Origin of the sequence: Xanthomonas sp. SI, from assembly GCF_014236855.1 — a bacterium.
Lineage (GTDB): Bacteria > Pseudomonadota > Gammaproteobacteria > Xanthomonadales > Xanthomonadaceae > Xanthomonas_A.
Genome location: NZ_CP051261.1, coordinates 1948303 through 2004073, shown reverse-complemented (window position 1 = coordinate 2004073; position 55771 = coordinate 1948303). Strand labels below are relative to the sequence as shown.

Annotated in this window: 50 protein-coding genes, 3 tRNA genes and 1 pseudogene (2 of these 54 running past the window's edge); 29 read left to right on the top strand and 25 right to left on the bottom strand. The window is 68.9% G+C overall.

The genetic code is table 11. From position 1 onward, the window contains the following. Nucleotides 1–279 carry the beginning of a DUF1289 domain-containing protein gene (locus HEP75_RS08225; protein WP_185826089.1) on the bottom strand. It extends 522 nt beyond the left edge of the window, so the window shows 279 of its 801 coding nt (coding positions 1–279); its start codon is at nt 277–279; its stop codon lies off the left edge, out of view. A 115-nt stretch (nt 280–394) separates the two neighbouring features. Continuing rightward, a complete protein-coding gene (locus HEP75_RS08220; RefSeq protein ID WP_145707454.1) occupies nt 395–1096 on the bottom strand; it encodes an FKBP-type peptidyl-prolyl cis-trans isomerase in 702 nt (233 codons plus the stop codon). A 161-nt stretch (nt 1097–1257) separates the two neighbouring features. Here HEP75_RS08220 and HEP75_RS08215 point away from each other — a divergent pair, with 161 nt between their 5' ends. From HEP75_RS08215 to nth, 3 genes are read left to right on the top strand one after another with little or no spacing between them, the layout of a single operon-like run. Further along, nucleotides 1258–2040, top strand: a complete 783-nt coding sequence (locus HEP75_RS08215) for an enoyl-CoA hydratase-related protein (protein ID WP_185826088.1) — start codon at nt 1258–1260, stop codon at nt 2038–2040. A 13-nt stretch (nt 2041–2053) separates the two neighbouring features. Continuing rightward, nucleotides 2054–2422 (top strand): hypothetical protein, encoded by a 369-nt coding sequence (locus tag HEP75_RS08210; protein ID WP_185826087.1) that lies wholly within the window; start codon nt 2054–2056, stop codon nt 2420–2422. Continuing rightward, entirely contained in the window at nt 2419–3093 is a 675-nt protein-coding gene (gene nth, locus HEP75_RS08205) for an endonuclease III (protein ID WP_185826086.1), read from the top strand. Before HEP75_RS08210 ends, nth begins: the two co-directional genes overlap by 4 nt. An 863-nt stretch (nt 3094–3956) precedes the next feature. Here nth and HEP75_RS08200 read toward each other — a convergent pair. From HEP75_RS08200 to HEP75_RS08190, 3 genes are all read right to left on the bottom strand, one after another. Next, nucleotides 3957–5519: a SulP family inorganic anion transporter gene (locus tag HEP75_RS08200; RefSeq protein WP_185822816.1), complete on the bottom strand. Its 1563-nt coding sequence runs from the start codon at nt 5517–5519 to the stop codon at nt 3957–3959. A 20-nt stretch (nt 5520–5539) separates the two neighbouring features. Continuing rightward, nucleotides 5540–6229, bottom strand: a complete 690-nt coding sequence (locus HEP75_RS08195; protein WP_185826085.1) for a carbonic anhydrase — start codon at nt 6227–6229, stop codon at nt 5540–5542. Between the two features lie 181 nt (nt 6230–6410). After that, a complete protein-coding gene (locus HEP75_RS08190; RefSeq protein WP_255424036.1) occupies nt 6411–6713 on the bottom strand; it encodes a hypothetical protein in 303 nt (100 codons plus the stop codon). Between the two features lie 320 nt (nt 6714–7033). Here HEP75_RS08190 and HEP75_RS08185 point away from each other — a divergent pair, with 320 nt between their 5' ends. From HEP75_RS08185 to HEP75_RS08120, 14 genes are all read left to right on the top strand, one after another. Next, on the top strand, nt 7034–8284 hold the full coding sequence (locus tag HEP75_RS08185) for an OprO/OprP family phosphate-selective porin (RefSeq protein ID WP_185815961.1): 1251 nt from the start codon (nt 7034–7036) through the stop codon (nt 8282–8284). Nucleotides 8285–8449: 165 nt separating this feature from the next. Continuing rightward, complete coding sequence (gene pstS, locus HEP75_RS08180; RefSeq protein ID WP_185822813.1) at nt 8450–9469, top strand: phosphate ABC transporter substrate-binding protein PstS; 1020 nt, start codon at nt 8450–8452, stop codon at nt 9467–9469. A gap of 462 nt (nt 9470–9931) precedes the next feature. Continuing rightward, a complete protein-coding gene (gene pstS, locus HEP75_RS08175) occupies nt 9932–11032 on the top strand; it encodes a phosphate ABC transporter substrate-binding protein PstS (RefSeq protein WP_185815959.1) in 1101 nt (366 codons plus the stop codon). 240 nt (nt 11033–11272) lie between these two features. Then, a complete protein-coding gene (gene pstC, locus HEP75_RS08170; protein ID WP_185815958.1) occupies nt 11273–12247 on the top strand; it encodes a phosphate ABC transporter permease subunit PstC in 975 nt (324 codons plus the stop codon). After that, nucleotides 12248–13114: a phosphate ABC transporter permease PstA gene (gene pstA / locus HEP75_RS08165; protein ID WP_185826083.1), complete on the top strand. Its 867-nt coding sequence runs from the start codon at nt 12248–12250 to the stop codon at nt 13112–13114. Nucleotides 13115–13133: 19 nt separating this feature from the next. Further along, nucleotides 13134–13961, top strand: coding sequence for a phosphate ABC transporter ATP-binding protein PstB (gene pstB / locus HEP75_RS08160; RefSeq protein WP_185815957.1), 828 nt, complete (start codon nt 13134–13136; stop codon nt 13959–13961). 70 nt (nt 13962–14031) lie between these two features. Beyond that, the gene (gene phoU, locus HEP75_RS08155; protein WP_185815956.1) at nt 14032–14742 is read left to right on the top strand and encodes a phosphate signaling complex protein PhoU; all 711 of its coding nucleotides are present in this window, start codon (nt 14032–14034) and stop codon (nt 14740–14742) included. A gap of 355 nt (nt 14743–15097) precedes the next feature. Beyond that, a complete protein-coding gene (locus tag HEP75_RS08150) occupies nt 15098–15460 on the top strand; it encodes a hypothetical protein (RefSeq protein WP_185826082.1) in 363 nt (120 codons plus the stop codon). After that, complete coding sequence (locus HEP75_RS08145; RefSeq protein WP_221899319.1) at nt 15447–16322, top strand: DUF692 domain-containing protein; 876 nt, start codon at nt 15447–15449, stop codon at nt 16320–16322. Before HEP75_RS08150 ends, HEP75_RS08145 begins: the two co-directional genes overlap by 14 nt. Then, nucleotides 16315–17061, top strand: a complete 747-nt coding sequence (locus tag HEP75_RS08140) for a putative DNA-binding domain-containing protein (RefSeq protein WP_185826081.1) — start codon at nt 16315–16317, stop codon at nt 17059–17061. Before HEP75_RS08145 ends, HEP75_RS08140 begins: the two co-directional genes overlap by 8 nt. 300 nt (nt 17062–17361) lie before the next feature. Beyond that, nucleotides 17362–18006, top strand: coding sequence for a ribonuclease T (gene rnt / locus HEP75_RS08135; protein ID WP_185826080.1), 645 nt, complete (start codon nt 17362–17364; stop codon nt 18004–18006). A gap of 109 nt (nt 18007–18115) precedes the next feature. Beyond that, nucleotides 18116–18526, top strand: a complete 411-nt coding sequence (locus HEP75_RS08130; protein ID WP_185826079.1) for a hypothetical protein — start codon at nt 18116–18118, stop codon at nt 18524–18526. A gap of 38 nt (nt 18527–18564) precedes the next feature. After that, entirely contained in the window at nt 18565–18927 is a 363-nt protein-coding gene (locus HEP75_RS08125) for an Imm1 family immunity protein (RefSeq protein WP_221899318.1), read from the top strand. Between the two features lie 84 nt (nt 18928–19011). Further along, on the top strand, nt 19012–19242 hold the full coding sequence (locus HEP75_RS08120) for a hypothetical protein (protein ID WP_185826077.1): 231 nt from the start codon (nt 19012–19014) through the stop codon (nt 19240–19242). Between the two features lie 42 nt (nt 19243–19284). Here the strand turns inward: HEP75_RS08120 and HEP75_RS08115 are convergent, their stop codons facing one another. From HEP75_RS08115 to HEP75_RS08090, 6 genes are all read right to left on the bottom strand, one after another. After that, on the bottom strand, nt 19285–22209 hold the full coding sequence (locus tag HEP75_RS08115) for a ligand-binding sensor domain-containing diguanylate cyclase (protein WP_255424088.1): 2925 nt from the start codon (nt 22207–22209) through the stop codon (nt 19285–19287). Between the two features lie 638 nt (nt 22210–22847). After that, nucleotides 22848–23594 carry a 23S rRNA (guanosine(2251)-2'-O)-methyltransferase RlmB gene (gene rlmB, locus HEP75_RS08110; RefSeq protein WP_003467227.1) on the bottom strand — a complete coding sequence of 249 codons (747 nt, stop codon included), beginning with the start codon at nt 23592–23594 and terminating at the stop codon, nt 22848–22850. A gap of 343 nt (nt 23595–23937) precedes the next feature. Further along, nucleotides 23938–24408 (bottom strand): GFA family protein, encoded by a 471-nt coding sequence (locus HEP75_RS08105; RefSeq protein ID WP_185815950.1) that lies wholly within the window; start codon nt 24406–24408, stop codon nt 23938–23940. A gap of 108 nt (nt 24409–24516) precedes the next feature. After that, the gene (gene rnr, locus HEP75_RS08100; RefSeq protein ID WP_255424035.1) at nt 24517–26985 is read right to left on the bottom strand and encodes a ribonuclease R; all 2469 of its coding nucleotides are present in this window, start codon (nt 26983–26985) and stop codon (nt 24517–24519) included. A 136-nt stretch (nt 26986–27121) separates the two neighbouring features. Continuing rightward, nucleotides 27122–27208: transfer RNA gene (locus HEP75_RS08095), tRNA-Leu, on the bottom strand. 39 nt (nt 27209–27247) lie between these two features. Then, entirely contained in the window at nt 27248–27487 is a 240-nt protein-coding gene (locus HEP75_RS08090) for a hypothetical protein (protein WP_185826076.1), read from the bottom strand. A 151-nt stretch (nt 27488–27638) separates the two neighbouring features. Between HEP75_RS08090 and HEP75_RS08085 the strand changes: the two genes are divergently transcribed. From HEP75_RS08085 to HEP75_RS08075, 3 genes are all read left to right on the top strand, one after another. Continuing rightward, nucleotides 27639–28073, top strand: coding sequence for a VirK family protein (locus tag HEP75_RS08085; RefSeq protein ID WP_185826075.1), 435 nt, complete (start codon nt 27639–27641; stop codon nt 28071–28073). A gap of 113 nt (nt 28074–28186) precedes the next feature. Beyond that, nucleotides 28187–28273 (top strand) — tRNA-Leu (locus HEP75_RS08080). 431 nt (nt 28274–28704) lie between these two features. Then, nucleotides 28705–28791: transfer RNA gene (locus tag HEP75_RS08075), tRNA-Leu, on the top strand. Nucleotides 28792–28980: 189 nt separating this feature from the next. Here the strand turns inward: HEP75_RS08075 and HEP75_RS08070 are convergent. Continuing rightward, nucleotides 28981–29178 carry a hypothetical protein gene (locus HEP75_RS08070; RefSeq protein ID WP_053834605.1) on the bottom strand — a complete coding sequence of 66 codons (198 nt, stop codon included), beginning with the start codon at nt 29176–29178 and terminating at the stop codon, nt 28981–28983. 296 nt (nt 29179–29474) lie between these two features. Between HEP75_RS08070 and HEP75_RS08065 the strand changes: the two genes are divergently transcribed. Continuing rightward, entirely contained in the window at nt 29475–29819 is a 345-nt protein-coding gene (locus HEP75_RS08065; protein ID WP_185822804.1) for a helix-turn-helix transcriptional regulator, read from the top strand. 125 nt (nt 29820–29944) lie between these two features. On the opposite strand, the gene HEP75_RS08060 is transcribed toward HEP75_RS08065, so the two are convergent. The 5 genes from HEP75_RS08060 to HEP75_RS08040 form a co-directional block, all read right to left on the bottom strand. After that, on the bottom strand, nt 29945–31501 hold the full coding sequence (locus HEP75_RS08060; protein WP_185826074.1) for a GDSL-type esterase/lipase family protein: 1557 nt from the start codon (nt 31499–31501) through the stop codon (nt 29945–29947). Between the two features lie 134 nt (nt 31502–31635). Beyond that, entirely contained in the window at nt 31636–33213 is a 1578-nt protein-coding gene (locus tag HEP75_RS08055; protein WP_185815945.1) for a DHA2 family efflux MFS transporter permease subunit, read from the bottom strand. Nucleotides 33214–33221: 8 nt separating this feature from the next. After that, nucleotides 33222–34403: an efflux RND transporter periplasmic adaptor subunit gene (locus HEP75_RS08050; protein ID WP_185815944.1), complete on the bottom strand. Its 1182-nt coding sequence runs from the start codon at nt 34401–34403 to the stop codon at nt 33222–33224. A gap of 10 nt (nt 34404–34413) precedes the next feature. Continuing rightward, entirely contained in the window at nt 34414–35898 is a 1485-nt protein-coding gene (locus tag HEP75_RS08045) for an efflux transporter outer membrane subunit (RefSeq protein WP_185826073.1), read from the bottom strand. 8 nt (nt 35899–35906) lie between these two features. Further along, on the bottom strand, nt 35907–36356 hold the full coding sequence (locus HEP75_RS08040) for a MarR family transcriptional regulator (RefSeq protein WP_185826072.1): 450 nt from the start codon (nt 36354–36356) through the stop codon (nt 35907–35909). 140 nt (nt 36357–36496) lie between these two features. Between HEP75_RS08040 and HEP75_RS08035 the strand changes: the two genes are divergently transcribed. Then, nucleotides 36497–37384 carry a helix-turn-helix transcriptional regulator gene (locus HEP75_RS08035; RefSeq protein ID WP_185826071.1) on the top strand — a complete coding sequence of 296 codons (888 nt, stop codon included), beginning with the start codon at nt 36497–36499 and terminating at the stop codon, nt 37382–37384. Between the two features lie 57 nt (nt 37385–37441). Further along, entirely contained in the window at nt 37442–39685 is a 2244-nt protein-coding gene (gene parC / locus HEP75_RS08030; protein ID WP_185822800.1) for a DNA topoisomerase IV subunit A, read from the top strand. An 85-nt stretch (nt 39686–39770) separates the two neighbouring features. Here parC and HEP75_RS08025 read toward each other — a convergent pair whose 3' ends face one another. Beyond that, complete coding sequence (locus HEP75_RS08025; protein ID WP_185815939.1) at nt 39771–40643, bottom strand: helix-turn-helix transcriptional regulator; 873 nt, start codon at nt 40641–40643, stop codon at nt 39771–39773. A 98-nt stretch (nt 40644–40741) separates the two neighbouring features. Between HEP75_RS08025 and HEP75_RS08020 the strand changes: the two genes are divergently transcribed. After that, nucleotides 40742–41635 carry an SDR family oxidoreductase gene (locus HEP75_RS08020; protein ID WP_185826070.1) on the top strand — a complete coding sequence of 298 codons (894 nt, stop codon included), beginning with the start codon at nt 40742–40744 and terminating at the stop codon, nt 41633–41635. Between the two features lie 128 nt (nt 41636–41763). On the opposite strand, the gene bfr is transcribed toward HEP75_RS08020, so the two are convergent. Continuing rightward, a complete protein-coding gene (gene bfr / locus HEP75_RS08015) occupies nt 41764–42258 on the bottom strand; it encodes a bacterioferritin (protein WP_185822798.1) in 495 nt (164 codons plus the stop codon). 221 nt (nt 42259–42479) lie between these two features. Between bfr and HEP75_RS08010 the strand changes: the two genes are divergently transcribed. From HEP75_RS08010 to HEP75_RS08000, 3 genes are all read left to right on the top strand, one after another. Next, nucleotides 42480–44858, top strand: coding sequence for a penicillin acylase family protein (locus HEP75_RS08010; RefSeq protein WP_185826069.1), 2379 nt, complete (start codon nt 42480–42482; stop codon nt 44856–44858). 110 nt (nt 44859–44968) lie between these two features. Continuing rightward, on the top strand, nt 44969–46009 hold the full coding sequence (locus HEP75_RS08005; RefSeq protein WP_185826068.1) for a right-handed parallel beta-helix repeat-containing protein: 1041 nt from the start codon (nt 44969–44971) through the stop codon (nt 46007–46009). A 75-nt stretch (nt 46010–46084) separates the two neighbouring features. Further along, nucleotides 46085–46537 (top strand): hypothetical protein, encoded by a 453-nt coding sequence (locus HEP75_RS08000; RefSeq protein WP_185826067.1) that lies wholly within the window; start codon nt 46085–46087, stop codon nt 46535–46537. Between the two features lie 89 nt (nt 46538–46626). On the opposite strand, the gene asnB is transcribed toward HEP75_RS08000, so the two are convergent. From asnB to map, 6 genes and pseudogenes are all read right to left on the bottom strand, one after another. Further along, nucleotides 46627–48318 (bottom strand): asparagine synthase B, encoded by a 1692-nt coding sequence (asnB, locus tag HEP75_RS07995; RefSeq protein WP_185826066.1) that lies wholly within the window; start codon nt 48316–48318, stop codon nt 46627–46629. A 297-nt stretch (nt 48319–48615) separates the two neighbouring features. Continuing rightward, on the bottom strand, nt 48616–49743 hold the full coding sequence (gene dapE / locus HEP75_RS07990; RefSeq protein ID WP_185826065.1) for a succinyl-diaminopimelate desuccinylase: 1128 nt from the start codon (nt 49741–49743) through the stop codon (nt 48616–48618). Between the two features lie 157 nt (nt 49744–49900). Next, nucleotides 49901–50257, bottom strand: a complete 357-nt coding sequence (locus tag HEP75_RS07985; protein ID WP_185826064.1) for an arsenate reductase — start codon at nt 50255–50257, stop codon at nt 49901–49903. Between the two features lie 162 nt (nt 50258–50419). Next, nucleotides 50420–51424, bottom strand: a pseudogene (dapD, locus tag HEP75_RS07980) (2,3,4,5-tetrahydropyridine-2,6-dicarboxylate N-succinyltransferase); the annotation flags it as partial. An 8-nt stretch (nt 51425–51432) separates the two neighbouring features. Continuing rightward, the gene (locus HEP75_RS07975) at nt 51433–54039 is read right to left on the bottom strand and encodes a [protein-PII] uridylyltransferase (protein WP_185826532.1); all 2607 of its coding nucleotides are present in this window, start codon (nt 54037–54039) and stop codon (nt 51433–51435) included. Between the two features lie 29 nt (nt 54040–54068). Next, nucleotides 54069–54845 carry a type I methionyl aminopeptidase gene (gene map, locus HEP75_RS07970; protein WP_255423717.1) on the bottom strand — a complete coding sequence of 259 codons (777 nt, stop codon included), beginning with the start codon at nt 54843–54845 and terminating at the stop codon, nt 54069–54071. Nucleotides 54846–55071: 226 nt separating this feature from the next. Here map and HEP75_RS07965 point away from each other — a divergent pair, with 226 nt between their 5' ends. Then, complete coding sequence (locus HEP75_RS07965; protein WP_185815928.1) at nt 55072–55575, top strand: spore coat U domain-containing protein; 504 nt, start codon at nt 55072–55074, stop codon at nt 55573–55575. 34 nt (nt 55576–55609) lie between these two features. After that, on the top strand, nt 55610–55771 hold the 5' end (the start) of the coding sequence (locus tag HEP75_RS07960) for a fimbria/pilus periplasmic chaperone (RefSeq protein ID WP_255424034.1). Its footprint extends 555 nt past the window's final position; 162 of the gene's 717 nt are visible here — the first part of the coding sequence; it begins with the start codon at nt 55610–55612; the stop codon falls past the right edge of the window.

Below are 55771 nucleotides of genomic sequence, written 5' to 3'. Positions count from 1 at the left end.
CAGTTCGTGGTGGTTCCAGCCGGGGCCGTCGGGTGGCGACTGCAGCGGATGCAGCGCGCGCAGCAGCCGTGTGCGTTCGGCCAGGCGCTGGCCCGGGGTCGGCGACCAGCCGCGCTCCGGCAAGATCTCCTGCATATAGCGCTGGCGCTCGGCGTCGCTCATGCCACGCCAGCGCGCGATCTCGTCGCCGCTGCGCAGGCAGCCCGCGCAGTAGCCCTGCGCGTCGAGCGTGCACAGACCGATGCAGGGCGTGAGCAACGCATGGGGGACGGGATCCATCGGATTCGACACCTGCTCAGACTAGCGCGATTCGCCGGCAGCGGCACTTTCCGTGCCGCAAAAAAATTGCGCCGGCGTTGCCGCCGGCGCAATGGTCATGCACTGGACAGTGCGCTTACTTGACGCTGATCAGCTTGATCTCGAACTGCACCGCCACGTTCGGCGGGAACGGCGTGCGCGGGTCGGCGCCATAGGCCTTGTCCGGCGGCAGGGTCACTTCCCACTTGGAACCGGCCGGCATCTGCAGCAGCGTGTCGCGCATGGCCTGCATCTCGACTTCGCTGACCTTGATCGACGGGATCTGCTGCGCCGGACGCGCCTGCGCCGGGCGCTGGCCGAACGGGTACGGACCGGCTACTTCCAGCTGCACGGTGCTGGCCTGGGTCGGCTTGGCGCCCTTGCCGGCTTCGATCACGCGGTACTGCACGCCGCTGGGCAGCGTCTGCACGCCGGCCTTGGCCTTGTTCTGCGCGATGAACTGGTCGCTCTTGGTCTTGTTCTCGGCAGCGGCCTTCTCGTAGTCGGCCTTGGCCTGCTGGGCACGGGCCTGCTCGCGCTTCTGGAACGCTTCGACGGCCGGCTTCAGCTGGTCGGCGGCGACCGCCGGCTGCTTCTTGGCGTAGGCATCCTGCAAGCCCTTCACCACCGCATTGATATCGAGCTGCTCGCCGCGGCCGGACAGTTCGGCAAGGTTGTTGCCGTAGTCGTAACCGAAGTAATAGCTCAGCTTGCCCTTCTCGGACGAGGTGTCCTGGGCGAACGCATTGCCGCTCAGGGCTAGGGCCGCCACGGCGACCGCAATAGAACGCAACTTCATCAAACAATTCTCCAGGGTGGTGGCACAGAGCGGCCTGTGCCGCCTGAGTTGACGCGTTAGGATAGCCGCCGCGGCGCGTAACCGCTACCGACGACGCAACTCTGACAAAGAAGCGCCGCCGGAGTTCCCTTCACTCTTTTTTTACATCTTTAGGAATGGCCATGTCCGGCACGCCGGTCGTCACCGCGACCCAGGATGCGATCCGCATCGTCACCGTCAACCGCGCTGACAAGCTCAACGCGTTGAATCGCCAAACATTACAGGCGCTGGACGCCGCCTTCGCCGAGGCCGAGGCCGAGGCCGCGATCCGCGTCGTGGTGCTGACCGGCGCCGGCGAGAAGGCGTTCGTGGCCGGCGCCGACATCGCCGAAATGAACGAACTCACACCGGTTCAGGGTCGCGACTTCTCGCAACTGGGCCAGCGCCTGATGCGCCGCATCGAGCGCCTGTCCAAGCCGGTGCTGGCGATGGTCAACGGGTTCGCGCTCGGCGGCGGGCTGGAACTGGCCATGGCCTGCCACCTGCGCGTGGCCGCCGACAGCGCCCGCCTCGGCCAGCCGGAGATCAACCTCGGGCTGATCCCCGGCTTCGGCGGCACCCAGCGCCTGGTACGCCTGGCCGGCCGCGCCGCGGCGTTGGAACTGTGCCTGCTCGGCACGCCGATCGATGCGGCGCGCGCGCTGCAGTTGGGCCTGGTCAACCGCGTGGTGCCTGCGGCCGAACTGCACGAGGCCACGCTGCAGCTGGCGCGGCAATTGGCCGCGGCCGCGCCGCTGGCGTTGCGCGGCATCCTCGACGCGATCCAGGTCGGCGCCGAATCGGCGATCGAGCAAGGCCTCGAGTACGAGACCGCGCAGTTCGGCCTGCTGTTCTCCAGCGAAGACATGCGCGAGGGCACGCGCGCGTTCCTGGAGCGGCGCCCGCCGCTGTTCCGCAATCGCTGAGCCGCGCGCCCCGATGCCCGACCTGCCCTCACCCGCCTCGCCGCTGCAATTGTTGCGCTGGGTGCTCGACGACGATCTCGACGCGGCGCTCGATGGCGGCCTGATGGAGTACGTCGGTGCCGCCGACGACGAGCTGCTCGATCCGGCGCATCCGCAGCTGCGCACGCAGCTGCTGGCGGCGCAACGGCGCCTGCGCGAGGCCTGGGCCGCGCGCGAACGCTACCGCGCGCGCAACGCACGCCTGGCACGCCGCGCCGCCGCACGCGAGGCACGGCGCGCGCCGCCAGCGAGCGTCGCCGCCGCGGTGCCGTCGCTGCCGCCGGCGGCGGCGGCGATCCTGGCGCGGGCCAAGGCCAAGGCCGCCGCGTGGGGTCCGCAATGAGCGCCGCGGTCGCCACGCCGCGGCGTGGGTCCACGTTGAGCAAGGCCGAGATCCACGAACTGTTCTCGCGCCTGTCCGAACTCAATCCCACGCCGACCACCGAACTGGACTACAGCACGCCGTTCGAGCTGCTGATAGCGGTGATCCTGTCGGCGCAGGCCACCGATGTCGGGGTCAACAAGGCCACGCGTCGGCTTTATCCGGTAGCGAACACGCCGGCGGCGATCCTGGCGCTGGGCGAGGATGGCCTGAAGCGCTACATCGCCACCATCGGCCTGTTCAACGCGAAGGCCAAGAACGTGATCGCCACCTGCCGCATCCTGGTCGAGCAGTACGCCGGCGAAGTGCCGCGCGACCGTGCGGCGCTGGAGGCCTTGCCCGGGGTCGGCCGCAAGACCGCCAACGTGGTGCTCAACACCGCCTTCGGCGAGCCGACCATCGCCGTGGACACGCATATCTTCCGCGTCGCCAACCGTACCGGCCTGGCGCCGGGCAAGGACGTGCGCGCGGTCGAGGACGGCCTGCTCAAGCGGGTGCCGGCGCAGTTCCTGCACGATGCGCACCACTGGCTGATCCTGCACGGCCGCTACGTGTGCAAGGCGCGCAAACCGGACTGCCCGCGCTGCGTGATCCGCGACCTGTGCCGGTTCAAGGACAAGACGCCGGCGTGAGGCTGTTCGAACGACAGCCGTGGTAGTGCCGGTCGGTTGCACTGTAGCTGCCCTGTAGGAGCGGCTTCAGCCGCGACAGCATCCAAAACCGGAACACCCGCCGCGTTCCTCGTCGCGACTGAAGTCGCTCCCACAAGGGTTCCGCAGCGCAATCGAGCTGTCGAGTTGCGAGACCTTTGCGGGAAAGACTTCAGTCCCGACTGCATGCCAGTTCGGAACATCCACCGCTTCGCTCGTCGCGGCTGAAGCCGCTCCTACAACGGCCTGCGGATAGCCGGCTGGGCGCACTGTAGGAGCGGCTTCAGCCGCGACAGCTCGTGCAGCCGGAGAACCCATCGCCGCGTTCGTCGCGACCGAAGCCGCTCCCACAAAAGCTTCCCAAGCGCAGCCGAGCTGCAAGGCCTTTTGTGGGAGGGACTTCAGTCCCGACTGCATGCCAGTTCGGAACATCCGCCGCTTCGCTCGTCGCGGCTGAAGCCGCTCCTACAACGGCCTGCGGATAGCCGGCTGGGCGCACTGTAGGAGCGGCTTCAGCCGCGACAGCTCGTGCAGCCGGAGAACCCATCACCGCGTTCGTCGCGGCCGAAGCCGCTCCCACAAAATCTTCCCAAGCGCAGCCGAGCTGCAAGGCCTTTTGTGGGAGGGACTTCAGTCCCGACTGCATGCCAGTTCGGAACATCCGCCGCTTCGCTCGTCGCGGCTGAAGCCGCTCCTACAACGGCCTGCGAATAGCCGGCTGGGTGCACTGTAGGAGCGGCTTCAGCCGCGACAATGTCCGAAGCCGAATGCCCGCAGCTGCACGCGTCGCGACCGAAGCCACTCCTGCACGATTCCCGTGGACACGCATCAGAACGACGCGGCTGCTACGCCGCGCGCTGCCCCTCCACGCGCCGGTCCAGTTCCTTCCAGTCCACCACCAGCGCGCAGCCGCGGGCGGCGGCGTTGCGGCTCCAGTCGCGCAGCAGTTCCAGGCAGGCATGGTCGACGTGATGCAGCCGCGCCACATCCAGATGCAGTTCGGTGTTGGGCGGCAGCCGCTCCAGGGTCCGCGCCATCTTAGGCACGCGCAGAAAGGTCGCCGAACCCTCCAGCGACAGGCGCAGCTTGCCGCCACCGGCCACGGCATCACCGCCGGCATCCTCGTGCGCATGCACGCCGACCTTCAGCCGCGACTGCTGCAGCGCCAGCCGCAACAGCGACAACGCGAAACCGATCAGCACGCCGGTGAGCAGGTCGGTGGCGACGATGGCGAAGGTGGTCGCCAGGTAGATCGCCGCGGTGCCGCGGCCGTAGGCGGCCAGGTCGCGTACCTGCCCGAGCTTGACCATCTTCAGACCGGTGTAGACCAGGATGCCGGCCAGGCATGCCACCGGGGTCATCCGCAGCAGCCACGGCAGCAGCAGCGCGAACACCAGCAGCCAGCCGGCGTGCAGGATGGTGGACATGCGCGTGGCGGCGCCGGCCTGCACGTTGGCCGCGCTGCGCACGATCACCCCGGTCATCGGCAACGCGCCGAGAAAGCCGCACAGCATGTTGCCCACGCCCTGCGCGGCGAGTTCGCGGTCGTAGTGGGTGCGCGGGCCGTCGTGCATGCGGTCCACCGCCGCCGCCGACAACAAGGTCTCGGCGCTGGCGATGAAGGCGAAGGTGAAGGCCGACAGCAGCAGCGTCGCGTCGAACACGCCGAGCATCTCGGCCAAGGTCGGGGTCTGGATCGCCGAAAACAGGTTGGCCGGCACGTCGACCTTGCGCACGTCCATGCCCTGCAGCTGCACCAGCGTGGTCATCGCCACCACCGCCAGCAACGCGCCGGGCACGAAGCGCAGCGGCTGCGGACGCAGCCGCTCCCAGGCCAGCATGATCGTGATGGTGCCCAGCCCGACCAACAGCGCGGCGCGACCCACGCCCGCCTCCAGCGCCTGCCACAGCACCGCCGGCAAGGCGGCGAAATTCTGCAGCCCACGCGCCTTCGGTGCCGCATCCATCAGCACGTGCGATTGCGAGGCAACGATCAGGATGCCGATGCCCGAGAGCATGCCGGCGACCACCGCCGGCGAAGTCATGCGGAACCACACCCCGGCCCGGCACAGCCCGGCGATCAACTGGATCGCGCCGGCCAGCAGGATCACCGGTCCCAACGCGGCCACGCCATGCTGGCGGACCAGTTCGAACACCAGCACGGCCAGGCCGGCGGCCGGGCCGCTGACCTGCAGCGGCGAGCCGGCGATCATGCCGACCACCAGGCCGCCGACGATGCCGGTGATCAGGCCGGCCGCCGGCGGCATGCCCGAGGCGATGGCGATGCCCATGCACAGCGGCAGCGCGACCAGGAACACCACCACCGAGGCCAGCAGGTCGCGGCCGAACGCGCCGTTGCGCAGGTAGCCGGCAAGTGCGGATGCGCCGGCGCGGGAGGGTTCTGTCATGGTTCGCATGTTCGACTCCTTCAGACCGCGACGTTGCGCAGGACCGGCACCAGGCGCGGGCGCGGGGTGGCTTCGGGCGCACGCTTGCCCTCTTCCGGCAGCAGCGGCACGAAGCGGCCCTGCTCGGCGTCGAAGGCGCGGATCTCGCCGTGGGCGATGTCGTAGATCCAGCCATGGATCCGCAGCGCGCCGCGTGCCAGCCGCGCCGCCACCACCGGCTGGGTGCGCAGGTGGTCCAGCTGCAACACCACGTTCTCCTCGGTCAGGCAGTGCAGCGCGTCCTCGGGGTGCCCGGCGTGATCGTGCTGCGCGGCGACCTGGCGCGCGCTGTCGGTGTGCTTGAGCCAGGCGGCCACGTTCGGCACGTCCTGCAGAGAGTCGGGATTGAGCACCGCCTTCATCGCGCCGCAGTCGGTGTGGCCGCAGACAACGATGTGCTTCACCTGCAACACCGCCACCGCGTATTCGATCGCCGCGACCACGCCGCTGACGTGCTGCGAGTACGGCGGCACCACGTTGCCGATATTGCGGTAGACGAACAGTTCGCCAGGCTGCGCGGCGAACATCAGTTCCGGCATTACCCGCGAATCGGCGCAGGTGATGAACAGCGTATGCGGGGTCTGGCCGCCGGCCAGTTGCCGGAACAGGCCGCGCTGGCGCGGATAGACCTCTTTGCGGAAGTGGCGGAAACCATCGAGCAGACTTTCCATGGGGGGGAACCTCGGGACAAGGGAAAGGCGTCGCCGCGGCGGATGCCGCAGAACGGGGGACAGCGAGCGAGAGCCAAAGCGCGGGCGCACTTTGCGAGTGCCGCAGGCGCTGGCGGGCGGTGGAAGTTGGATCGGCGATCGATCCCGAGGCCAGCGGCCGAGCGGGATCGGATCCGCCAGCTCAGCCGCTGGGAGGTCGCAGGCGCGGCTGCGGATGGGTGCCGGCGCCGTGCCACGCCGCCGGCTCGGGCCAGATCGGCGCGATGCGTGTCGGCCGCCATGCCGCGGCCGGCAGCACCGGCGTGTCGTCGTACGCGAGTTGATCGGCACTGCTGCGCGATGCGTCTTCCTGCGCATCGGCCGCCTGCATGTCCGGCGCAGCGGCCTGGCCGATGGCGGCCGGCGTCGGCGGCGCTGCCGTCGGCGCCGAGCGCAACGCCGGCATCAGCGCCAGCAGCGCGATCAGCAACAGTGCGGCGAGCATCGGCATCCGTTTGCGGGCATGCGAGTTCATGTCTCCACGCTACCCAGCGGGTCCGCGACCGACAAGTGGTGCAGCGCACAAAAGAGCCAATCGATGGCGCGCTGGCGAGACGATGCCGCGCTTTGTGATGTCCGTCGTGCGCCACGACGCGCATGCGGCGTTTCATCTGCGCGCCATCGGACCGCAACATGGCGCGCGTCCAATGGCGCAAAGGACGCGGTGGCGTGCAGCGGCGTGCTTGGCAGCCGTCCGCCAACTGTCACATTTACGCAATCTTCACATATTAGCCTGCGCGCATCTTCCCACCGCCCAGGCAACCCATGAAACTGTCTCGCACCCTCCTCTCGGCAGCCGTGCTCACCGCCGTGTTCGCGCCTGCCGCGCACGCCGAAATCGCCATCGACGTGATCGGCGGTTCGGAAGTCTCCTTCGAAGGCCTGGTCCAGGCCGACGGCAACTGGTACGACAACGACGTCCAGGACCTCAACGGCACCACCGGCAACAACGGCAAGAACTCCGAGTTCGGCATCCGCCGCGCCGAGCTGGTAGTCAAGGGCAAGGGCCCGGGCAATTTCGAGTGGGTTGCCGGCTACGATGCCAGCGTCCTGCGCGAGTCGGCCAACAACGGCACCACCGTGCGCAGCACCGGCAAGTTCCTGGACAACAACATCAAGTACAAGTTCGGCGGCAACGCCAACAACTTCCTGCAGCTCGGCCAGTACAAGCAGCCCAACAGCCTGGAAGAACTGTCCAGCACCAAGAACAACGACTTCATCTCCAAGGCCTCGGTCACCAACACCTACGCGGTGTCGCGTCGGCTCGGCGGCGCGGTCGGCTACGGCGACAACAACTGGAGCGTGGTCGGCAGCGTGTTCGGCCGCGAGCTGAGCCGCAACCTGGCGCACGGCAGCGGCTACGGCGCGCGTGGCACCTTCGCGCCGATCAACGAGGCGGGCAACATCCTGCACTTCGGCCTGAGCTACGTGAACTACGACACCGACGCCGACACGCTGCGCCTGCGCGCGCGTCCGGACGCCGACCTGGCCTCGGTGCGCCTGGTCGACAGCGGCAACCTGACCAACACCGACCGCATCGGCGTGATCGGCGGCGAAGCGATGTGGGTCAGCGGCCCGTTCAAGACCCAGGCCGAGTACTACAACGCCAAGGTCGAGCGCTACGGCTCCAGCGACAACTACAGCAGCGACGGCTGGTACCTCAGCGGCGTGTGGAACATCACCGGCGAGACCTGGGGCTACAAGGCCGGCGTGCCGACCACCCCGCTGCCGAACGAGCCGGCCAGCGGCATGTGGCAGCTGGGCGTGCGCTACGACAGCATCGATATGAACGACGGCGACCTGATCGCGCGTCCGGTCGGCGCACCGCTGGTCGACGGCGTGCTCGGCGGCAAGATGAGCACCTGGACGGTCGGCGCCAACTGGTACTGGCGTTCCAACTTCAAGCTGGCGCTGAACTACGTGATGGTGGACAGCAGCAAGTACAGCAGCACCACCCGCGGCAACGTCAGCGACAAGCCGAACATCCTCGAAGCGCGCGCGCAGTTCTACTGGTAATCGCCGCGGCCCGATGCAGCGCGCGGCGCATGCCGTGCGCTGCATCGGCGCCATGTTCCATGCAGCGTCATGTTTCCGTCATGTACCAGCCCCGGCACCGTCATCGAACGGTTATGTAATGCCCGCATGCGGTGCCCCGCATACCACCCTTCAGGAGCTTCCTCCGTGATCCTCTCGCTCAAATCCCGCGTCGCGGCTGCCGCCGTCGCCGCGTCGTTCGTGTTCGCCGCCAACGCCGCCGATGTCACCGGCGCGGGCGCCTCGTTCATCTATCCGGTCATGTCCAAGTGGTCGGCCGACTACAACACCGCCACCGGCAAGAAGGTCAACTACCAGTCGATCGGTTCCGGCGGCGGTATCGCCCAGATCAAGGCGGCGACGGTCGACTTCGGTTCTTCCGATGCGCCGCTGAAGCCCGACGACCTGGCCGCGTCCGGCCTGGCCCAGTTCCCGTCGGTGATCGGCGGCGTGGTGCCGGTGGTCAACGTGCAGGGCATCGCCCCGGGCGCGCTGAAGCTGGACGGCAAGACCCTGGCCGACATCTTCCTGGGCAAGGTCAAGACCTGGAACGACCCGGCGATCGTCGCCCTGAACCCGGGCGCGAAGCTGCCCGACGCCAAGATCACCGTGGTGCACCGCTCCGACGGTTCGGGCACCAGCTTCAACTTCACCAACTACCTGTCCAAGGTCAACCCGGACTGGAAGAGCAAGGTCGGCGAAGGCACCGCGGTCCAGTGGCCGGTCGGCATCGGCGGCAAGGGCAACGAAGGCGTCGCCGCTTACGTCAAGCAGATCAAGGGCGGCATCGGCTACGTCGAGCTGTCGTATGCGCTGCAGAACAAGATGGCCTACACCGCGATGAAGAACGCCGCCGGCAAGTTCGTGCAGCCCAGCGACGAGAGCTTCGCCGCCGCTGCTGCCAGCGCCGATTGGGCCAACGCCAAGGACTTCTACCTGGTGATGACCAACGCCCCGGGCGAGGCCTCGTGGCCGATCACCGCGACCAACTTCATCCTGGTCCACAAGCAGCCGAAGAACCCGGCCAGCGCCAAGGCCACCAAGGACTTCTTCAAGTGGGTCTACGCCAATGGCGACGCCCAGGCCAAGCAGCTGGACTACGTGCCGCTGCCGGACGCGCTGGTCAAGCAGATCGACGCTTACTGGAGCGCCAACCTGAAGTATTGATCGGCTCTCTCTCCGCCGATCGCTACCCGACGCGGGCCCCTCACGGGGTCCGCGTTTTTTATTTCCTTCTTCCACCGGCTCCCTGCCGCCCCCCTCCCCTTCTCCCATTGGGAGAAGGTGCCCGCAGGGCGGATGAGGGTAGGCGCGAGGCTGTGCCTGATCGGGACGCGAAGCAGCGCCTGATACCGCAAGCAGGACAAAGCGGTCCCGGATGCCGCAGGATGTATGGGCGCCGCCGGATACACGATGCAAGCACGGCCGCAGCGACTCCGCCCATCTGCGCGTGGCTTCGCCCGTACCCTCACCCCCGACCCCTCTCCCGACGGGAGATGGAAGCGAAGCGGTTGTTTTCCTTGACCAATTTCACGCACGGGCAGCCGCGTCATGAGGCTGTAACAAAAACATCATTTCATAGCGAACATCCGCCGGACCTTCCGGCCCTCTTCGCTACGGAGTGACCCCATGAAATTGCAGCCGGCACGCTTTGCCGTCCTGTCCCTGGCCCTCGCCTTCGCCGTCACTGCCTGCCAGCCGGGCAATGGCGACAAGCCGCAGGGTGCCGCCGATGCGGCAGGTGGTGCGCCCGCAGCCGCTCCGGCCGACGGCGCCAAGACCGCCGCGGAAATCTCCGGCGCCGGCGCGTCCTTCATCTATCCGCTGGTGTCCAAGTGGTCGGCCGACTACCACACCGCCACCGGCAACAAGATCAACTACCAGTCGATCGGCTCCGGCGGCGGCATCGCCCAGATCAAGGCCGGCACGGTCGATTTCGGTTCCTCCGACAAGCCGCTGGACAGCGCCGAGCTGGCTGCCGCCGGCCTTGGCCAGTTCCCGTCGGCGATTGGGGGCGTCGTGCCGGTGATCAACATGGACGGCATGGAAGCGGGCAAGCTGAAGCTGACCGGCAGCGTGCTGGCCGACATCTTCCTCGGCAAGGTCACCACCTGGAACGACCCGGCGATCGTCGCGCTGAACCCCGGCACCACCCTGCCCAGCACCAAGATCAACCTGGTGCACCGCTCCGACGGCTCGGGCACCAGCTTCAACTTTACCAACTACCTGTCCAAGGTCAGCCCGGAGTGGAAGAGCAAGGTCGGCGAAGGCACCTCGGTACAGTGGCCGGGCGGCGTCGGCGGCAAGGGCAACGAAGGCGTGGCATCGTACGTGCAGCAGATCAAGGGTTCGATCGGCTACGTCGAACTGGCCTACGCGCTGCAGAACAAGATGCCGTACGCCTCGCTGCAGAATGCGGCCGGCAACTGGGTCCAGCCCAACGCCGAAAGCTTCGCCGCGGCGGCCGCGTCGGCCGACTGGGCCAACGCCAAGGACTTCAACCTGGTCATCACCAACGCCGCCGGCGCGCAGGCGTGGCCGATCACCGCCACCAACTTCATGCTGATGCACAAGCAGCCCAAGGATGCGGCGCGCAGCAAGGCGACCCTGGAGTTCTTCAAGTGGGCGTTCGAGAAGGGCCAGCCGCAGGCCAACGACCTGCACTACGTGCCGCTGCCGCCGGAACTGGTGCAGCAGATCGAGGCGTACTGGGCCAAAGAGTTCAAGTAAGCGCCACCCCGCTTCCGCCCTCGCCGGCGGAAGCAGGTGCGCGGCGGCAGGACGCGCCGCGCACGTGACTCCCGCTCGGCGTCGCTGCAGGCAGCGCCGGGCGCCGCATCGGTACGACGTATTCCGGACTTTCGGGTTCCCGCCTGCGCGGGAGCGACGCAGCCACCCACCGCGCGCGGCCACCGCCGCCGCGGCAACGATCGGATCGCGCCACCGCGCGCTCCGGCAAACACCGAGCCCATGAACGCCACTGTCATTCCCGAAGCGATATCGGCGCCCAGCGGACGCGACCTGCGCGACGCCCGTGCCGACCGTCTGTTCCGCTGGACGCTCACCGCCACCGTCGTCTTCGTCCTCATCGCCCTGGCCAGCGCGGCACTGTCGATGCTGTGGGGCGGCCGCCATGCCTTGCAGATGCAGGGCCTGAGCTTCTTCTACTCCAGCGAATGGAATCCGGTCGAGAACAAGTACGGCGCGCTGGCGCCGATCTACGGCACCCTGGTCACCGCCATGATCGCGATGCTGATCGCGGTCCCGGTGAGCTACGGCATCGCCTTCTTCCTGACCGAAGTGTCGCCGCGCTGGCTGCGCGGCCCGATCGGTACCGCCATCGAGCTGCTGGCCGGCATCCCGTCGATCATCTACGGCATGTGGGGCCTGTTCGTGCTGGTACCGGTGATGACCGAATACGGCACGCCGTGGCTCAACGACCACATCGGCACGCTGCCGGTGATCGGCCCGATGTTCCAGGGCCCGCCGCTGGGCATCGGCCTGCTCACCGCCGGCTTCGTGCTGGCGATCATGGTGATCCCGTTCATCTCCTCGGTGATGCGCGAGGTGTTCCTGACCGTGCCGACGCGCCTGAAGGAATCGGCCTACGCGCTGGGCTCGACCAAGTGGGAAGTGAGCTGGGACATCGTGCTGCCCTACACCCGCTCGGCGGTGATCGGCGGCATCTTCCTGGGCCTGGGCCGCGCGCTCGGCGAGACCATGGCGGTGGCGTTCGTGGTCGGCAACACGGTGCGGCTGTCGCCGTCGCTGCTGGAGCCGGGCACCACCATCGCCGCACTGATCGCCAACGACTTCGGCGAGGCCACCGAGACCTACCGCTCGGCGCTGCTGCTGCTGGGCTTCGTGCTGTTCATCGTGACCTTCGTGGTGCTGGCGATCGCCCGCCTGATGCTGCAGCAACTGTCGCGCCGGGAGGGCAACTAAATGGCCGCCGACATCGCCGACCGCCTGTACAACCGCCGCCGCGTGGTCAACGTGTTCGCGCTGCTGCTGTCCTGTTGCACCGCGCTGTTCGGGCTGGCGTTCCTGGGCTGGATCCTGTGGACCCTGCTGTCCAAGGGCATCGCCGGCATCAACATCGACCTGTTCACCCGCATGACCCCACCGCCGGGCGAAGAAGGCGGCCTGGCCAACGCGTTCTTCGGCAGCGCGGTGATGTGCGGCCTGGCGCTGCTGATCGGCACCCCGCTGGGCGTGGCCGCCGGCACCTGGCTGGCCGAATACGGCAATGCGCGCAAGACCGGCCAGGTGGTGCGCTTCGTCAACGACATCCTGCTGTCGGCGCCGTCGATCGTGCTCGGCCTGTTCGTGTACACGCTGTACGTGATGCAGACCGGCGGGCGCTTCTCGGCGATGGCCGGCGCGCTGTCGCTGGCCTTCATCGTGCTGCCGGTGGTGGTGCGCACCACCGACGAAATGCTGCGCCTGGTGCCTTCGCAGATGCGCGAAGCGGCGCTGTCGCTGGGTATCCCGCAGTGGAAGGTGACGGTGCAGGTGCTGTACCGCAGCGCCTCGGCCGGCATCGTCACCGGCGTGCTGCTGGCGCTGGCGCGGATCAGCGGCGAGACCGCGCCGCTGCTGTTCACCGCCTTCGGCAACCAGTACTGGAACAACAACGTGATGCAGCCGATGGCGAGCGTGCCGGTGGTGATGAACTCCTTCGCCGGCAGCCCCTACCCCAGCTGGCAGCAGCTGGCCTGGTCCGGCGCGCTGGTGCTCACCGTGTTCGTGCTGCTGGTCAGCCTCGGCGCGCGCGGCCTGCTGCGCCGCTACAAGACTTCCAACGATTGATTCCCCTATGGAACCGGCCATGAACGATCACCACAACACCGCACCGATGCACCGCATCGCCATGCCCGCCGGACACACCGCGCTGGCGCCATCGCCGGTCAAGGTGGCCGCACGCGGCCTGGACTTCTACTACGACAAGTACCACGCGCTGAAGGGCATCAACATCGAGGTGCCGGAAAAGCGCGTCACCGCGTTGATCGGCCCGTCCGGTTGCGGCAAGTCGACCCTGCTGCGCATCTTCAACCGCATCTATGCGCTGTATCCGAAGCTGGAGGCGCGCGGCGAGGTGCTGCTGGACGGCGAGAACATCCTGTCGCCGAAGTACCCGATGAACCGCCTGCGCAGCAAGGTCGGCATGGTGTTCCAGAAGCCGGTGCCGTTCCCGATGACCATCTTCGAGAACGTCGCCTACGGCATCCGCCACCACGAGAAGCTGTCCAAGGCGGACATGACCGACCGCGTCGAACAGGCGCTGCGCCAAGGCGCGCTGTGGGACGAGGTCAAGGACAAGCTCGGGCAGAGCGCGCTGGGCCTGTCCGGCGGCCAGCAGCAACGCCTGTGCATCGCCCGCGCCGTCGCCCTGCGCCCGGACGTGCTGCTGCTCGACGAGCCGACCTCGGCGCTGGACCCGATTTCCACCAGCCGCATCGAGCAACTGGTCGAAGAGCTGAAGAACGACTACACCATCGTCATCGTCACCCACAACATGCAGCAGGCCGCGCGCGTGTCCGACTACACCGCCTTCATGTACCTGGGCGACCTGATCGAACACGACCGCACCGAGATCATCTTCTCGCAGCCCAGCAAGCAGCAGACCGAAGACTACATCACCGGCCGCTTCGGCTGAGACGCCCGACGCCAGCCCCGCGACGCCAGGACGGCCGCGGCGACACTAACGAATCCAACGGACCTACGACATGAACACCCAGCCGAACGAGCACATCGTGAAGAGCTACGACGAAGAACAGCACCGCATCGCCGCGGAGATCGTGCGCATGGGCGAGACCGCAGTGGCGCAGCTGGAAGCGGCCCTGGACGTGGTCGAACGCCGCGACGACAACGCCGCGCTGCGCATCGTGGTCAACGACGAGGCGATCGACGCGCTCGAGCATGCGATCAGCAGCGACGTGATGCGGCTGGCGCTGCGTGGACCGATGGCGCGCGACCTGCGCGAGATCCTCGCCGGCCTGCGCATCCCGGCCGACATCGAACGCATCGGCGACTACGCGGCGAACGTGGCCAAGCGCTCGATCGCGCTGAACACCTCGCCGCCGATGCCGCAGACCCTGGGCCTGCGCCAGCTCGGCAAGCTCGCCGCGCAGCAGGTCCGCGAAGCGCTGCTCGCCTACCGGAGCAACGACGCCGACGCCGCGCTGCGGGTCCGCCAGGGCGATGCGCTGCTGGACGCGCAGTACACCGCGCTGTTCCGCGAACTGCTGACCTACATGATGGAGGATCCGCGCAACATCACCCCGTGCACGCATCTGCTGTTCATGGCCAAGAACCTGGAGCGGATCGGCGACCACGCCACCAACATCGCCGAGAACGTGTGGTTCCTGGTGCATGGCGACCAGCCGCTGCCGCCGCGCGACAAGCGCGACGAAACCAGCAGCACCTCGGGCATCTGAGTCTGGATTCAAGCGGCTCCGACGCGATCGATACTTGGCGACACATAGCGACGCGTGCAAATGATGGAATCGCCAGGAAACGCCTATTCACCGGCTGGCGCCTAGCGTGTGGGAACGCGTGGAGCCGTTCCCCATCGACCGCCCGACAGGTCGCCACCGGCGTGATCAGCAGCGTCATCGCCAACAGCCACTGAGGCTGAGGCGCATGGCGCGATCGGAAGGCCCCGCTTCGGCGGGGCTTTTTCGTTGCGCACGGCGCAGCGCCGCATGCGGCGGACTGCGCCAGCGGGTACGCTTGGCGGACACGGCCAGCGTGGCGACGCCGGCACCACGTCCGTCTGCCAGGAGAGTCCGCATGTCCATCCCCTCGCGTCCGTCCACCGCCCTCGCCGGCGCCGTCCTGCTCGGCGGCCTGGGCCTGTCCGCCTCCGCCCTGGCGATGACCGACCTGGCCCAGGGCTATGCGCTCGGCGCCCAGGCCGCGGCGCCGCCGAGCGCCGATAAGGCAGCGACCGCCGTGCCGGCGCAGCCCACCTCCAAGTCCAAGTCCGCGGATGCCGCCGGCACCGACAAGGCCGCCGAGGGCACTTGCGGTGCGCATGCGCAGCAAGCCGCCAAGGCCAAGCCGGACAAGTCCGCCACCGCCCCGGCCCAGCACGACGACAAGGCGATGGCCGAAGGCAAGTGCGGCGAAGGCAAGTGCGGTGGCGGCGGCTGATTCCGTCCTGCGCAGGCCGGACGCGGCCAGCGCCGGACTCGGCCTGCGCCGCGGCCTGCTGCCGGAGCTGCTGCAGGCAGCGCCAACCGCATTCGATTTTCTCGAGTGCGCGCCGGACAACTGGATCGGCGTCGGCGGCCGCCTGGGCGCGATGCTGGACACGCTGGCCGCGCGCCACCCGCTGAGCTGCCATGGCCTGTCGCTGTCGCTCGGCGGCATCGCGCCGCTGGACGCGGACCTGCTCCGGCAGACCCGGCAATTCCTGGATCGGCACCGTGTCGCCTTGTACAGCGAACACCTGAGCTACAGCGCCGACGACGGCCAGCTCTACGAACTGCTGCCGCTGCCGTTCACCGACGAAGCGGTGCGCCATGCCAGCGCGCGCATCGCCCAGGCGCAGGACGCGCTGGGTCGGCGCATCGCGGTGGAGAACGTGTCCTACTACGCCGCGCCCGGCCAGGCGTTAAGCGAAGCCGAGTTCGTTGCGGCGGTGCTGGCCGAAGCCGACTGCGACCTGCTGCTCGACGTCAACAACGTCTGCGTCAACGCCGCCAACCATGGCTACGACGCCCTCGCCTTCCTCGCCGCGATGCCGAGCGCGCGCATCGCCTCGTACCACATCGCCGGGCATCGCGACGACGCCGCCAGCGCGTTGAAGATCGACACCCACGGCGCAGCGGTGGCTGCGGACGTGTGGGATCTGCTCGACGCCGCCTACCGCCTGCACGGAGTGCGCCCGACCCTGCTGGAGCGCGACAGCCAGTTCCCGCCGCTGTCCGATCTGCTGCACGAGGTGCAGCGCATCCGCGACGCACAAGCGCAGGCCATGTCGATGCAAGCAGCGCATGTGGCGCATGGCTGACTCCCTGCACGCGCAGCAGTTCGCGTTGGCCCTGCACCTGCGCGATCCGCAGCGGCACGCCCCGCCGCCGGACATCGAGCCGCGGCGGCTGGCGGTGTATCGCGCGCTGTTCTTCGACAACATCACGCAACTGCTCGCCTCGCACTTCCCGGTGCTGCGCGCCACCCTTGGCGAGGACGCATGGCAGGCACTGCTGCGCGCCTTTTGCGCCGAGCATCGCGCACGCACGCCGCTGTTCCCGCGCATCGGCGGCGAGTTCGTACGCTTTCTGCAGCAACGCGGCGAGGATCCGCAACGGCCATGGCTGGCGGAACTGGCGCACTACGAAACGGTCGAACTGGAGGTGCAGATCGACACTGCGCCACTGCCGCGGCACGATCCGCACGGCGACCTGCTCGACGGCATTGCGCAGCTCTCGCCCTGGCTGCGCCTGCTGCGCTATCGCTGGCCGGTGCAGCGCATCGGCCCGGCCTGGCAACCGGGTGAAGCGCCGGCGCAGGCAACCTGCCTGCTGGCACGGCGCGACGCCGACGGCCAGGCGCGCTTCGCCGAACTGGCGCCGCTGGCGTATGCGCTGGTGGAGCGGCTGCACGTCGGCGCGCACAGCGGACGCGCGCTGCTGCAGCGCCTGGCCGCCGAGCACGGCCAGGACCCGGACGCGCTACTGCACGACGGTGCCGCGCTGCTCGAGCGCATGCGCCAGCAGGGCAGCGTGCTCGGCACCCGCCTGTCGGCTTGAGGCGCGCAACGCGATAACCAAGCACGGCGGCATTTCGATCCACCGGCCATGCCACTGTAGGAGCGGCTTCAGCCGCGACAGGCCCTATGGGAACGCCCGTCGCGACTGAAGTTGCTCCCACAACACTCCGCCGACAGCGAACCCTCGATCTGACGTCGCGTCACCGATCTGCAGAAATTCGTCTCGCCGCGTGCCGCGGCGCCTGTGTCGAAGGCGCGCGCCTGACCCGATCCGTCTTCGCCAAGCCAGCGCGCGCCCTGTCGCGGCGGAGGTTTAGCCACGCTCTGCTACCCTGCACGCATGAACGATCACGTCGAAAGCCCGTCCCAGCCCCTCGCCGCCACCCCTATGTCGCGGCGTTTCCGCGGCTATCTGCCGGTGGTGGTGGACGTGGAGACCGGCGGCTTCGACTGGAACCGGCATGCGCTGCTGGAGATTGCCGTGGTCCCGATCGAGATGGACGAGGCCGGCCAGTTGTACCCCGGCGCCACCGCCAGCGCGCATGTGGTGCCGGCGCCCGGCACCGCCATCGACCCGAAGTCGCTGGAAGTCACCGGCATCATCCTCGACCACCCGTTCCGCTTCGCCAAGCCCGAACGCGAGGCGCTGGACCACGTGTTCGCGCCGGTGCGCGCGGCGGTGAAGAAGTACGGTTGCCAGCGCGCGATCCTGGTCGGCCACAACGCCCATTTCGACCTGAATTTCCTCAACGCCACCGTGGCCCGCTGCGGCCACAAGCGCAACCCGTTCCACCCTTTCAGCGTGTTCGACACCGTGACCCTGGCCGGCATCGCCTACGGCCAGACCGTGCTGGCCCGCGCCGTACAGGCCGCCGGCTTCGACTGGAACGCTGCCGACGCGCACAGCGCGGTCTACGACACCGAGCAGACCGCCCGCCTGTTCTGCAAGATCGCCAATGCGTGGCCGGCGCCGCAGATCGGTTGAGGGCCTAGCACCGACCGCCGCCGCACCGCATTGCCGGCCAGAGGGCCGACGCTTCACCAAGCCCGCTTCGCCTTGCGGCTCTCAACTCAGGTATCAGCTGGCTATGGGAATGTTCCGGCAACTGATCATTATGGCCGCCCTGCTCTGGGCAGGCAGCGCGCATGCCGACGATTTCCTGCGTCGAAACGTCCTTTACTTCCTGCAACACGCGTCCGTGACGGCCCATGTCCGCATTGACGGCACTCGTACCATCAAGGAATTTCGCGACCTCACGACCGGGCGGGTCGGATACAAAACGTTCGAGGTGACGGCCACCGTCATCGAGGGATTCAAGGGCGTCGGACCAGGCAAGATTACGTTCGCCGTCGTCCAGGAGCAGCCTTCCGACCCGCCACGCAACGGCCAATTCATCGTCAGCCTGAATCGCGACAAGGATGGCCGTCTCGTCTTTGCGGATGACAGCGTCTTGTGGGTGGCCGCCAGCCCAGACCTGCTTGCCGCAGTCCGCGCGGGCGGATAATTGAAGAGTGCATTCGGGCAAAGCCGCCTCGCGGCTCGATGCAGGCAGATAGTCAGATAAAAATGTCTCAGGATCAACATCAAGAGCTTTGGTACCAGGCCGCAGGTGGGCAGTCGCTTTGCGCACTCATAAACGGTGGTGTCGGTTGCTTGATGTACCTGCGCGAAGCCGGAGACGCTGGATTCAGCTCACGCAACCCGGACTATTCCGGCCCTGAGGATGCGATGATTGAGTTCATCCTTGGCAACGGCCAATTGGATCTCTATCCGGCATCGTGGACACTCCCACTGGCGCATGTCATGCGGGCCATCGATTACTTCCAATCGACAGGATTACCGCCACCCTTTATCGCTTGGAATAACGACTCAGACGATGGCAGCCTGCCCGGCCCTATCACCTAAACAATTCTGACCTGGCCGATTCGAATGCCTGGCCTTTGCGCGGCCATGGGCATGGTCACGCTCAGACCCAACCAGAATTGATCGATGCTCGATTTCATCGGAGAACTCGGCGGACTCGATCCATGGCTGTGGCGTGGATGGGCGTATCTGTTTTCCTCTTCCTACCGTGCGAAGCGCCACGCGCGATGGGCCGCAGAAGGCCGCATCTACGCTTTGGCGGATATCGTGTTCTCACTGGCGATCATGGCACTGGAGATTTATCTGGTCGTTGTTTTTTCCAATCTGGCACTCGAGAATTTTGGCAGTCGCCGCTGACAGTTTCTCAAGCCAAGCCCGCGCCCCGCACACACCAAGCACTCACCCCACACACACCCGATCCCGCCCCCCACTCTTCGCCCGATACAGCGCCACGTCCGCGCGCTGCAGCAGCTGGCTCGGCGTTTCCTCTCCGCTCAGCGCGACCAGGCCGGCGCTGAAGGTCACCCGCAGCGCCGGGGCGTCGGCCCACTGCAGGCGCGCGTGGAACAGGTCGCGCAGGCGCGCGGCCATGCGCTCGGCGTCGGCCAGCGGGGTGTCGCCGAGCAGCACCACGAATTCCTCGCCGCCCAGCCGCGCCGGCAGGTCGGAGCCGCGGCAGGCGCTCAGCAACAGTTGCCCGACCTCGCGCAGCACCGCATCGCCGGTGGCGTGCGAGTAGCCGTCGTTGATCTGCTTGAAGCGGTCGATGTCGATCACCAGCAGGCACAGCGGACTGCCACCACGCTGCGCGCGGCGCATTTCGCGCAGCAGCACTTCGTCGAAATGGCGGCGGTTCGGCAGCCCGGTCAGCGCGTCCTCGTGGGCCTGGCGCTCGAATGCATCGGCCTGGTCCTGCAGTTCGGCCAGCAGCTGGCTCTTGTCGGCGTCGGCACGCAGCAGCCGCTCGGTCTGCAGTTGCAGGGCGCCGGTGCGCTGCTTGACCAGCCGCTCCAGGCGCAGATTGCGCCGCTTGTAGCGGGCGATCAGGTAGCGGTACAGGGCCACCAGCGCGAGCAGCAACGCCAGCGCGGCAGCGGCTTGCACGCTGCCGCGTTGCCACCACAGCGGGGCGACGCTGAAGTGCCAGACCGCCTCGCGCGCGCTCCAGGCGCCATCCGGATGCGCCGCGGCCACCCGCAAGGTGTAGTCGCCGGGCGGCAGGCCGATGAATTCGACGCTGCGCTGCTGGCCGCGTTCCACCCAGTCCTTGTCCAGGCCGTCGAGCCGGGTGCGGTAGCGGATGCGCTCGGGCAGCAGATAGCTGAGACCGACGTAGGACACCGCGATGCGCGTGGCGCCGGGCAGGCGCGACTGGCGCCGCCAATCGAACGCCTGCCCATCCAGCAGCACGTTCTCGATCGCCGCCGGCGGCGGCAGGCGCTCGCGGAAGCGCAGCAGCCGGCGCGGATCGACCGTGCTGATGCCGCCGGCGGTGACCAGCCACACGCTGCCGTCGCCGCGCACGATTTCCGATGGGCCGGAGCTGCCGTTGCCCTGGGCATTGGCCATGCCGTCGATCTCGTTGTAGCGGGCCACCTGCAGTCTGCTGGCGCGGCCGTCGGCGACCGCGTCCAGCGCGTCGGCGCTGGTCCGCAACACGCCGCGGTTGCTGCTGATCCAGACGTTGCCGAGGCGGTCGCGGACCAGCTGGAACACCGTGTCCACCGGCATGCCCTGCTCCAGCCCTACCCGCGCCAGGCGGCCGTCGCGATAGCGGTGCAGGCCGCGGTCGGTGGAGATCCACACGTCGCGGCCCAGCGCCTGGAAGCCGAACACGCTGCGTGCGCCGCCCAGCGGTTCCAGCGGCAGCCGCTGCACGCGGCCGTCGCGCAGCACCGAGGCACCTTCGACCGAGCCGATCCACAACGCGCCGTCGATGCTGGCCAGCGCGGTGATCAGCCCCTGCGGCAAACCCGGCACGTCGGCGACGCGCGCCTGCTCGCCGTCGATGCGCACCAAGCCGCGCTGGGTGCCGATCCACACCGTGCCGGCGGCGTCCACGCTGATCGCGCGGACGTGGCCGCTGGGCAGGCCGTCGCCCTTGTCGTAGTGGTGGCGCACGCGGCCGTCGCGCAGCCGGTACACGCCGTCGGCATACGTGCCGACCCACAGGTCGCCGTCGCGGCCGCGCGCCAGGCTCAGCACCGACGGGGCGCTGCCGTCGGCGTTGCGCAGGCCCGACGGCGCGATGTTGCCGTCCGCCGCCATCCGGTCCAGGCCGGCGGCGCTGCCGATCCACAGCGCGCCGTCGGGCGCTTCCAGCAGCGCGCGCACGTAGTCGCCGCTGAGTCCGTCGCGGCGCGTGTAGCTGGTGAACAGGGTTTCGCGCAGCCGGAACAGGCCGCCGTTGGCGCCGATCCAGACGCTGCCCTCGGCGTCTTCGAGCAGGCTCACCACGCGTCCGTTGGGCAGCACCTCGCCCGGCGCCATGTGCTCGATACCGTGCCGGCCGATGCGCAACAGGCCCTGGTTCTCGGTGCCCAGCCACAGCGCACCGTCGCGGTCGCGCAGCATCGCGGTGAAGTGGCCGTAGCCCGGCAGGCGCTGCACCAGCACGGCGCGCTCGCCCTGCAGCCGGTACACGTTCTCGCCGGCCACCAGCCACAGCGCGCCGCCGGCATCGCGGTACGGCCAGGCCAGGCCGGGCGGCAGCCCGAACGACTGCGGCGCGCGCCGCAGCACGCCCTGCGCGTCGCGGTACAGCAGGCCGTCGAGACTGCCGATCCAGACCCGGTCGCGGTCGTCCACGGCGATCCGCGGGAAGCTGTTGGCCAGCGGCAGGTCCGGCGGCGCCGGCTGGTAGTCGAAGCGGCCGTCCGGCCACAGGCAACCCAGACCGTTGCCTTCGAACAGCAGCCACAGCCGCCCCTGGCGGTCTTCGGTCATGGCGTGGATCAGCGCGCGCGGCCAGCCGGGCGGCTGCCGCCAGAAGCGCCAGTTGCCGGCGCGGTCGTAGCGGCCCAGGTTGCCGCGCGAATCGCTGAGCCACAGCGCGCCGTCGCGGCCGACGTACAGCGCGCCGACGCCGTTGTCGGGCAGGCCGGGACGGGTGCTGCGGTCGATCACCGCGAAGTCCAGGCCGTTGTAGCGCACCAGGCCTTCCCAGGTGGCGAACCACAGGCGTCCGTCCGGGGTCTGCGCCAGGTCGCGCAGCGAGTTGTGCGGCAGGCCATTGCGCGAGGTCCAGGCATCCACGGCGTAGTCGCGCAGCGGCGGCGGCCCGGCAGCGGCCGGGTCGGCGGCAGCGGCCGCGGCCGGGCCTATTCCGAACGACAGCGCGAACAGCGCCAGCAGCAGCAGCCACGCATGCGCGGCGCGGCGGACCGCCGCCGCATGCCCCGACGCCACCGCCCTCACCGGGTCGATCCGGCCTGGAGTGCGCTAGCGCATGCCATCGATCCCCGTGCGGGTCGCACGAGGCTTGCGCGTGCGCGGGCTGAACCAGCGAGCCGGCGGGCGGGCGCCGGCGCGCCATGACGCCGCGCCGGGCGGATGCCAGCGCGGCTCTGCGGGTCGGTGCTGCCAGGAGGCAATGGGCGCCATGCCCCGGGGCACGGCGGCCGGCCAGGATCGGCGAGACGGGGGCGATGCTGGCTCATTACCGGAACGGAACACGGGAAGAGCGCACATGGTAGGCAAAAATCCGCCGCCGCGGTGGACGCGCGTGCCGCGTTCAGCTGCGGCGCAGCGGCGCCGCCCATTGCACGCAGGCTTCCAGGCACACCGAGCCAACATCCGGCACCCACTGTAGGAGCGACTTCAGTCGCGACCAACGAAGTGGGAGAGCCGAACGATGTCGGCCTAGGTCGGGGCTGAAGCCCCTCCTACAAATGCGCCATGCCTGCGCATCCATTTGCTCGCGCAGCAAACCATCCGTGACTCGGACGCGAGCGCGCAGCGCCTCACCCCATGCGCTGCCGCACCGCTTCGAACAGGGTCACGCCGGTCGCCACCGACACATTGAGGCTCTCGATGTCGCCCGGCATCGGAATCTTGACCAGGCCATCGCAGTGCTCGCGGGTCAGGCGGCGCAGGCCGTCGGATTCGCCGCCCAGCACCAGCGCCACATTGCCGCGCAGGTCCTGCGCGTACAGCGAGGTTTCGGCCTCGCCGACCAGGCCGTAGATCCACACGCCCTGCTTCTGCAGGTCGCGCAGGCAGCGCGCCAGGTTGGTCACCGCCACGATCGGAATGCGATCGGCGGCGCCGGCCGAGGTCTTGCGCACGGTGGCATTGACCGGCGCCGACTTGTCCTTCGGGATCACCACCGCGGTCGCGCCAGCCGCGGCCGCACTGCGCAGGCAGGCGCCGAGATTGTGCGGATCCTGCACGCCGTCGAGCACCAGCAGCAGCGCGCGGCCTTCGGCGGCGGCGACCAGGCCTTCCAGCTCGTTCTCGCCCCAGGTACGCGCCGCGGCATAGCGTGCGGCCACGCCCTGATGCCGCACCGAGCCGCCGACGCCGTCCAGCGCCTGGGTATTCACCCGCCGCACCTCGATGCCCTTGCGCCGCGCGTTCTCCTCGATCTCCACCAGCCGCGGGTTCTTGCTGCCCGCCTCGATCAGCACTTCGCGCACGTTGTCGGCATCGTTCTCGATCGACGAGGCCACGGCGTTGACGCCGACGATCCACTGGTTCTGCTTGCTCATGAGGCGGGGACTGCGAGGAAGGAAAGCGGGAATGGTAGGCGTTGCCGGCGCCCACGTCACATCGCAGGCGGCGCATGACCGCGTCGACCAGGGCATCCGCGTCATGTGCAGCAGGGCGACAGGACCGATGGAGCAGCGACCGCGCAGCGGTGCCAAGCTGGCGGCACGCACGAGGATCCCGTTCGCCCGGCACGAACAGAAACTGCCTGCAGCGGCCACAACGACCACCGCGACACGTCCGAACGTCTATGCGGCGGCACTGCCTCGTGCCCCACAAGCCTTCGGCGAAAATCCCGGCGAGCAGGCCTGGATCGGCGTCCGGCGTGGCTCGGCGACAGCCCGCTCAGCCCGGCCAACGCTCGGTGTCGTGGTCCGGATGCTGGTGAGACACCAGTTGCGCCAGGAACGGCGCCGCGTCCAGATCGGCCTCGGTACGGATCGACGGCAGCCGATGCAGGCCGTCCACGAACGGCAGCTTGCCTTCCAGCCCGTACTGGATCCGCGGCGGCAGCGCCGCCGGATCGTCGAACGCGCCAGCGGCCACGGCGACGCCGTCCGGCGCCTCGTAGGTCAGCGGCGTGCCGCAGTCGGCGCAGAAGCCGCGCCGCACCAGATTGGAAGACTGGAAATGCTTCGGCGCGCCACGCGTCCACGCCAACTCGGCGCCGCGCGTGGACACCAGCGGCGCGTAATAGGCGCCGAACGCCTTCTGGCACATCCGGCAATGGCAGATCGAGGCGTCGTCGAGCCGGCCGCGCACCCGGAAGCGCACCGCACCGCACTGGCAACCGCCGCTGTAGTCGTCGTGGTCCATATCTGCTCTCCGCTGCGAATCGCATCGCGCAGGAAGCGCCCCCTGCGCGTCGCGCAAGGAGCCAGCGATCGCGGCGGCCGCTGGGCGGCCCGCCGCGACCCTGCGCCGTCAGTACTTCTTTTTCTTGCGCTTGGCCGGCTGCTGCTGCCCACGTTCCGGCGGCGGCGGCATGTCGGTCAGCGGCTCGCCTTCCACCACCAGGCGGAAGTCGATCTTGCGCTCTTCCATGCTCGCCTTCAGCACCAGGATGCGGACCCGGTCGCCGAGCCGGAACTGCATGCCGCGGCGCTCGCCGGACAGGGTCTTGCGCACCGCGTCGAACTGGTAATAGTCCTGCGGCAGCTGGGTCACGTGGATCAGGCCGTTGACCTTGGACTGGTCCAGCTCCACGAACAGGCCGAAGCTGGTGACGCCGCTGACCACGCCGTCGAACTGGCCGCCGACGTGCTTTTCCATCCACGCCGCGCGGTAGCGCTCGTCGACCTCGCGCTCGGCCTCGTCGGCACGGCGCTCGCGCTCGGAGCACTGCAACGCCAGCGCCGCCATCTCGCGCGGCGAATACAGGTACTTGTCCGGCGCGCCGTGGGTCAGCGCGTACTTGATCGCGCGGTGCACCAGCAGGTCGGGATAGCGGCGGATCGGCGAAGTGAAGTGCGCGTACGCCTCCAGCGCCAGGCCGAAGTGGCCGGCGTTGTCCGGCGAGTACACCGCCATGCTCTGGCTGCGCAGCAGCACCGACTCCAGCAAGGCCGCATCGGGGCGCTCGCGCACCTTCTTCAGCAGCTTGGTGTAGTCGCCCGGCACCACCTTGCTCCATGGCGGCAGGCTCAGCTTGAATTCCTTGAGGAACTCCAGCAGGTCGGCGTACTTGGACTCCGGCGGCCGCTCGTGCACGCGGTACGGCGCCGGGATGCGCGCCTCCAGCAGGTGCCGTGCCGCGGCCACGTTGGCGGCGATCATGCATTCCTCGATCAGCTTGTGCGCGTCGTTGCGCACCAGCATGCCGGCCTGGGTCACTTCGCCGGTGTTGTCGAGCACGAAGCGCACTTCCGAAGTCTCGAACTCGATCGCGCCGCGGCGCGAACGCGCCTTGGCCAGCACGTGGAACAGCTGGTACAGGCGCTCGATCTGCGGCAGCACCGCGGCCACGTCCTTGCGCACCTGCTCGTCTTTCTCGCCCACCGCCTGCCACACCTGGTCGTAGGTGAGCCGCGCATGCGAATTCATCACCGCCTCGTAGAAGCGCGCGCCGGCCACCTCGCCCTGGCGATCGATCTGCATGTCGCAGACGAAGCACATGCGGTCGACCTTGGGATTGAGCGAGCAGATGCCGTTGGACAGCGTCTCCGGCAGCATCGGCACCACGAAGCCGGGGAAGTACACCGAGGTCGCACGGCGGATCGCTTCCGCGTCCAGCGGCGTGCCCGGGCGCACGTAATGCGACACGTCGGCGATGGCGACCACCAGGCGGAAGCCTTCGGCGTTCGGCTCGCAGAACACCGCGTCGTCGAAGTCTTTGGCGTCGGCGCCGTCGATGGTCACCAGCGGCGTCTGCCGCAGGTCCACGCGGCCCTTGATCGCGGCCGGCTCCACCGTCAGCGGCACCGCCGCGGCTTCGTCGAGTACCGCCTGCGGGAACTCGTAGGGCAGCTCGCGGCCGTGGATGGCGGTTTCCACCACCAGCGACGGGGTCAGCTTGTCGCCGAGCACCGCGATGATCTTGCCGATCGGCGGGCGCCGCCCGTCCGGGGTGGAGGTCAGTTCGCACACCACCAGCTGGCCGTCGCGGGCCTCGCCCATCGCATCGGTCGGGATCTGGATGTTGCGCTGGATGCGCTTGTCGTCCGGCACCACGTAGGCGATGCCGCCCTCCATGCTGAAGCGGCCGATCAGCCGGCTCAGGCCGCGCTCGAGCACGCGCGCGATGCTGCCTTCGCGGCGGCCGCGGCGGTCGATGCCGGTGACGTTGGCCAGCGCGCGGTCGCCATGCAGCACCTTGCGCATCTCGTAGGGCGGCAGGAACAGGTCATCGCCGCCTTCGTCCGGACGCAGGAAGCCGAAGCCGTCGGGATTGGCGATCACCACGCCGGGGATCAGGTTGGTCTGCTGCACCGGCGCGTAGCCGCCGCGGCGGTTCTGCACCAGCTGCGCCTCGCGCAGCATCGCGCCCAGGCGCTTGCTCAACGCATCCATGCGCGAAGGCTCGGTCAGGCCGAGCTGCCCGGCCAGTTCCTCGAGCGTCTGCGGGCCGTCGCAACGGTCCAGCAACTGCAGAATCGCCTCGCGGCTGGCGATCGGCTCGGCATAGCGCTCGGCCTCGCGGGCGGCGAACGGATCGGCCACCGCGGCGGCCGGCTTCTTGCGCGAAGACGGCGCGGACACCGGCTCGGGCGGATGCAGCGGCTGCAACGGCGGTTTGGGGCTGCGCCGCAGGAAACTGGGGAGGCTGGGCATCCACGACGGCATCTTGGATTTCTTCGGCGGAGGCGGAGCCGCCGGGGCGCCGGCCTTGCTGGCGGGCGTGTCGTGGGATGCGGATTTGCCGGGCTTGCCGGACTTGGTTTTTCTATTGGTCATCCGCCCATGGTACTCGCTGGGTCGTCAACACAGGCAAACCGGCGACCGGACCCGGCGGCGGAGCGGCCCAGAAACGACAAGGCCCGCGTCAGCGGGCCGGTCGTTGCGGGAGTTCAGCGCTCCCGCGTGTTGCATATGGTGCCCAGAAGAGGACTCGAACCTCCACGAAGTTGCCCCCGCTAGCACCTGAAGCTAGTGCGTCTACCAATTCCGCCATCTGGGCGCTGAAGGCGGCGAATTCTGCGGGCAGCGCGCGCCCTTGTCAATGCCGGCGCGCGCTGCGCGGTTCGGCGGCGCGCGCCACCGCCAGACGCAGCCCGCATTTCGCGATCCCCGATCGCCAGGCCAGGCGACGCGCATCCGCCTGCGGCATGCGATGGCGACGGCGGCGCCTGCAACGCAGCACGGCGCGGATCGCGCGCGGCAACCTCGTGGCGGCATCGGCATGCGCGAGCACCGCGCATTCGGCAGAAAACCGCATCTTTCGTGCGGATCCGGACACGACGCGAAACCGGCGCCAGGGCGAACGGACCTGCTTCGAACAAGCGCTGTGACGCAGCCAGGAGAACGCGATTTTGTCGGTTGACCGTGCAGCGCAAAGGGCTAGCGTGCGTGCGGCGAACCGCCCCTTCCCCCACGCTCCGGAGTTCCGCATGAAGTCCCTGCCCCTCTCGCTGCTCGCCGCCTCGCTGCTCGCCTTCGCCCACCCTGCCGGCGCCGCCACGCCGCTCGGTTCGCTCGCCGAGATCGAACGCTCGCTGGATAGCGGCGCCTCGGTCGCGGTCGCGATCGACCTGAGCCAGTGCACGCCCAGTGCCGGCGGCGCCACCCCGACCCAGACCCGCGGCGGCTTGCGCATCGGCGCCTACCGGGTGACCGAAGACGGCACTCTGTCCTTCGCCGACGAGCACTTCACCGTGGGCCGCGACGGCAAGCCGATCCAGCAGTTCCTGCGCTACCAGGTGCACCCGGACAGCCGCATCGACTTCAGCATGGCCGTGTTCGCCCTGCCCGGTTACCAGCAGAACGGCGCCACGCTCGGCTACCGCTGCGCGATCAACCAGGGCCTGCGCTTCACCGCCAGCTGATGCGCCGCAGGCGGTACGTGCGCCGCAGGCACGGCACGCGTACCGCCGAAACGCGCATGCAAAACGCCGCTTGACAGCGGCGCGCGCAACCGACAAAATTCTCGGCCTGTATCGCCCAGGTGGCGGAATTGGTAGACGCACTAGCTTCAGGTGCTAGCGGGGGCAACTTCGTGGAGGTTCGAGTCCTCTCCTGGGCACCATTCGATACAGCAGCAAAGAAAAACCCGCTCCGGCGGGATTTTTTTTGCCTGCGGTTTGCTGCCGTGACGCGATGCTTCGTGCAGCGCCGCGGCCAGCGCACGGCCTCCGTGCAGGCCTGCGTGGATGTTCTGCCGTAGTCGCAACGCTTCGCCGGCAATGGCGTGTCAGGACTGAAGTCCCTTCCATCAGGGTCAGCCGCTGAAGTGTCGATGCCGCACAGTCCCTCCGCGATCGCCGGTACGGCCAGCATTCCCTACTCCAGTTCGCGGTGTCGCGACCGAAGCGTCATGCCGCCAATGGTCCGGCATGCGCGGCCAGTGGCGTGAGCGATTCGGCGAGTAACAGCCGCTGTCGCATGGCCGCCGCGCCGCGCCCGCAAAAACTTGCTTGACAGTCCCCGGCACTGCCAGCAGAATTCCGCGCCTGTATCGCCCAGGTGGCGGAATTGGTAGACGCACTAGCTTCAGGTGCTAGCGGGGGCAACTTCGTGGAGGTTCGAGTCCTCTCCTGGGCACCATCGATACGGCAAGCGTTGTAAACAAAAACCCGCTCCGGCGGGTTTTTTGTTGCCTGCGGCGCAGGCGATGCCGCCACTCGGCAGCGGCGAACCAACCCACCAGGATTCCGCGCCCGCATCGCCGCAACGTACGCGATCACGCCCTGGCGGCGACATGGCGGCGTCCCACACGCAATCAGCCCCGCGCACTCAGCGATCCGGCGGGCGGAACGCGCCGATGTCCACGCGCACGCCGTCCACCCACACCGCGACCATGTACGCCCGATAGCCCGGGTTGTGGCGCTCGGCGGCGCGCGCGGCCAGATACGCGTTGGCGGCGTGGACCAGCACGTACAGTGCCGGCTCCAGGTGCGCCACGCGCCGCAGCTTCACTTCGTAGGTGGCCATGCCCCACCCTCCGCCGCAGCGGCGGCCGCACGACGTTCGCGCGCCGCGGCCCTGCCTGCCTGGGGAAACAACGCCACGCGGCGCCATTGCGCCGCCGCTGCAACGGCAATGGAAACTAGGCGAAATACCATGCACTCCTCGGTCGTCCGTGTCCGCTGTGCGCGCCCTCACGCGTCAGCGTGGCCCGCACCGCCAAAGTATCGAATCTCCGAACATCTAGAGTCAAGCATGGCTGTACGACAAGGTTACGGATGCTCCATATCTTGGTAGGCCCCGTAACTGCAAGGCCCACCGCGATGAAAAGCTTCGGCGACCGGTTGCGCGAAGCCAGGAAAGCCGCCGGGCTCACCCAGGAACAATTGGGTTTCGCGCTGGGCGTGACCAAGTCGTCGGTGTCGGCGTGGGAGAACAATCGCGAGACCCCGAGCTTCCGCCTGTTGCCGAACCTGCGCGGCGTGCTCAAGCGCTCGCTGGACGAACTGATCTGCGGCCAGGGCAGCGCACGCCTGCACGACCTGCCGGCCGATTACGCGCTGCAGGCGCACGACACGCACGAGCAGGCGCTGCTGACCCGCTACCGCAACCTGCCGGCGCGGCGCCGCGAAGCGGTGCTGGAACTGCTCAAGCCGGACAAGGGCTGAGCGCGCCGCATTCCCCGGCAAGGCATCCCTGTAGGAGCGGCTTCAGCCGCGACACGCGTTACCGATAGCGCCTGTCGCGGCTGAAGCCGCTCCTACAAGACCACCTTGGCCAATCCCTGCCGGTTTCAACCGCCGACGCCGATCTCGCGCAATGCCTCGCCCCAGATCCGGTAACCGTCCTCGCTGGGATGGGTGCTGTCGGGCATCAGCGTTTGTGGCAGGCGCCCGTCGGGCTGCAGGAAGCGCGCGCCGATGTCCAGCCAGCGCACCGCCGGATCGTGGCCGAAACGCGCGGCCAGCAGACGGTTGGTCTGCGCGATCGGGGCGCGCAGCGGCGCGTCGGCGGCGAAACCGCGCGGCAGGATGCCCATCAGCACGATCTTGCTGCGCGGCAGCCGCTGGCGCACCTCGGCGACCACCGCGGCCACGCCATCGGCCGCTTCCTGCGGCGTGCTGGCGCGCGCATTCTCGGTACCGGTGAGGTTGTTGGTGCCGATGTTGATCACCACCCAGCGCGGCGCCAATCCGTCCACTTCGCCCTGCCGCAGCCGCCACAGCACGTTCTGGGTGCGATCCCAGCCGAAGCCCAGGTTCAACACCTTGGCCGCGCCGAAGGTGCGCTGCCAGGCCTGCGCGCCGCCGACCCGGATGGCCTGCGGCGGCCCGCCCCAGAAGTGGGTGATCGAGTCGCCGAGCATCACCACGTCGGGACGCAACCCGCGCGCCGCCTCCAGCGCCGCGTGGTGGCGCGCGTACCAATCGTAGGAATCCTGCTCCAGCCACGGCACCGGCACCAGCGCCGGATTGATCTCGGTCATCGCCGCCAGCGGCACCCGCGGCGGCTCGCCGAGCAAACGCGCCAGGGTCGGCTCGATCGCCTCGGCCATGCGCCGCTGGCCGCGCGTGTCCGGATGCAGGGCGTCGCCCGGCGGACGCAGCCGCGGGTCGTAGAACAGGCTCTGGTCGAGCGCGCCCTGGTCGAGCGCGCCGTCCTTGCGGAACACCGCGCCGATGTCGAGATAGGCCACGCGCGGATTGTCGCCGTAGCGCACCGCCAGCGCGCGGTTGACCTCGGCGTCGCGCGCGCTCTTCTGCACCGATCCGGCGCTGGGCAGCAGCCCTATCAGCAGGATCCGCGTCTTCGGCAGGCGCTGCTCCAGCGTCGCCACCACCGCGTCGATGCCGAGCACGGTATCGGCGGCACTCTGCCGCTCGTGGCCGGTGTTGTTGGTGCCGATCAGCAGCATCGCGACCTTGGGCTGCAGGCCATCCACTTCGCCGTGCTGCAGCCGCCACAGCACGTGCTCGGTGGCATCGCCGCTGAAACCCAGGTTGAGCGCGCCGCGGCTGCCATAGAAGGTCTGCCAGGTCGGCTGGAAATCCTCGTCTGGCGCGTTCGCCTTGTCGTAGTTGTGGGTGATCGAGTCGCCGATCAGCAGCAGCGGCGTGTCCGGATGCGCGCGCACCTGCTCCAGCACCTGTTGGTGGCGTTGCGCCCACCAGGCTTCGTGCAGGCGGTCGGTCGGAGTGATCGCCGCCACGCTCGGCTCGGCCTGCACGCTGCCGACGCCGAGGGCGCCGAGGCACAGCAGCAACGCCACACCCTGCCAGGCGCGTACAGCGCCGCGACGCGGCCGCGAAGAATCCGAGCAGGACCACAAGGCGCGCAGAAAACGCTGCATGTCCGAACCTGCCGATACGTGCGAGGAAGCGGCATTCTGGTCCGCCAGTCGCCGCGGCGGCAAGCGCGCATGCATCCGCCGCACAAACGAAACCCCGCACGTGGCGGGGTTTCGTCGTTGCCGGCAAGCCGGACTCAGTGACCGCCCGCCGCAGCGGCCCCGCCACCGCCGGAAAACGGCGGCTTGGCCAGCCACAGGAAGAAGATGATGCCCAGGAACGTCCAGCCCAGCAGGTAGAAGATGTCGTTGAAGCCCATCTGCGAGGCCTGGTGGTTGATCGTGTTGTTGAGGAAGGCGGCACCGGTCTGCAGGTCGCCCTGCCCCATCGCCTGCACCTGCTCCTGCATCCCCGGCGTATACGTGGAGATGTGCTCGGTGAGGTGCGCGTGGTGCAGCTGGGTGCGCTTGGCCCACAGGTAGGTGGTCAGCGAGGCGGCGAAGCTGCCGCCCAGCGTGCGCAGGAACGTGGCCAGGCCGGAACCGGCCGCGATCTCGCGCCCGTCCAGGTCCGACAGCAGGATTTGCAGCACCGGCATGAAGAACAGCGCCACGCCCACGCCCATCAGCAACTGCACCCCGGCCACGTGGGCGAAATCGACCTGCAGGCTGAAGTCCGAACGCATGAAGCTGGTCGCCGCCATGAAGATGAAGGCGATGCTGGCGAGCATGCGTAGGTCGAAGCGCGAGGCGTACTTGCCGACGAACGGGGTCATCAGCACCGGCAGGATGCCGATCGGCGCGGTGGCCAGGCCGGCCCAGATCGCGGTGTAGCCCATGTCGCGCTGCAGCCACTGCGGGATCAGCAGCGACACGCTGAAGAACGCGGCGTAGGCCACGATCAGCGCCATGGTGCCGGCGCGGAAGTTGCGGTGCCGAAACAGGCGCAGGTTGACGATCGGATCCTTGTCGGTCAGCTCCCAGATCAGGAACACCGCCAGCGCCACCACCGAGATCGCGGCCAGCACCACGATCTTGGTCGAGCTGAACCAGTCCTCGTCGTTGCCCAGGTCCAGCACCAACTGCAGGCAACCGACGCCGATGATCAGGGTGATCAGGCCGACGTAGTCCATGCGCGGGCGCTCGGTCGGTTCCGGGCGGTCGCGCAGCTGCGAGCCGACCACGATCGCGGCGATGATGCCCAGCGGCACGTTGATCAGGAAGATCCATTCCCAGCTGTAGTTGTCGGTGATCCAGCCGCCCAGGATCGGGCCGGCGATCGGCGCGACCACGGTGATCATCGCCAGCAGCGCCAGCGCCTGCCCGCGTTTCTCGCGCGGGTAGATCGACACCAGCAGGCTCTGCGTGATCGGGTACATCGGCCCGCACACGAAACCCTGGATCGCGCGCGACACCACCAGCATGCCCATGCTCTGCGCCAGGCCGCACAGCAGCGAGGCGATGGTGAAGGACAGCGTGGCCCACACGAACAGCTTGGTCTCGCCGAAGCGCCGGCTCAAAAAGCCGGTCAGCGGCAGCGCGATCGCGTTGCTGACCGCGAACGAGGTGATGACCCAGGTCGCCTGCTGCGAACTGGCGCCGAGGTTGCCGGCGATGGTCGGCAATGAGACGTTGGCGATGGTGGTGTCGAGCACCTGCATGAACGAGGCCATCGCCAGGCCCACCGTGCACAGCGCCACGCTGGGCGGGCGGAACGCGGCGGCCGGTGCGCCCGGAGCCCCGGGCGCGGCAGGAGTGGCAGCTTGGTTGGACATGGCCGGACTCAGTTCGCCTTGGCGGCGTCGGGCAGGTTGGCGTGGATGATCTGCGCGATGGTCTCGTCGGCCTGGCCCAACTGCTGCGCATAGACGTCGGTATCCAGCAGCGTGCCGGTGGCGAACTTGGTCGGCAGCACGCCGCCGTTCTGCTGGTGCAGGTTCACGTCCACCTTCATCGACAGGCCGATGCGCAGCGGGTTCTGCGCCAGCTGCTTGGGATCGATGGCGATACGCACCGGCACGCGCTGCACGATCTTGATCCAGTTGCCGCTGGCGTTCTGCGCCGGCAGCAGCGAGAACGCGCTACCGGTACCCAGGCCCAGGCTCTGCACCGTGCCCTGGTAGCGCACCGCGCCGCCGTACAGATCCGACTCCAGTTCCACCGGCTGGCCCAGGCGCATGTGCTTGAGCTGGGTTTCCTTGAAGTTGGCTTCCACCCACACCTGCTCCAGCGGCACCACCGCCATCAGCGCGGTGCCGGGCTGCACGCGCTGGCCGACCTGCACCGAACGCCGCGCGACATAGCCGGACACCGGCGCGACGATCGCGCTGCGGGCGTTGTTGAGGAACGCCTGGCGCACCTGCGCGGCGGCGGCCTGCACGTCGGGCTGGTGGGCCACGCCGTTGTCGTCGATCAGCGCGCGGTTGCGCTCCACCGTCTCGCGCGAACCGCTGACCGCGGCTTCGGCGGCGGCCAGCTGGTCGCGCGCATGCGCCAGTTCCTCGGCGGAGATCGCGCCGGTGGCGACCAGGCTGCTGCGGCGGGCGACGTCGGCGCGGGCGCGCTGCAGGGTCACCTGCTGCGACGACAGTTCGGCCTGCGCGCCTTGCACGCTGCGGAACAGGCCGCGCACCTGGCGCACGGTGCGCGCCAGATTGGCCTCGGCCTGCTGCAACGCGACCTGGGTGTCGGCCGGATCGAGCTTGACCAGCAACTGGCCGCGCTCCACGCGCATGCCGTCGTCGGCACCGATGCTGACCACGGTGCCGGCCACCATCGGCGTGATCTGCACCAGGTTGCCCTGCACATAGGCGTCGTCGGTGTCTTCGTGCCAGCGGCCGGAGACGAAGTACCAGATCGCCAGCGCGATCAGCACCAGCACCACCAGCACGGCCAGGCCGCGCAGCAGCATGCCGCGCCGGCTCGGGGCGGGAGCGGAGGAATCGGGGGTCGTTGTCTGATTCATTGCAGCGGTCTCAGGAATGCGTGGAAGCGGAGGAGGTCAATGGCGCATCGGCGGCGGAGGTGGCTTCGTAGCCGCCGCCCAGCGCCTGGTTCAGGCGCACCGAGACCAGGATCTGGTTGGACTGCAGCGAGGCCAGGCGCTGCTGCGCCTCGAGCAACTGCTGCTGCACGCTCAGCACGTCCAGGTAGTTGCCGATGCCGGCGCGGTAGCGCTGCTGCGCCAGGTCGAAGGCGGCCTGCGCGGTGCCCACCGCCTGCGCCTGCTGTTGCGCCTGCTGCGCCAGCGAACGCGCCGCGTTGACCTGATCGGCGACCTCGCGCAGCGCCGCCACCAGCGCCTGGTTGTAGGTGGCCACCGCCAGGTCGTATTGCGCATCGCGCTCGGCCAGCTGACTGCGCAGGCGGCCGCTGTCGAACAGCGGCAGGCTCACGCTCGGCGCGAACACGCCGAGCAGTGCGTCGCCCTTGAACAGGTCGGCGGGATTGGCCGCGGCGACGCCGCCGAGCGCGAGCAGGTTGATGGTCGGATAGAACTGCGCCTTGGCCGCGCCGATGCTCTGCGACGCCGCCTCGACCCGCCAGCGCGCGGCGACCACGTCCGGGCGGCGCCCGAGCAGGTCGCTGGGCAGCACCGACGGCAGTTGCACCGCCACCGGGTCGAGCGGGCGCGGGCGTTCGATCTCGAGCCCGCGATCCGGGCCGCGGCCGAGCAGCGCCGCCAGCGCGGTGCGGGCCTCGTCGATCTGCTGCTGCGCCGCCTGCTGCTGCTGGCGCGCGGCCGGCACCCGCGCCTCGGCCTGGCGCAGCTGCAGGTTGCTGTCGATGCCGGCACCGACGCGCTGCCGCACCAGCTTCAGGCTGTTGTCCGAACGCGCCAGCTCTTCGCCGGCCAGGTCGTACAGGCGCCAGGCGTAGCCGAGCTGCGCATAGGCGCGGGCCACGCCGGCCGACAGGTCCAGGCGCGCGGCCTGCGCATCGACCTGCGCCGCATGCGCCTGGTCCACCGCCGCTTCCCAGGCCGCGCGCTTGCCGCCCCACAGGTCGAAGCCATAGCTGAAGTCCAGCAGCGCCTGCTCGTTGTGGATGTACTTGCCGCCGATCTCGTCGCCGGCCAGCCCCTTGGGCAACTGCAGGCCGGTATAGCCGGCCGACAGCGACAGCTTGGCGCCGCGATCGGCATTGGCCGCGCCGGCCTGCGCCTGCGCCAGGCGCAGCCGCGCGTCGGCCGCTTCCAGGTTGGGCGTGCCCTGCAGCGCCTCGGCGATCAGCGCATCGAGCTGCGGGTCGCCCAGCGCCTTCCACCAGTCCTGCTGCGGCCAGGCGGCCGGCGCCAGTTGGTCGGCGGCCAGGGTCTTGCCGGCCTGCAGATGCTGGTCGGCATCGAGCCTGCGGCCCTGCGGCTCCAGGCCACGGCTGCTGGCGCAGGCGGCCAGCGCCAGGGTGAGTGCCGCGGCCGCGAACGGGCGCAGGCGATGGGACGAAGCGGAGAGGTTCATAAGCGGATTCACGGCGAATTGAGGGAGTCGCGGACGCGGGTCAACAAGGAGGTGAGGTGCTCGCGCTCGGCGGCGGAGAGGTCGCGCAGCGCGCTGGCGATGGTCTCGTCGCCGCGCCGCTTGAGCTGCTTCCACAGCGCGCGGCCTTCGTCGGTGAGCACGATCTGCAGCGCGCGGCGGTCCTGCGCATGCGCTTCGCGGCGCACCCAGCCCAGGTCCTGGAGCTTGTCCAGCAGGCGGGTGACCGCGCTGGGGTTCTGGTCGATGGCCTGGGCCAGTTCGTTTGCGGTGCACGGCGCCATGTAGGCCAGCGCCTTCATGCCGAGGTAGTGGCTGAAGCCCAGGCCGAGTTCGAGCTCGGCCATGGACTCATCCAGGCGCCGCATCAGACCGTCGCGCACCTGGCGCAGCAGCAGGCCGAACGACGGTGGACCGGGAAGGGAGGGAGCGCAGTTCATGGGCGCTAATTATTTTCATTTGGAAATATATGTCAAGGAAATATCGCACCTACAAACAAATGCTGCGTTGCAACAACGCAACGCCGGCGAGCGCACACTCTAGTCCAGGACGGGCATGGCCAAGTATTACAATCGAGACAATGAATATCGAAATCGCGCCATTGTCGCCATCGCCGCCCGTCCACGAGCCGGCCCATCTGCTCGATCCGCGGGCAAAGGCCTGGTTCGAGCGCGCCGACGGCCCGTCGCTGCTCGCGTTCCTGGCGCACAAGCCGGTCGCGCTGCAGCACGAGGTGGACTGGCACCGCCATGTCCGCGGCCAGATGATCTGCGTGGAAGAAGGCCTGCTGAGCACCCGCACCGAGCACGACCACTGGTCGCTGCCGCCCGGTTGCGCCGGCTGGATGCCACCGCAGGCGCTGCATACGGTGCAGATCTCCGGGCCGTTGCGCGGCTACGTGCTGCTGGTGGCGCCGTCCGTCTGCGCCGACCTGCCCGAGCGCCCGTGCGTGATCGGCATCAACGGCCTGCTGCGCGAACTGCTGCTGCGGGTGGCCTCGTGGGACCTTCCGGAGACCCTGGACGCGGACCAGCAGCGGATCGGCGCAGTGCTGCTGGACGAGTTGCGCAAAGCGCCGCTGCAGGGCCTGCACCTGCCGATGCCCAGCGACCGGCGCCTGCTGCGCATCGCCGGGCAACTGCTGGCAACGCCCGCCGACGATCGCTCGCTGGCGCAATGGGCGCACTGGGCCGGATTGTCGCCACGCAGCCTGAGCCGGCATTTCCGCGACGAGACCGGGCTCGGCTTCGCCGGCTGGCGGCAGCAGGCGCGGCTGGCCGAAGCGCTGCGCCAGCTCAGCGACGGCGCCAGCGTCGCCGATGCCGCGCACCGGCTCGGCTACAGCAGCCCCAGCGCCTTCGTCACCGCCTTCCGCGGCCATTTCGGCCATCCTCCGGCCCGCTACCTGGCCAGCACCGGCCGCGCCGGCAGCACGCGCGGCTTGGCATCGCCGGCCGCATCCGGATAATCGACCGGCTGACCTGCGGCGCCCGCCGCCGCGTTCCCCTATAGGTATTTCCTGCGCATGACCGATCTCGCCCGCCCCGCCTTCCATGGTTTCGAACAGCTGCCGCTGCGCGAATACGCCGAACGCGCCTACCTCGACTACTCCATGTACGTGGTGCTGGACCGCGCCCTGCCGTTCCTCGGCGACGGCCTGAAGCCGGTGCAGCGGCGCATCATCTACGCGATGAGCGAGCTGGGCCTGAACGCCACGGCCAAGCCGAAGAAATCCGCGCGCACCGTCGGCGACGTGATCGGCAAATACCACCCGCATGGCGACAGCGCCTGCTACGAGGCGCTGGTGCTGATGGCGCAGCCGTTCTCCTACCGCTACCCGCTGATCGAGGGCCAGGGCAACTTCGGCTCCACCGACGACCCGAAGTCGTTCGCGGCGATGCGCTACACCGAATCCAAGCTGACCCCGATCGCCGAAGTGCTGCTCGGCGAGCTCGGCCAGGGCACGGTGGACTGGTCGCCGAACTTCGACGGCACCATGGACGAGCCGACCTGGATGCCGGCGCGGCTGCCGCACCTGCTGCTCAACGGCACCACCGGCATCGCCGTGGGCATGGCCACCGACGTGCCGCCGCACAACCTCAACGAGATCGTCAGCGCGCTGATCCGCCTGCTCGACGATCCCGACGCCAGCGTCGCCGACCTGTGCGAACACGTGCGCGGCCCGGACTACCCGACCACCGCCGAGATCATCACCCCGGCCGCCGACTTGCGCGCGATCTACGAGACCGGCCACGGCAGCGTGCGTGCGCGCGCCACGTTCCAGAAGGAACACGCCAACATCGTGATCACCGCGCTGCCCTACCAGGTGTCGCCGTCGAAGGTGATCGAGCAGATCGCGCAGCAGATGCGCGCCAAGAAGCTGCCGTGGCTGGAAGACATCCGCGACGAGTCCGACCACGCCAATCCGGTACGGGTGGTGCTGGTGCCGCGCTCCAATCGGGTCGACGCCGAGCAGTTGATGGACCACCTGTTCGTGACCACCGACCTGGAGCGCAGCTACCGGGTCAACCTCAACGTGATCGGCCTGGATGGCCGCCCGCAGGTCAAGAACCTCAAGACCCTGCTGGAAGAATGGTTGCGCTTCCGCAGCGACACCGTGGTGCGCCGGCTCAACCATCGCCTGGAGAAGGTCGAGCGCCGCCTGCACCTGTTGGAAGGCCTGCTGGTCGCGTTCCTCAACCTGGACGAAGTGATCCGCATCATCCGCAGCGAGGACGAGCCGAAGCCGGCGCTGATCGCGCGTTTCGCGCTCAGCGAGGAACAGGCCGACTACATCCTGGAAACCCGCCTGCGCCAACTGGCGCGGCTGGAGGAGATGAAGATCCGCGGCGAGCAGGACGCGCTGGCCAAGGAGCGCGAACAGCTGCAGGCGGTGCTGGCCAGCAAGACCAAGCTGAAGAAGATGATCAAGGACGAGCTGGTCGCCGACGCCAAGAAGTTCGGCGACGCGCGGCGTTCGCCGCTGGTACAGCGCGGCGCGGCGCAGGCGATCGACGAGACCGAACTGGTGCCGAGCGAGCCGATGACCATCGTGATGTCGGAGAAGGGTTGGATCCGCGCGGCCAAGGGCCACGACGTGGACCCGGCCGGCCTGTCCTACCGCGACGGCGACAGCCTGCTGGCCGCGGTGCGCGGGCGCAGCACGCAGCAGGTGGCGTTCCTGGATTCGGAAGGCCGCGCCTACTCCACGCTGGCGCATTCGCTGCCGTCGGCACGCGGCAACGGCGAGCCGCTGACCGGGCGCTTCTCTCCCGCGTCCGGCGCCTCGTTCCAGGCCATGACCAGCGGCGAGAACGACAGCCGGCTGGTGCTGGCGTCCTCGCACGGCTACGGCTTCGTCACCCGCTTCGAGAACCTGACCAGCCGCAACAAGGCCGGCAAGGCGATGCTCAACCTGACCCCGAACGCGAAGGTGCTGACGCCGGCGTCGGTGAGCAATCTGCAAACCGACCGCATCGTCGCGGTGACCAGTGCCGGCCACCTGCTGGCGTTCCCGATCGCCGACCTGCCCGAGTTGGACAAGGGCAAGGGCAACAAGATCATCGACATCCCCAAGGCCAAGCTCGGCACCGAGCGGGTGGTGGCGATCGCCGCGGTCGCGCCGGGCAACACGCTGCTGGTGAAGAGCGGGCAGCGCACCATGTCGCTGTCGTTCAAGGACCTGGACGCCTACCTCGGCGTGCGCGCCAGCCGCGGCGGCCTGCTGCCGCGCGGCTGGCAGAAGGTGGACGACCTGGCGGTGGAGTAAGCGCTCCCCGCTGGCAACGGCCTGGGGACCGGCTCGGCCATGCGCGACAGGGCGCGCGCCGCGTCCTCTTGTTGCACTCGATGTTTCATGCCGGTCCCATCGCCGCGTCCGTGCGCGCGACCGGGGCCGCGCCATGCGCGGTCGCGAGTTGGTGAATCCGCGCGGCCACGCCGGCATCGACGGGCGTGTAGACGATCATGCCCAGATCGGGCCGCCCGTCCACCGCGAAGGCCGAGTATTCGAGCTCGATCGGGCCCAGCAGCGGATGCTTGAGACGCTTCACGCCATCGCCCTCGCCATGGCTCAACACCTCGTTCTCGTGCCACAGCGCCTCGAACTCGGTGCTGAGCCCGCACAGCTCGGCCACCAGCTCTCCCACCTCCGACGCGATGCCGGCACGCGCCACATCGGCGCGAAACGCCCCCACCGCGAAGCGCGCCACCGCCTCCCAGTCGTGCTGCTTGGCGCGCATGGCGGGGTTGCCGAACAGGAAGCGCAGGATGTTGCGCCCGCCGACCGGCAGCTGGCTGTAGTCGGTCAGCACCACGGCCGCGGCGCGATTCCAGGCCACCACGTCCCAGGTCGGCGTCTTGACGATGGCCGGACTCGACTGCAGCGAATCGAGCACGCGCTGCAGGCGCGAACTGACGCCCGCCACCGAGCGGTAACGGACCTCGGGCGGTCGCCCCAGCCCGACCATGAACAGGTGTTCGCGTTCGGCGTCGGTCAGCAGCAGCGCGCCTGCGATCCGTTCCAGCACCTCCGCCGACGGCGCACCGCCGCGCCCCTGTTCGAGCCAGGTGTACCAGGTCGGGCTGATGTTGGCGCGCTGCGCGACTTCCTCGCGGCGCAGCCCCGGCGTGCGCCGGCGGCCCAGGAAGCCGAAGCTGGCGGGATCCAGCCGGGTACGCCGGCTGCGCAGGAAGTCGCCCAGGGAACGGGCGGGACCGGAGTTCATGGCAAGCCTGTTAGTCGCTTTACTACGATGACGTCACTACTTTAACGGGATAACCGGATGCCGGAGAGTTCGCTCTCAACGACACGAAGGAGTGCACCATGCGTATCTTTCTGACCGGCGCGACCGGTTTCATCGGCTCGGCCCTGGTTCCCGAACTGATTCAGGCCGGCCATCGCGTACTCGGCATGACCCGTTCGGAGGCAGGTGCGCAGGCGCTACGCGCGGCCGGCGCCGAGGTCCACCACGGCACGCTCGAGGATCCGGACAGCCTGGGTCGTGGCGCCGCCCAGGCCGATGCCGTGATCCACACGGCCTTCGACCACGATTTCGCCAACTTCGTCGCCAACTGCGAGAAGGACAAGCGCGCGATCGCGGCGCTCGGCTCGGCGTTGAAGGGCTCCGATCGCCCGCTGCTGATCACCTCGGGTACCGGGGTGGGCAGCGGCGAACACGGTGAGCCGGCCAGCGAGGATGTCTTCAACACCAGCCACCCGAATCCGCGCATCGGCTCCGAGCAGGCCGGCAACGCTTTGCTCGAGGCCAGCGTCAATGTCTCGGTGATGCGGCTGCCGCAGGTCCACAACCCGTATCGGCAAGGGCTGATCACGCCACTGGCGGCGATCGCGCGCGACAAGGGCGTGGTTGCCTATGTCGGCGAAGGCAGCAACCGCTGGGCGGCCGGCCATCTGTCCGACGCGGTGCGGCTTTACCGCATGGCGATCGAGAAAGCGCAGCCGGGCGCGCGCTATCACGCGGTCGGCGAGGAAGGCATCCCCAGCCGCGAGATCGCCGAGGCGCTCGGGCGCGCACTGAAGCTGCCGGTGGTATCGATCGCGCCGGACGAAGCGGCCGCGCATTTCGGCTGGATGGCGATGTTCATGCAACTCGACATGCCGGCCTCGAGCGCGTTGACGCAGGCCAGGCTCGGCTGGAAGCCGACCGGACCCACGCTGATCGCCGACCTCGACGAAGGCAAGTTCGCCGAGTCCTAAGCCCCTGTCGGGCCGGCGCGCGCATCGCGTTGCGCGCGCTTCTTGCCCGCTGACATCCCGCTTGCTGCCGGCCTCGACCGACTCCTTTCATGACGCCTCGCGGGCGCCCAGTAAGGAGGGCGCTGGGTTCAGGCGTCCTTGCCGGACACGCCGCCGTCGCCGATCTTCGAGGTCTGGTACAGCGCCATGCCCAGGCGCTTGATCAGGCCCAGCTGCTGTTCCAGCCACCAGGCGTGGTCTTCTTCGGTGTCCTGCAGCTGCTTGAGCAGGATGTCGCGGCTGACGTAGTCGCCGTGCTCCTCGCACAGCTTCATGCCGGCGGCCAGGTTCGCGCGCACTTCGTATTCGACCTTCAGGTCCTTCTGCAGCATCTCTTCGACCGTGCGCCCCGGTTCGAACGCATGCGGACGCATGTCCGGGTCGCCTTCCAGGAACAGGATGCGCCGCAGCAGCGCGTCGGCGTGCTCGGTCTCCTCTTCCATCTCGTGGTTGATCCGCGCATACAGCGCCTGCAGGCCCTGGTCCTCGTAGCGCCGCGAGTGGATGAAATATTGATCGCGTGCGGCGAGTTCGCCGCGCAGCAACTCGATCAGGCATTGCACAACTTCAGGATGTCCCTTCATGGGGCAGGCTCCGTCTCAACTAAGGCCGCCATAGTGCCCGAGCCGCTCGCACCGCGTTCCAATCGGAATCATTAGCATCCCGATTTTCCATCGGCACGGAGCGTGCAGCGGCGCGAGCGAAGATGACCTCGGCCCAACCGCTCGCGAACGCCCGCCGCATGTACGCAGGAACGACACGCAGTCGCGTCTAGAATCCAGGATTGGCCGGCGGAGATGCTTGGATGCGGAGCAAGTGGAAACGGGGACTGCTGTGGCTGGCGGTGTTGGCGATCGGACTGGTGCTGGCGACATGGCTGCTGCTGCACGGCAGCCTGGCCACGCTCGACGGCCAGGTCGATCTGGACGGGCTGGCGGCGCCGGTGCGTATCCAGCGCGACGCCCAGGGCACGGTCACCATCGACGCCGGCAGCGAGGCCGATGCGATGCGTGCGCTCGGCTACGTGCACGCGCAGGAACGCTACTTCCAGATGGACCTGATGCGCCGTGCCGCGGCCGGCGAACTGTCGGAGCTGGTCGGCAACGCCACGCTCGGGGTGGACAAGCAGCGCCGCATGCATCGCCTGCGCGCGCGCGCCGCCGCGCAACTGGCCAGCTTCGGCGGCAGCCATGCCGCGGCGCTGCAGGCCTACAGCGCCGGAGTCAATCGCGGCCTGCACGCGCTGCGGGTGCGGCCGTGGCCCTACCTGCTGCTGGTCAAGGCGCCGCGCGACTGGCAACCGGTGGACTCGGTGCTGGCCGGCGACGCGATGTACTTCGATCTGCAAGGCCGCCAGCTCGAGCGCGAACTGTCGCTGTACCGCCTGCAACAGCACTTGCCGGCGCCGCTGTTCGCACTGCTGCGCCACGACGGCAGCAGTTGGGACGCGGCCCTGGACGCCCCGGCGCGCGGCGACGCCACGCTGCCCGATGCCAGCCAGGTCGACCTGCGCACCCTGCCCGACGCCCCGCGCGATGGCAGCACCGCGGACCATGCCGCACCCGGCAGCAACAACTGGGCCATCGCCGGCAGCCGCAGCGCCGACGGCCGCGCCATCGTCGCCAACGACATGCATCTGCAGCTTGGCGCACCCAGCCTGTGGTTCCGCGTGCGCCTGCGCTACGCCGACGCGCAGGCGCCGGGCGGCCGCGTGGACGTCACCGGCTTTTCGCTGCCGGGCCTGCCGGCGGTGATCGTCGGCAGCAACGGCCACGTCGCCTGGGGCTTCACCAACAGCTACGCCGACACCAGCGACTGGTACCGGTTGACGCCGTGCGCGGCCACGCCGCAACCCGGCTGTACCGCGGTCGTCCACCACCGCGAACGGATCGAGGTGGCCGGCGGCCTGGACGTGACGCTGGACGTGGAAGACACCGCGTACGGCCCGATCCTGAAGCACGAGCCGGACGGCACCGCGCTGGCGCAACGCTGGGTGGCGCAGTTGCCCGGCGCGCTGAACCTGGGCCTGGCCGACCTGGCCCGCGCCGATTCCCTGGCCAGCGGCTTCGCCAGCGCGCAGCACATCGCCACACCGGCGCAGAACATGCTGCTGGCCGACAGCGCCGGGCACATCGGCTGGCGCGTGCTCGGTGCTTTGCCGCTGCGCGGACCCAACTGCCCCAGCGATGCCCTGGTCCACGACGTCAGCGCGGCGGTGCCGGCAGCGCAGCGCTGCGCGCCGTGGCCGGTGTCCACGGCGCAATCGCCGCAACGGATCGATCCTGCCGACGGGCAACTGTGGAGCGCCAATGCGCGCGTCGTCGGCGGCGACGAGTTGGCGGTGCTCGGCGATGGCGGCTACGCGCTGGGCGCGCGCGCCCAGCAGATCCGCGACGACCTGCGCCTGCATCCGCAGTTGGACGAACGCCAATTGCTGTCGATCCAGCTCGACGATCGCGCGCTGCTGTTGCAACGCTGGTGGACGTTGCTGCAGCAACGCGACGGCGGCGCCGCCACCCCGGCGCTGCATGCGCTGGCCCAGGCCAGCAAGCATTGGGAAGGCCGCGCCAGCACCGATTCGGTGAGTTACCGGCTGGTGCGCGCCTGGCGCCTGGCGCTGCTGACCCGGATCCGCGACGGCCTGATCGCTCCCGCCCGCGCCGAACTGGGCGCCGACTACGCGATGCCGCCGCTGCCGCAGCTGGAAGCGGTGGCCTGGCCGATGCTGCAGCAGCAACCGCCGCATCTGCTGCCGCGCCGCTACGCCAGCTGGCAGGCATTGCTGGAGGACGCCGCCGCCGAGGTCCGCGACCAACCCGAGCAGGACGCGCCGTTGCCGCAGCGCCGCTGGGGCGAGCAGAACACCGCCGCGATCTGCCATCCGCTGGCGCGCTCGCTGCCGGGATTCTTGCGGCGGTGGCTGTGCATGCCGGCCGAGGCCTTGCCCGGCGACAACGACATGCCGCGGGTGCAGCGTCCGGACTTCGGCGCCTCCGAGCGCATGGTGGTCGCGCCCGGCCACGAAGCCGACGGCATCGCGCACATGCCCGGCGGCCAGAGCGAGCATCCGCTGTCGCCGTTCTGGGGTGCCGGCCACGACGACTGGGTGCAAGGCCGCGCCTCGCCGTTCCTGCCCGGCCCGGCCCGCTACACGCTGACATTAAGGCCACCTGCGCGACAATGAGCCCCTTGTCGCGCCAATGCGCTCCACGCGATCCGACCTGCCGCCGCGCCCAGCGCGCGGCGCCTGCGGTCCTGGCGCCTCCTCCTCCCCCCAAGCGGAGCCTGTATCCGATGAATGCCCGTCCCCTGCTCGCCCTGTTGTTGCCGCTCGCCGCCTGTCTGTCGAGCGGCTGCGCCACGGCCGCCGCACCCGCCTCCGCCGCCACCGACTGCAGCGTGCGCGCCGAGCCGGGCGACGACCTGCAGGCCGCGGTGGACCGCGTGCCCAACGACGGCAAGCCGGCCACTGTGTGCCTGACCGCCGGCGATTTCCACGTCACCAAGCTGCTGTCGATCCAGCGCGACGGCCTGCGCCTGCGCGGCCAGGGCGACGCCACCGTGCTGCGCATGCAGGACGGCGTGCAGCAGCCGGTCATCGTGGTCGGCGACTACCAGAACGAACGCCCGCAGCGGCCGATCCGCGATGTCGTGGTCGAGCAATTGCAGATCGTCGGCGGCAGCGCCGAGAAGGAATTCATGCCCGAGCGTCCGTACCTGAGCAACAGCCTGGTGGTGGTGCGCGCCGGCCAGAACATCCGGCTGTCCGGGCTGCGCGTGAGCAAGTGCCGCAGCGCCTGCCTGCTCAGCGAGTACGACAGCCGCGACCTGCTGATCGAGCGCAACGACGTGTCCGGCGCGATCTGGGACGGCGTGTCGTTCAACCGCACCGCCAAGGTCAAGCTGATCGACAACTACATCCACGACAACGTCGCCGCCGGCATCACCACCGAGCACCTGGAAGACAGCGAGATCCGCAACAATCGCCTGGAACGCAACGGCAGCCAGGGCGTGTACCTGGCCGATGCGCGGCGCAACCTGTTCGTCGGCAACCAGTTCACCGGCAACAAGGGTTCCGGCATCTACCTGGCCTGCTCGATTCGCCAGCGCACCCCGGAGATCCTGTGCTGGGACAACAGCATGAGCCAGGACAACACCTTCGAGAACAACACCTTCCAGGGCAACCCCTACACCTACACGATCGGCGTGGACCGCGCCGCCAACTGCAGCGGCTCGGACTTCCGCCAGAACCTGTGGCGCAAGAACAACCAGGCCGACGCCTCCGGCGTGGACATCCAGCCGGAGCGCTACGGGCGCTGCATGCGCTTCGAGTAAAGCGTCTACAACGCAATCCCCGCCCTTGACGAAAATTATCTACCTTGGGGTCTGATGGATGCCACCTGAAGCCCCATGCCCGCACTTCCGATCCAAGGCCGCAACTCCTTTCTCGAATTCCTGCGCAATCTCACACCGCAGGTACTGCTCGTGTCGGCATCGATTTTCATGGCCGACATCTACACGACGCATCCAGGCAGCATCAAGGGATGGCTGGCAGCCATACTCGGCGTGTTGCTCTTGGCGATCCTGTTGGTCGCGATGCTGTCAAACATGTGGCAGTTCATGGACAACATCGCCTGGCATGGCGCTGCGGAACCCGCAGAGTGCGCAGGCACCTACCCCGCGGACGAATCCGGACCTGCCGATGGCAAGCGGCTTGGACGTATCTGGCGCAAACTCAAAAAAATCGTCATCACGGATTGGCGCAAATCGATAGCCCGTCTAGCCGCGATCATGGTTATCTATGCGGCGCTGATCGCGGTGCTGATCACGTCTGCACGGAACACGCTCAAAGCGATAACGTGATCCGGCAGGTACGAAAGATCCTGCGACGAATGCGCTAAAACGCGCCGGAACGGCGTGCGGGAACGCCGAAGCGCTCCCGCATGCCATCTTCATCCCAGTGCCTGCTCGTGCACCCCGGCCACCGCCCGCCCTGAGGGGTCGGCGGCGTTGGCGAAACTCGCATCCCAGGCGATCGCCGCCGGCGATGAACAGGCGATCGACTTGCCGCCGGGCACGGTCTCGGCCGCGGCCGGCGTGGGGAACGCGCGCTCGAACAGGGTGCGGTAGTAATAGGCTTCCTTGGTCTGCGGCGGGTTGACCGGGAAGCGCTTGTCGGCCGCGGCCAGTTCGCGGTCGCTGACCTGCGCCTGCGCATGCGCCTTGAGCCCATCGATCCAGCCGTAGCCGACGCCATCGCTGAACTGCTCCTTCTGCCGCCACAGGATCGAATCGGGCAGATAGCCTTCGAAGGCCTCGCGCAGCACGCCTTTTTCCATGCGGATCGCGCCGCTGCTGGTCTTGTCGATCATCTTGTACTGCGCGTCCATGCGCATCGCCACGTCCAGGAACTCCACGTCCAGGAACGGCACGCGCGGCTCCACGCCCCAGGCCATCATCGACTTGTTGGCGCGCAGGCAGTCGTAGTTGTACAGCGCGTCGAGCTTGCGGATCAGCTCCTCGTGGAATTCGCGCGCGTTCGGCGCCTTGTGGAAGTACAGATAGCCGCCGAAGATCTCGTCGCTGCCTTCGCCGGACAGCACCATCTTCACCCCCATCGCCTTGATCCGCCGCGCCAGCAGGAACATCGGCGTGGACGCGCGGATGGTGGTGACGTCGTAGGTCTCGATGTGCCGGATCACTTCCGGCAGCGCGTCCAGGCCTTCCTCGAAGGTGTATTCGAAGCCGTGATGCACGGTGCCCAGCGACTCGCCGGCGATCGCCGCGGCGGCCAGGTCGGGCGAGCCCTTCAGGCCGATCGCGAACGAGTGCAGGCGCGGCCACCAGGCTTCGGCCTGGTCGTTGTCCTCGATGCGCTTGCGCGCGAAACGCGCCGCCACCGCCGCGACCAACGACGAATCCAGCCCGCCGGACAGCAGCACGCCGTACGGCACGTCGGTCATCAGCTGGCGGTGCACGGCGCGCTCGAACGCCTCGCGCAGTTCCTGCTTGCTCACCTGCACGCCGTGCACGGCGTCGTAGTCGCGCCACGGCTTGCGGTAGTACTGCTGCAGTTCGCCGCTGACGCTGTCGTAGTAGTGGCCGGGCGGGAACTGGGCGACGTCGGCGCAGCTGTCGGCCAGCGACTTCATCTCCGAGGCCACGCGCAAGCGGCCCTGGGTGTCGTGGCCCCAGTACAGCGGGCACACGCCCATCGGATCGCGCGCGATCAGCACGCGGCCAGCGGCCTTGTCCCACAGCGCGAAGGCGAAGATGCCGTTGAGCCGGTTGAGCAGCGCGGCCGGCGTCTGCTCGCGGTACAGCGCATTGATCACCTCGCAGTCCGAGCCGGTCTGGAACGCGTACGGCTGGGTCAGCTGCGTCTTCAATTCGCGGTGGTTGTAGATCTCGCCGTTCACCGCCAGCGCCAGCTGCCCATCTTCGGACAGCAACGGCTGCGAGCCGCCGGCCGGATCGACGATGGCCAGGCGCTCATGCACCAGGATCGCGCCGTCGTCGACATACACGCCGCTCCAGTCCGGACCGCGATGGCGCTGCCGCTGCGAGCAATCCAGCGCCTGGCGGCGCAGCGCCTGCAGGTCGTCGCCCGGTTGCAGGCCGAAGATGCCGAAGATCGAACACATGGAAAAGCTCCTGGATGGTGTGTGGGGGTAACAGGTCGTTGCGGCGATGGTCTGCAGCGGTTGCCGGCCGGCACCGCGCTGCGGCGAAAGATTGCACGCATAAAAAAACCCGCATCGGCCGATGCGGGTTTTCTGGAGACTGGGCGTGGTGTTTCGGTAGCGCCTAGTCGCAGACCCGCATCGGCCGCGCACGATTATTCGCCAGCGCATTATTGCGGCCGTTGGCGTGGATCGGGCGGAGGGCGGACAGCGAGGTCATGCGGCGAACGTAACCCGGGCGGCGCAACGGCGCAACTGTTACGACAGCAACCGTTCGATCAGACGCAGGTATAGCGCCGGCAACGCCTCCAGGTCGGCGACGCGCACGTGCTCGTCCACCTGGTGGATGCTGGCGTTGACCGGACCGACCTCGATGCATTGCGCGCCCAGCGGCGCGATGAAGCGCGCATCGGAGGTGCCGCCGCCGGTGCTCTCTTCCGGCGCCGCGCCGGCGAACTCCCCAAGCACCTCGCGCGCGACGCTGCGCAGGCGCCCTTCCGGAGTGTAGAACGGCTCGCCGCTGCGATGCCAGCGCAGCGTGTAGTCCAGGCCGTGGCGGTCGAGCAGCGCGGCGATCTCCGCTTCCAGTCGCGGCGCGTCCCAGTGCGGGTTGTAGCGCAGGTTGAAGGCCACCTGCAGCTCGCCGGGGATCACGTTGTTGGCGCCGGTGCCGGCATGCACGTTGGAGATCTGCAGGCTGGTCGGCGGGAAGCTCTCGTAGCCGTCGTCCCAATGCCGCGCGACCAGCTCGGCCAGCGCCGGTGCGGCCAGGTGAATCGGATTGCGCGCCTTGTGCGGATAGGCCACATGGCCCTGCACGCCCTGCACCGCAAGCGTGGCGGACAGGCTGCCGCGGCGGCCGACGCGCAGCAGGTCGCCGAGCCGTTCGGTGGAGGACGGTTCGCCGGTGATGCACCAGTCGATGCGCTCGCCGCGCGCACGGAAGGTCTCGGCGACCTTGCGCACGCCATCCAGCGCGTCGCCTTCCTCGTCGGAGGTCAGCAGCAACGCCAGCGTGCCGGGGTGGTGCGGATGCGCGGCGGCGAACCGTTCGGCGGCGACCACGAACGCGGCCACCCCGCTCTTCATGTCGGCGGCGCCGCGTCCGTACAGCACGCCGTCGCGGATCTGCGGCACGAACGGATCGCTGGCCCAGGCGGCGCGCGGCCCCGGCGGCACCACGTCGGTATGGCCGAGCAGCGCCAGCACCGGCGCGCCGCTGCCGTGCGTGGCCCACAGGTTGTCGACCTGGCCGAAACGCAGCCGCTCGATGGCGAAGCCGGCACGCGCCAGCCGCTGCGCGATCAGGTCCTGGCAGCCGGCGTCGTCGGGCGTGACCGACGGGCGGGCGATCAGGTCGCAGGTGAGGTCAACGACGTCGGTCATGGCGAGGAATCACTGTAGGAGCGGCTTCAGCCGCGACAAGATGCAAGAGTGTCACGCACGCCATCCATTGCGAACGATCCAGGTCCGATGGGGTTCTGACGTCATGGTGGCGGCTGAAGCCGCTCCTGCAGGGAGCGCAACTGCGCGCGACCGACGCTCAGCCCACGCCGAAGCGCTGCTTGAAGCCGTTGTCCGAGAATCCCTGGCTGAGCTGGCCGTCGTCGGTGACCACCAGCGGCCGCCGGATCAGTTGCGGGTATTCGCGCAGCAGCAGCTTCCATTCGGCTTCGGACCCCGGCGTTTTCTTGTTGTCCGGCAGCTGCCGCCAGGTGGTCGAGGACTTGTTGATCAGCGCATCGAAGCCGCCGGCCTTGCCGGCCCACTCGACCAGGGTCTCCGGGCTCGGCTTGTGTTCGCGGTAATCGACGAACGCATAGGCCACGCCGAAGCGGTCCAGCCACTTCGTCGCTTTCTTGCAGGTGTCGCAGTTCTTCAATCCGTACAACGTGGTCATCGCAGTGTCCCATCAAGCGAATAGAGCCCCTCTCCCGCTGGGAGAGGGGTTGGGGTGAGGGTACGGCGCGAAAGCGTCTCGCTGATCCAACTACACGGAGCTTCGCCCGTACCCTCATCCGCCCCTTTGGGGCACCTTCTCCCGGAGGGGGAAGGAAATACGTCAATCCGCCAGCCCACGCAGCAAATCGTTGACGCTGGTCTTGCTGCGGGTCTTGGCATCGACCTGCTTGACGATCACCGCGCAGTACAGCGAGTGCGAGCCGTCCTTGGACGGCAGCTGGCCGGACACCACCACGCTGTACGGCGGCACGTAGCCGTAGGAGACTTCGCCGGTGGCGCGGTTGTAGATGCGCGTGCTCTGGCCGATGAACACGCCCATGCCAATCACGCTGTGGTGGCCGACCACCACGCCTTCCACCACTTCCGAGCGCGCGCCGATGAAGCAGTGGTCCTCGATGATGGTCGGGCTGGCCTGCAGCGGTTCGAGCACGCCGCCGATGCCGGCGCCGCCGGACAGGTGGCAGTGCTTGCCGATCTGCGCGCACGAACCGACCGTGGCCCAGGTATCGACCATGGTGCCCTCGCCCACGTGCGCGCCGATGTTGGTGAAGCTCGGCATCAGCACCACGTCCTTGCCGAAGTAGCTGCCGCGGCGCGCGATCGCGCCCGGCACCACGCGCACGCCGGCCTTGCGGAACTCGGCCTCGTGGTAGCCGGCGAAACGCGACTCGACCTTGTCCCAGAACGGCGCCGGCTGCGCCTCGACCACCGCCATCTCGTTGACCCGGAAGTACAGCAGCACCGCTTTCTTCAGCCACTCGTTGACCTTCCAGCCGCCGTGCCCGTCGGGCTCGGCGACGCGGAACTCGCCCGATTCCAGGCCGTCGATGACGCGGTTGACCACCGGCCGGGTCGAGCCTTCGATCTCGTCCAGGGTCAGCGCGGCGCGGCGCTCGAAGGCGCTGTCGATGGTGAACTTCAGTTCGTCGGCGCTGGGCGCGGCGGCCGGTTTGGCGCGCACCGGCTTGGCCGGCGCTTTCGGCGCGGCCACCGGCTTGGCGGCGGCGCGGGTGGCGACAGACTTCTTGGCAACCGCCTTGTTCGCGGCGGTCTTGCTGGCGGCGGCGGTCTTGGCAGCAGGCTTCTTGGCGGCGGCAGGCTTCTTGGTGGCCATTAGCGGGATTCTCCAGGCGGGGTATCGGGGTCCAGGCAGGCCTGCAGTGCGGCGTGCAGCGCCTGGCGGGAGGAGTCGGGCAACGGCAGGTTGTGCTCGTCGGTGATCTGGAACACGTCCTCGGCGCGCTCGCCGAAGGTGGCGATGCGCGCGTCGTGCACGCGCAGCTGCTGGCGGCGCAGCACCTGCGCCACGTTCGCCAGCAGCCCGGGCCGGTCCGGCGCGACCAGGCTCAGGCGGGTGCGGCGGCCGTCCACGCTCTCGCGGAATTCGATGCGCGGAGCGAAGCGGAAATGCCGCAGTTGGCGCGGCACCACGCGCCGCGCCGGGCGCAGCCGGGTCAGGTCGCCGGACAGCGCCTCGCGCAGCGCCGCTTCCAGCTGCGCGGTGTCGCGGCTGGCGAAGGCATCGGCCGGCATCACTTCGAAGGTATCGAAGATCGCCTCGTGCGGCGCGTCGAGCACGCGTGCGCGGTGGATGCCGTAGCCGCGCCGGTCCAGGGTCATCACGATCGCGGCGAACAGGCCGTCGCGGTCGGGCGAATAGACGAATACTTCCAGCGCGTCGTCGTCGGGCGTGACCGGGCGCACCTTGACCAGGGTGCCGCCCAGTTCCACTTCCATCAGCGAGCTGGCCTGCCAGGCCAACTGCTCGGGGCGGAAGCGCAGGAAGCTCTCGTCCGGCATGCCGGCGAACTGGCGGTCGATGACCGCGTCGTCGTGGCCCTGGATGTGCATCAACGCGCGCGTGGCCTCGCGCGCCTCCTGCACCCGCTCGGCGACCGGGCGCGGATGCTCCAGGCCGTCGCGCAGCGCGCGCCGCGCGGCGAAGTACAGGTCGGCCAGCAGCCGGTCCTTCCACGCATTCCACAACTTGGGGCTGGTACCGGCGATGTCGGCGCAGGTCAGCAGGTACAGATAGTCCAGGCGCTCGCGGTCGCCGACCAGGGTGGCGAAGCGGTGGATCACGTCCGCATCGGAGATGTCCTGCTTTTGCGCGGTCACCGACATGCGCAGGTGCTGCTCGACCAGCCACACCACCAGGTCGGTATCGGCCGCGCTGAGCCCGTGGCCGGCGCAGAACGCGCGCGCGTCCACCGCGCCGAGTTCGGAATGGTCGCCGCCGCGGCCCTTGGCGATGTCGTGGAACAGCCCGGCCAGCAGCAGCAGTTCCGGCTTGCGCAGCCGCGGCCACACCTCGTGCGCGATCGAGAAACGGTCGTCGGCGCGGGCGGTGGCGAACACCGCGATGTTCTTCAGCACCATCAGCGTGTGCTGGTCCACCGTGTACACATGGAACAGGTCGAACTGCATGCGCCCGGAGACCTGCGCGAACGCCGGGATCCATTGCCCGAGCACGCCCAGCCGCGCCATCCGGGTCAGCGTCTGCACCGCGCGCGGGCCGCGCAGCAGGGCAAGGAAACGCTCGCGCGCCAGCGCGCTGGCGCTGCCGTAGGCGGGCAACTGCGGCAACGCCTCGGCCAGCGCGCGCGCGGTCAGCGAATGCAGGCCGCGCACCTCGCCATGCGCGGCCCAGATCGCGAACAGCGCGAACACCTGCACCGGATCGGCCTGCGGCCAGCTCTCGGCATCGGCGGCCAGGTAGCCGCGGCGCAGCGAGAAACCGGCGCCCAGCGGCTGCGGCTGCGCCTCGCCGTCGAACTGTTCCTCGAAGCGCTGCAGCAGGCGGTCACTGAGCCGGCGCACGATCGCGGCGCTGCGGTAGAAGCGCTGCATCATCTTCTCCACGCCCAGGCTCTCGGCGTCGTCGGAGAAGCCCAGCCGCTGCGCCAGGGTCTTCTGGTAGTCGAAGCGCAGGCGCTCCTCCGGGCGGTTGGCGACCAGGTGCAGCCCGTAGCGCAAGCGGGCCAGCTCGCGGCGCTCGCGGCGCAGCGCCGCGGCCTCGTCGCTGCCGACGTGGCCGAGCCCGACCAGCGGCTCCAGGTCGCGCACGCCGAACGCGCGCAGCGCCATCCAGCCCAGCGTGTGCAGGTCGCGCAGGCCGCCCGGGCCATCCTTGATGTCCGGTTCCAGGTTGTCGGCGGTGTCGCCGAAACGCTGGTGGCGGGTCTGCAGTTCCTCGCGCTTGGCCAGGAAGAACGCGCGCGGCGTCCACACCCGCTGCGGCGCGATCGCCGCGGCCAGCGCCGCGCGCGCGGCGCCATCGGCCAGCAGCGGGCGCGCCTCGATCAGCGCGGTCAGTACGGTCTGGTCGGCGCAGGCGGTGGTGCATTGCGTGGCCGAACGCACCGCATGGCTGACCGGCACGCCGGCATGCCAGAGCAGCGCGAACAGCCGCGCCAGCGCCTGCTCGTGGGCGCGCTGGCGCTCGGGTTCGCCGAACACCAGCAGGTCGATGTCCGAGCGCGGGAACAACTCGCCGCGGCCGTAGCCGCCGACCGCGTACAGCGCCAGCCCGGCGTCGCGCGGCAGGCAGCGGTTCCAGGCGTGCTTGATCAGTTGGTCCAGCGCGCGCGCGCGCAGCGCCAGCAGGCGGTCGATGTCGTCGCCCTGGTCGAAGCGCTTGCACAGCCGCGCGTCGGCCTGGAGCAGCAGTTGCCGGGCCGCCGCGGCCCAATCGGCATCGTCGGCGGCCGCGTCGGGCATGCCGGCATCGGTACCGGCCGGCAGCAGGCTCACGGCTCGCCGAGGCCGCCGGGCGACAAGGTCAGCACTTCCACGCCGTCCTCGGTGACCGCGATCATGTGCTCCCACTGCGCCGACAGCTTGCGGTCCTTGGTCACCACGGTCCAGCCGTCCGGCAGCACGCGGGTATAGCGCGAGCCTTCGTTGATCATCGGCTCGATGGTGAAGGTCATGCCCTGCTTCAGCACCAGGCCTTCGCCGGGGCGGCCGTAGTGCAGCACCTGCGGCTCGTCGTGGTAGACCTTGCCGATGCCGTGGCCGCAGTACTCGCGCACCACGCTGAAACGCTCGCCTTCGGCGTACTGCTGGATCGCGTGGCCGACGTCGCCGAGCGTGGCGCCCGGCCGCACCGCACGGATGCCACGCCACATCGCCTCGTAGGTGGCCTCGACCAGGCGCCGCGCCATCACCGACGGCGTGCCGACGTAGTACATGCGGCTGGTGTCGCCATGCCAGCCGTCCTTGATCACGGTGACGTCGATATTGACGATGTCGCCGTCCTTGAGGACCTTGCTCTCGTTGGGGATGCCGTGGCAGATCACGTTGTTCACCGAGCTGCACACCGTCTTCGGGTAGCCGCGATAGCCGACATTGGCCGGCACCGCCTGCTGCACGTTGACGATGTGGTCGTGGCAGATGCGGTCCAGCTCGGCGGTGGTCACGCCGGGCTTCACATGCGGCCCGATGATGTCCAGCACCTCGGCGGCCAGGCGGCCGGCGATGCGCATCTTCTCGATGTCCTGGGGGGTTTTCAGATTGACGGTCATACCCACCATTATCGCTCATTCGGGGCTTTCCTGAACGCGTCCATGCGCGCTGCCGATTTTTTGTCGCCTGTCCATAAGACCGCCGTCTTCACAAAAGTCAACCCGCAAAACAGGGATGCGCATCCCACGTGAAAACTAGATAAACATCCAAAAAAATGTGCACTGGCCCACACTTTGCATTGGCTTCGGTACCGACGGACTCCGTCATTCCGAAGAGCCTCACCTCATGCAAGCACTCCATCGCGCACTCGCCATCACCGCGTTGCTGGCCGCCGGGACCGGCGTGGCTTCCGCCCAGACCGACTCGCGCACCTTCAACGTCAAGATCGTGATCACCAGCGTCTGCGACATCCAGACCGCACCAACCGACGTCGATTTCGGCAGCGTCAACTCCACCCAGACCTCGATCAACAGCACCGGCACCTTGAACGTGCGCTGCACCTCGGGCACGCCGTACAACATCGCGCTCAACGCCGGCAGCGGCTCCGGGGCGACGGTGTCCTCGCGCACCATGGGCAGCGCCGACGCCGGCAATACCTCGCGCGTGCCGTACGCCCTGTACCGCAACTCGGCGCGCACGCAGAACTGGGGCTCGACCATCGGCAACGACACCCAGGCCGGTACCGGCAATGGTGCAGTGCAACCGCTCGTCGTCTACGGCCAGGTCGCCAGCACCAACTACCCTGCCGGTTCGTACAGCGACGTCGTCACCGCCACTGTGACCTGGTAACCGGAGCGTTCCCATGCCCTTGCGCCGACCTTTCGTGTTTCGTTTGCCGATCGCCGCCGCGCTGTGGCTGGCGGCGATCCTGGCAGCCCAGGCCGCCAGCCTGCAGGTCGCACCGACCTCGGTGCAGTTGACCGCGGAACAGTCGGCGCAGGGCCTGTGGCTGAGCAACAGCGGCGACACGCCGCTGCAGGCCCAG

What these genes read in the sequence shown, in the direction of transcription:
- HEP75_RS08105 (WP_185815950.1), bottom strand. Translation starts at nt 24,408, where the DNA reads ATGGACCACGACGACTACAGCGGCGGTTGCCAGTGCGGTGCGGTGCGC.
- bfr (WP_185822798.1), bottom strand. Translation starts at nt 42,258, where the DNA reads ATGAAGGGACATCCTGAAGTTGTGCAATGCCTGATCGAGTTGCTGCGC.
- HEP75_RS08195 (WP_185826085.1), bottom strand. Translation starts at nt 6,229, where the DNA reads ATGGAAAGTCTGCTCGATGGTTTCCGCCACTTCCGCAAAGAGGTCTAT.
- rnt (WP_185826080.1), top strand. Translation starts at nt 17,362, where the DNA reads ATGAACGATCACGTCGAAAGCCCGTCCCAGCCCCTCGCCGCCACCCCT.
- HEP75_RS08040 (WP_185826072.1), bottom strand. Translation starts at nt 36,356, where the DNA reads ATGAACTGCGCTCCCTCCCTTCCCGGTCCACCGTCGTTCGGCCTGCTG.
- nth (WP_185826086.1), top strand. Translation starts at nt 2,419, where the DNA reads ATGAGCGCCGCGGTCGCCACGCCGCGGCGTGGGTCCACGTTGAGCAAG.
- HEP75_RS08000 (WP_185826067.1), top strand. Translation starts at nt 46,085, where the DNA reads ATGCCCGCACTTCCGATCCAAGGCCGCAACTCCTTTCTCGAATTCCTG.
- HEP75_RS08220 (WP_145707454.1), bottom strand. Translation starts at nt 1,096, where the DNA reads ATGAAGTTGCGTTCTATTGCGGTCGCCGTGGCGGCCCTAGCCCTGAGC.
- HEP75_RS08020 (WP_185826070.1), top strand. Translation starts at nt 40,742, where the DNA reads ATGCGTATCTTTCTGACCGGCGCGACCGGTTTCATCGGCTCGGCCCTG.
- HEP75_RS08055 (WP_185815945.1), bottom strand. Translation starts at nt 33,213, where the DNA reads ATGTCCAACCAAGCTGCCACTCCTGCCGCGCCCGGGGCTCCGGGCGCA.
- map (WP_255423717.1), bottom strand. Translation starts at nt 54,845, where the DNA reads ATGACCGTCAATCTGAAAACCCCCCAGGACATCGAGAAGATGCGCATC.
- HEP75_RS08070 (WP_053834605.1), bottom strand. Translation starts at nt 29,178, where the DNA reads ATGGCCACCTACGAAGTGAAGCTGCGGCGCGTGGCGCACCTGGAGCCG.
- phoU (WP_185815956.1), top strand. Translation starts at nt 14,032, where the DNA reads ATGAACACCCAGCCGAACGAGCACATCGTGAAGAGCTACGACGAAGAA.
- HEP75_RS07985 (WP_185826064.1), bottom strand. Translation starts at nt 50,257, where the DNA reads ATGACCACGTTGTACGGATTGAAGAACTGCGACACCTGCAAGAAAGCG.
- HEP75_RS08065 (WP_185822804.1), top strand. Translation starts at nt 29,475, where the DNA reads ATGAAAAGCTTCGGCGACCGGTTGCGCGAAGCCAGGAAAGCCGCCGGG.
- HEP75_RS08035 (WP_185826071.1), top strand. Translation starts at nt 36,497, where the DNA reads ATGAATATCGAAATCGCGCCATTGTCGCCATCGCCGCCCGTCCACGAG.
- HEP75_RS08060 (WP_185826074.1), bottom strand. Translation starts at nt 31,501, where the DNA reads ATGCAGCGTTTTCTGCGCGCCTTGTGGTCCTGCTCGGATTCTTCGCGG.
- HEP75_RS07965 (WP_185815928.1), top strand. Translation starts at nt 55,072, where the DNA reads ATGCAAGCACTCCATCGCGCACTCGCCATCACCGCGTTGCTGGCCGCC.
- HEP75_RS08120 (WP_185826077.1), top strand. Translation starts at nt 19,012, where the DNA reads ATGCTCGATTTCATCGGAGAACTCGGCGGACTCGATCCATGGCTGTGG.
- HEP75_RS08140 (WP_185826081.1), top strand. Translation starts at nt 16,315, where the DNA reads ATGGCTGACTCCCTGCACGCGCAGCAGTTCGCGTTGGCCCTGCACCTG.
- HEP75_RS08010 (WP_185826069.1), top strand. Translation starts at nt 42,480, where the DNA reads ATGCGGAGCAAGTGGAAACGGGGACTGCTGTGGCTGGCGGTGTTGGCG.
- rnr (WP_255424035.1), bottom strand. Translation starts at nt 26,985, where the DNA reads ATGACCAATAGAAAAACCAAGTCCGGCAAGCCCGGCAAATCCGCATCC.
- HEP75_RS08045 (WP_185826073.1), bottom strand. Translation starts at nt 35,898, where the DNA reads ATGAACCTCTCCGCTTCGTCCCATCGCCTGCGCCCGTTCGCGGCCGCG.
- dapE (WP_185826065.1), bottom strand. Translation starts at nt 49,743, where the DNA reads ATGACCGACGTCGTTGACCTCACCTGCGACCTGATCGCCCGCCCGTCG.
- HEP75_RS08005 (WP_185826068.1), top strand. Translation starts at nt 44,969, where the DNA reads ATGAATGCCCGTCCCCTGCTCGCCCTGTTGTTGCCGCTCGCCGCCTGT.
- asnB (WP_185826066.1), bottom strand. Translation starts at nt 48,318, where the DNA reads ATGTGTTCGATCTTCGGCATCTTCGGCCTGCAACCGGGCGACGACCTG.
- HEP75_RS08185 (WP_185815961.1), top strand. Translation starts at nt 7,034, where the DNA reads ATGAAACTGTCTCGCACCCTCCTCTCGGCAGCCGTGCTCACCGCCGTG.
- HEP75_RS08190 (WP_255424036.1), bottom strand. Translation starts at nt 6,713, where the DNA reads ATGCTCGCCGCACTGTTGCTGATCGCGCTGCTGGCGCTGATGCCGGCG.
- HEP75_RS08130 (WP_185826079.1), top strand. Translation starts at nt 18,116, where the DNA reads ATGTTCCGGCAACTGATCATTATGGCCGCCCTGCTCTGGGCAGGCAGC.
- pstB (WP_185815957.1), top strand. Translation starts at nt 13,134, where the DNA reads ATGAACGATCACCACAACACCGCACCGATGCACCGCATCGCCATGCCC.
- pstC (WP_185815958.1), top strand. Translation starts at nt 11,273, where the DNA reads ATGAACGCCACTGTCATTCCCGAAGCGATATCGGCGCCCAGCGGACGC.
- HEP75_RS08025 (WP_185815939.1), bottom strand. Translation starts at nt 40,643, where the DNA reads ATGAACTCCGGTCCCGCCCGTTCCCTGGGCGACTTCCTGCGCAGCCGG.
- HEP75_RS08150 (WP_185826082.1), top strand. Translation starts at nt 15,098, where the DNA reads ATGTCCATCCCCTCGCGTCCGTCCACCGCCCTCGCCGGCGCCGTCCTG.
- pstS (WP_185815959.1), top strand. Translation starts at nt 9,932, where the DNA reads ATGAAATTGCAGCCGGCACGCTTTGCCGTCCTGTCCCTGGCCCTCGCC.
- HEP75_RS08050 (WP_185815944.1), bottom strand. Translation starts at nt 34,403, where the DNA reads ATGAATCAGACAACGACCCCCGATTCCTCCGCTCCCGCCCCGAGCCGG.
- rlmB (WP_003467227.1), bottom strand. Translation starts at nt 23,594, where the DNA reads ATGAGCAAGCAGAACCAGTGGATCGTCGGCGTCAACGCCGTGGCCTCG.
- HEP75_RS08200 (WP_185822816.1), bottom strand. Translation starts at nt 5,519, where the DNA reads ATGACAGAACCCTCCCGCGCCGGCGCATCCGCACTTGCCGGCTACCTG.
- HEP75_RS08215 (WP_185826088.1), top strand. Translation starts at nt 1,258, where the DNA reads ATGTCCGGCACGCCGGTCGTCACCGCGACCCAGGATGCGATCCGCATC.
- HEP75_RS07975 (WP_185826532.1), bottom strand. Translation starts at nt 54,039, where the DNA reads ATGCCCGACGCGGCCGCCGACGATGCCGATTGGGCCGCGGCGGCCCGG.
- HEP75_RS08085 (WP_185826075.1), top strand. Translation starts at nt 27,639, where the DNA reads ATGAAGTCCCTGCCCCTCTCGCTGCTCGCCGCCTCGCTGCTCGCCTTC.
- HEP75_RS08210 (WP_185826087.1), top strand. Translation starts at nt 2,054, where the DNA reads ATGCCCGACCTGCCCTCACCCGCCTCGCCGCTGCAATTGTTGCGCTGG.
- parC (WP_185822800.1), top strand. Translation starts at nt 37,442, where the DNA reads ATGACCGATCTCGCCCGCCCCGCCTTCCATGGTTTCGAACAGCTGCCG.
- pstA (WP_185826083.1), top strand. Translation starts at nt 12,248, where the DNA reads ATGGCCGCCGACATCGCCGACCGCCTGTACAACCGCCGCCGCGTGGTC.
- HEP75_RS08125 (WP_221899318.1), top strand. Translation starts at nt 18,565, where the DNA reads ATGCAGGCAGATAGTCAGATAAAAATGTCTCAGGATCAACATCAAGAG.